Source organism: Streptomyces sulphureus DSM 40104 (assembly GCF_000381025.1).
Classification (GTDB): domain Bacteria; phylum Actinomycetota; class Actinomycetes; order Streptomycetales; family Streptomycetaceae; genus Streptomyces; species Streptomyces sulphureus.
In genome coordinates, this window is sequence record NZ_KB905820.1 from 303,680 (window position 1) to 352,622 (window position 48,943).

The 48,943-nt window shown below is 71.2% G+C and carries 41 protein-coding genes (1 of these 41 only partly in view); 29 read left to right on the plus strand and 12 right to left on the minus strand.

Annotation, left to right across the window (positions count from 1 at the left end):
- Nucleotides 1-404, minus strand: the 5' portion of a protein-coding gene (locus F603_RS0122385) for a hypothetical protein (RefSeq protein ID WP_019548180.1). 181 nt of this gene lie to the left of the window's left edge; the window shows 404 of its 585 coding nt (coding positions 1-404); it begins with the start codon at nt 402-404; its stop codon lies beyond the left edge, outside the window.
- Nucleotides 405-1,038: 634 nt separating this feature from the next.
- Here F603_RS0122385 and F603_RS0122390 point away from each other — a divergent pair.
- Together F603_RS0122390 and F603_RS0122395 are read left to right on the plus strand one after the other, a co-directional pair.
- Nucleotides 1,039-1,743: a response regulator transcription factor gene (locus tag F603_RS0122390; protein WP_019548181.1), complete on the plus strand. Its 705-nt coding sequence runs from the start codon at nt 1,039-1,041 to the stop codon at nt 1,741-1,743.
- The gene (locus F603_RS0122395; protein ID WP_026328635.1) at nt 1,740-3,167 is read left to right on the plus strand and encodes a sensor histidine kinase; all 1,428 of its coding nucleotides are present in this window, start codon (nt 1,740-1,742) and stop codon (nt 3,165-3,167) included. Before F603_RS0122390 ends, F603_RS0122395 begins: the two co-directional genes overlap by 4 nt.
- A gap of 787 nt (nt 3,168-3,954) precedes the next feature.
- Here F603_RS0122395 and F603_RS0122400 read toward each other — a convergent pair.
- The 4 genes from F603_RS0122400 to F603_RS0122415 all read right to left on the minus strand — a co-directional run bounded on the left by F603_RS0122400 (nt 3,955) and on the right by F603_RS0122415 (nt 8,882).
- Nucleotides 3,955-5,412 carry a glycoside hydrolase family 1 protein gene (locus tag F603_RS0122400; protein WP_019548183.1) on the minus strand — a complete coding sequence of 486 codons (1,458 nt, stop codon included), beginning with the start codon at nt 5,410-5,412 and terminating at the stop codon, nt 3,955-3,957.
- Nucleotides 5,413-5,558: 146 nt separating this feature from the next.
- A complete protein-coding gene (locus F603_RS0122405) occupies nt 5,559-6,491 on the minus strand; it encodes a carbohydrate ABC transporter permease (RefSeq protein WP_106431368.1) in 933 nt (310 codons plus the stop codon).
- 10 nt (nt 6,492-6,501) lie between these two features.
- Entirely contained in the window at nt 6,502-7,521 is a 1,020-nt protein-coding gene (locus tag F603_RS0122410; RefSeq protein WP_019548185.1) for a carbohydrate ABC transporter permease, read from the minus strand.
- Entirely contained in the window at nt 7,521-8,882 is a 1,362-nt protein-coding gene (locus F603_RS0122415; RefSeq protein ID WP_019548186.1) for an ABC transporter substrate-binding protein, read from the minus strand. The genes F603_RS0122410 and F603_RS0122415 overlap by 1 nt, the downstream gene beginning before the upstream one ends.
- Nucleotides 8,883-9,152: 270 nt before the next feature.
- Here F603_RS0122415 and F603_RS0122420 point away from each other — a divergent pair, with 270 nt between their 5' ends.
- Nucleotides 9,153-10,238, plus strand: a complete 1,086-nt coding sequence (locus F603_RS0122420) for a LacI family DNA-binding transcriptional regulator (protein WP_019548187.1) — start codon at nt 9,153-9,155, stop codon at nt 10,236-10,238.
- Between the two features lie 110 nt (nt 10,239-10,348).
- Nucleotides 10,349-10,987, plus strand: coding sequence for a M23 family metallopeptidase (locus F603_RS32605; RefSeq protein WP_051096308.1), 639 nt, complete (start codon nt 10,349-10,351; stop codon nt 10,985-10,987).
- 52 nt (nt 10,988-11,039) lie between these two features.
- On the opposite strand, the gene F603_RS0122430 is transcribed toward F603_RS32605, so the two are convergent.
- Nucleotides 11,040-11,504 carry a hypothetical protein gene (locus F603_RS0122430; protein WP_019548188.1) on the minus strand — a complete coding sequence of 155 codons (465 nt, stop codon included), beginning with the start codon at nt 11,502-11,504 and terminating at the stop codon, nt 11,040-11,042.
- A 93-nt stretch (nt 11,505-11,597) separates the two neighbouring features.
- Complete coding sequence (locus tag F603_RS0122435) at nt 11,598-12,797, minus strand: helix-turn-helix domain-containing protein (protein ID WP_019548189.1); 1,200 nt, start codon at nt 12,795-12,797, stop codon at nt 11,598-11,600.
- 166 nt (nt 12,798-12,963) lie between these two features.
- On the opposite strand from F603_RS0122435, the gene F603_RS0122440 reads away from it, so the two are divergent.
- The 4 genes from F603_RS0122440 (at nt 12,964) to F603_RS0122455 (ending at nt 18,077) form a co-directional block, all read left to right on the plus strand.
- On the plus strand, nt 12,964-13,464 hold the full coding sequence (locus F603_RS0122440; protein ID WP_019548190.1) for a flavoprotein: 501 nt from the start codon (nt 12,964-12,966) through the stop codon (nt 13,462-13,464).
- 427 nt (nt 13,465-13,891) lie between these two features.
- Nucleotides 13,892-15,391 carry a class I adenylate-forming enzyme family protein gene (locus F603_RS0122445; RefSeq protein WP_019548191.1) on the plus strand — a complete coding sequence of 500 codons (1,500 nt, stop codon included), beginning with the start codon at nt 13,892-13,894 and terminating at the stop codon, nt 15,389-15,391.
- 201 nt (nt 15,392-15,592) lie between these two features.
- Nucleotides 15,593-16,162: an RICIN domain-containing protein gene (locus F603_RS0122450; RefSeq protein WP_019548192.1), complete on the plus strand. Its 570-nt coding sequence runs from the start codon at nt 15,593-15,595 to the stop codon at nt 16,160-16,162.
- Between the two features lie 109 nt (nt 16,163-16,271).
- Nucleotides 16,272-18,077 carry a thiamine pyrophosphate-requiring protein gene (locus F603_RS0122455; RefSeq protein WP_019548193.1) on the plus strand — a complete coding sequence of 602 codons (1,806 nt, stop codon included), beginning with the start codon at nt 16,272-16,274 and terminating at the stop codon, nt 18,075-18,077.
- 116 nt (nt 18,078-18,193) lie between these two features.
- On the opposite strand, the gene F603_RS0122460 is transcribed toward F603_RS0122455, so the two are convergent.
- Nucleotides 18,194-18,835: a TetR/AcrR family transcriptional regulator gene (locus F603_RS0122460; protein ID WP_019548194.1), complete on the minus strand. Its 642-nt coding sequence runs from the start codon at nt 18,833-18,835 to the stop codon at nt 18,194-18,196.
- Nucleotides 18,836-19,004: 169 nt separating this feature from the next.
- Here F603_RS0122460 and F603_RS0122465 point away from each other — a divergent pair, with 169 nt between their 5' ends.
- From F603_RS0122465 to F603_RS0122520, 12 genes are all read left to right on the plus strand, one after another.
- Nucleotides 19,005-21,179 carry an ABC transporter permease gene (locus F603_RS0122465; RefSeq protein WP_019548195.1) on the plus strand — a complete coding sequence of 725 codons (2,175 nt, stop codon included), beginning with the start codon at nt 19,005-19,007 and terminating at the stop codon, nt 21,177-21,179.
- Nucleotides 21,180-21,650: 471 nt separating this feature from the next.
- Entirely contained in the window at nt 21,651-22,847 is a 1,197-nt protein-coding gene (locus tag F603_RS0122470; protein WP_245600869.1) for an ATP-binding protein, read from the plus strand.
- Complete coding sequence (locus F603_RS0122475; protein WP_211231114.1) at nt 22,844-23,683, plus strand: roadblock/LC7 domain-containing protein; 840 nt, start codon at nt 22,844-22,846, stop codon at nt 23,681-23,683. Before F603_RS0122470 ends, F603_RS0122475 begins: the two co-directional genes overlap by 4 nt.
- Nucleotides 23,680-24,075 (plus strand): DUF742 domain-containing protein, encoded by a 396-nt coding sequence (locus F603_RS0122480; RefSeq protein ID WP_019548198.1) that lies wholly within the window; start codon nt 23,680-23,682, stop codon nt 24,073-24,075. Before F603_RS0122475 ends, F603_RS0122480 begins: the two co-directional genes overlap by 4 nt.
- Nucleotides 24,076-24,078: 3 nt before the next feature.
- On the plus strand, nt 24,079-24,639 hold the full coding sequence (locus F603_RS0122485) for a GTP-binding protein (protein ID WP_019548199.1): 561 nt from the start codon (nt 24,079-24,081) through the stop codon (nt 24,637-24,639).
- A 9-nt stretch (nt 24,640-24,648) separates the two neighbouring features.
- Nucleotides 24,649-26,004, plus strand: coding sequence for a cytochrome P450 family protein (locus F603_RS0122490; protein ID WP_019548200.1), 1,356 nt, complete (start codon nt 24,649-24,651; stop codon nt 26,002-26,004).
- An 87-nt stretch (nt 26,005-26,091) separates the two neighbouring features.
- Nucleotides 26,092-27,339, plus strand: a complete 1,248-nt coding sequence (locus tag F603_RS0122495; protein ID WP_019548201.1) for a cytochrome P450 — start codon at nt 26,092-26,094, stop codon at nt 27,337-27,339.
- Complete coding sequence (locus F603_RS0122500) at nt 27,336-28,106, plus strand: enoyl-CoA hydratase/isomerase family protein (RefSeq protein WP_026328637.1); 771 nt, start codon at nt 27,336-27,338, stop codon at nt 28,104-28,106. Before F603_RS0122495 ends, F603_RS0122500 begins: the two co-directional genes overlap by 4 nt.
- A gap of 143 nt (nt 28,107-28,249) precedes the next feature.
- A complete protein-coding gene (locus F603_RS0122505) occupies nt 28,250-29,038 on the plus strand; it encodes a BCCT family transporter (protein WP_019548203.1) in 789 nt (262 codons plus the stop codon).
- A 255-nt stretch (nt 29,039-29,293) separates the two neighbouring features.
- Complete coding sequence (locus F603_RS0122510) at nt 29,294-31,060, plus strand: gamma-glutamyltransferase family protein (protein ID WP_078503723.1); 1,767 nt, start codon at nt 29,294-29,296, stop codon at nt 31,058-31,060.
- Nucleotides 31,061-31,074: 14 nt separating this feature from the next.
- The gene (locus tag F603_RS32610; protein ID WP_051096310.1) at nt 31,075-32,427 is read left to right on the plus strand and encodes an MFS transporter; all 1,353 of its coding nucleotides are present in this window, start codon (nt 31,075-31,077) and stop codon (nt 32,425-32,427) included.
- Between the two features lie 34 nt (nt 32,428-32,461).
- A complete protein-coding gene (locus tag F603_RS0122520; protein ID WP_019548206.1) occupies nt 32,462-33,478 on the plus strand; it encodes a LacI family DNA-binding transcriptional regulator in 1,017 nt (338 codons plus the stop codon).
- A 16-nt stretch (nt 33,479-33,494) separates the two neighbouring features.
- On the opposite strand, the gene F603_RS0122525 is transcribed toward F603_RS0122520, so the two are convergent.
- Nucleotides 33,495-34,136: a TetR/AcrR family transcriptional regulator gene (locus tag F603_RS0122525; RefSeq protein WP_019548207.1), complete on the minus strand. Its 642-nt coding sequence runs from the start codon at nt 34,134-34,136 to the stop codon at nt 33,495-33,497.
- Between the two features lie 134 nt (nt 34,137-34,270).
- Between F603_RS0122525 and F603_RS0122530 the strand changes: the two genes are divergently transcribed.
- The 3 genes from F603_RS0122530 to F603_RS0122540 are packed head-to-tail and all read left to right on the plus strand — an operon-like array spanning nt 34,271 to nt 36,657.
- The gene (locus F603_RS0122530; RefSeq protein ID WP_019548208.1) at nt 34,271-34,900 is read left to right on the plus strand and encodes an MSMEG_1061 family FMN-dependent PPOX-type flavoprotein; all 630 of its coding nucleotides are present in this window, start codon (nt 34,271-34,273) and stop codon (nt 34,898-34,900) included.
- 29 nt (nt 34,901-34,929) lie between these two features.
- Nucleotides 34,930-35,838 carry a PDR/VanB family oxidoreductase gene (locus F603_RS0122535; RefSeq protein WP_019548209.1) on the plus strand — a complete coding sequence of 303 codons (909 nt, stop codon included), beginning with the start codon at nt 34,930-34,932 and terminating at the stop codon, nt 35,836-35,838.
- A 51-nt stretch (nt 35,839-35,889) separates the two neighbouring features.
- Nucleotides 35,890-36,657 (plus strand): siderophore-interacting protein, encoded by a 768-nt coding sequence (locus F603_RS0122540; RefSeq protein WP_211231117.1) that lies wholly within the window; start codon nt 35,890-35,892, stop codon nt 36,655-36,657.
- A gap of 106 nt (nt 36,658-36,763) precedes the next feature.
- Here F603_RS0122540 and F603_RS0122545 read toward each other — a convergent pair whose 3' ends face one another.
- Complete coding sequence (locus F603_RS0122545; protein WP_019548211.1) at nt 36,764-38,146, minus strand: tannase/feruloyl esterase family alpha/beta hydrolase; 1,383 nt, start codon at nt 38,144-38,146, stop codon at nt 36,764-36,766.
- Between the two features lie 314 nt (nt 38,147-38,460).
- Here F603_RS0122545 and F603_RS0122550 point away from each other — a divergent pair, with 314 nt between their 5' ends.
- From F603_RS0122550 to F603_RS0122565, 4 genes are all read left to right on the plus strand, one after another.
- Entirely contained in the window at nt 38,461-39,261 is an 801-nt protein-coding gene (locus tag F603_RS0122550; RefSeq protein ID WP_019548212.1) for an SDR family oxidoreductase, read from the plus strand.
- Nucleotides 39,262-39,306: 45 nt separating this feature from the next.
- Nucleotides 39,307-40,713, plus strand: coding sequence for an MFS transporter (locus tag F603_RS0122555; RefSeq protein ID WP_019548213.1), 1,407 nt, complete (start codon nt 39,307-39,309; stop codon nt 40,711-40,713).
- Nucleotides 40,714-40,904: 191 nt separating this feature from the next.
- Complete coding sequence (locus tag F603_RS32615) at nt 40,905-41,906, plus strand: extracellular catalytic domain type 1 short-chain-length polyhydroxyalkanoate depolymerase (RefSeq protein ID WP_019548214.1); 1,002 nt, start codon at nt 40,905-40,907, stop codon at nt 41,904-41,906.
- 199 nt (nt 41,907-42,105) lie between these two features.
- Nucleotides 42,106-44,181 carry a helix-turn-helix domain-containing protein gene (locus F603_RS0122565; RefSeq protein WP_019548215.1) on the plus strand — a complete coding sequence of 692 codons (2,076 nt, stop codon included), beginning with the start codon at nt 42,106-42,108 and terminating at the stop codon, nt 44,179-44,181.
- A 245-nt stretch (nt 44,182-44,426) separates the two neighbouring features.
- On the opposite strand, the gene F603_RS0122570 is transcribed toward F603_RS0122565, so the two are convergent.
- The gene (locus F603_RS0122570; RefSeq protein WP_019548216.1) at nt 44,427-45,302 is read right to left on the minus strand and encodes an AraC family transcriptional regulator; all 876 of its coding nucleotides are present in this window, start codon (nt 45,300-45,302) and stop codon (nt 44,427-44,429) included.
- A 639-nt stretch (nt 45,303-45,941) separates the two neighbouring features.
- Entirely contained in the window at nt 45,942-46,724 is a 783-nt protein-coding gene (locus F603_RS0122575; RefSeq protein WP_037956633.1) for an SAM-dependent methyltransferase, read from the minus strand.
- A gap of 361 nt (nt 46,725-47,085) precedes the next feature.
- Between F603_RS0122575 and F603_RS0122580 the strand changes: the two genes are divergently transcribed.
- Nucleotides 47,086-47,847 carry a thioesterase II family protein gene (locus F603_RS0122580; RefSeq protein ID WP_158678671.1) on the plus strand — a complete coding sequence of 254 codons (762 nt, stop codon included), beginning with the start codon at nt 47,086-47,088 and terminating at the stop codon, nt 47,845-47,847.
- 163 nt (nt 47,848-48,010) lie between these two features.
- Nucleotides 48,011-48,943: crotonyl-CoA carboxylase/reductase (gene ccrA / locus F603_RS0122585; protein WP_019548219.1), on the plus strand; the 933-nt coding region annotated here is incomplete at its 3' end.

Below are 48,943 nucleotides of genomic sequence, written 5' to 3' on the forward strand. Positions count from 1 at the left end.
ACGGCCCTGCCGCCGCGGACGGTGGCGCCCTGGATCTCGCTCGTGCGCTCCGCGCCGCCCCGCGGAGGGGTGCGTTCGCTCGGCGGGGTGGAAGGGGCGCGGGGGCTGCCCGCTCCGTCGCTCTTCTCGTCGCCGCTGTCGTCCTCGTTCTTCTCCTTGTCGGGGGGAGGAGGGCTGGTGCTGGGGGCGGGCGGCAGCGTCGTCGGGCTGGGCTTGGGGCGGTGGGTGGAGGACGATTCTGGTTCCGTCTCGGACGCGTCGCCTTCGCCCGAGACCGGCAGCGTGCGCGGCGGATCGTAGACGGTGCCGGCGAGTACCGTATGCACGCCGAACCAGGAGAGCGTGACGGCCGCGGTCGTCGCCGCGAGCCACGCTCCCGTGTGTACGAGTCCTCTGCGCCGCATCGATGCGCCTCGGGTTCCTTGTCGTCCGTTCTGCTGGGGCTGCCTGCCGGAAGGGGCCGCCAGGGGCGAGTGCCCCGCGCCGCCTGGCTGTTGCTCGCCCGGTGTCGTCGCCCCGACGGTACGCGCCGGCGGGTGCACGGTTCCGGCCCCTGTCCCGGCGGGGACGCGCCCGGCTGCGTTCGCGAGGCCAGGCGATGGGGTGCCGCCGTGCCGAGGTCCCGGCGGTTGCCGCCTGCCATACCGTCAACTGCCGTGGTAGGGACGGGTTTCGAGCTTCGGGTGGCGGCGGAGGCCGGGTGGATCGGCTCGGGTGGCGGTGCCGTCCGGTCGGAACCCGGCGGTCGTCGCGCAGGGGCGCTCTTCGGCTGGGGGCGGCTGTTCACCTCCCTCGGTGTGCTTCGGCGGATTCGTGCCGTCGGCGGGGGTTTCCCAACTGCCCGGCAGGTGTGTCGCGTTGGTCCGCAGTGCGGAGAGTCGTCCGGTTTCTCCGTGGTGTCGGGGGACGCCCGCGGCGTCCGCGTACCCTACGTGCTCGCTCGCGTGCCGTCCCCGGGTCTTCGGGAAGTGCGGGGTCCGTATCCCGGCCCCGCCGTCAACTGCCGTACGAGCGTGGGCGTGGCGTACGGTTCCGCCCATGGCACGTGTGCTCGTCGTGGAGGACGACCAGTTCGTCCGCTCGGCCCTCATCAGGCATCTCACGGACGCGTCCCACACGGTAAGGAGTGTCGGAACGGCGCTGGAGGCGCTCCGGGAGGTCGCCCAGGTCGGGTTCGATCTCGTCGTCCTCGACCTCGGTCTCCCCGACCTCGACGGGGCCGAGGCGCTGAAGATGCTGCGCGGGCTCACGGACGTCCCCGTGATCATCGCCACGGCGAGGGACGAGGAGACGGAGATCGTGCGGCTGCTCAACGCGGGCGCCGACGACTACCTCGTCAAGCCGTTCTCGGTCGAGCACCTCTCGGCGCGGATGACGGCCGTCCTGCGCCGGGCCCGCTCGACCGCACAGGACGACGCGGGCGACGAGGGTGCGCTCCGTGTCGGCGGGCTCGCGATCGACACGTTGCGGCGCCAGGCGGTGCTCGACGGCGCCGAGTTGGACCTCACGCGCCGGGAGTTCGATCTGCTGGCGTTCCTTGCCCGCCGCAGCGGGGTCGTCGTCTCCCGCAAGGAGCTGCTCGCCGAGGTGTGGCAGCAGTCCTACGGGGACAACCAGACGATCGACGTCCATCTCTCGTGGCTGCGTCGCAAGTTGGGCGAAACCGCAGCCCGCCCGCGGTACCTGCACACCCTTCGCGGGGTCGGGGTGAAGCTGGAGCCGCCGGGGGAAGCGCCGTTGTGAGATGGGCTCTGGTCAAGGTGTGTCTCGCCGTCACGGTGATGGTGGTCGTCGCCTTCGCGATCCCGCTCGCGCTCGTCGTCAAGGAGACGGCGAGGGACCGCGCGTTCTCGCACGCGGAGCGTCAGGCGTCCACCCTCGGACCGGCGTTGGCGATCACCACCGACCGGCAGGAGTTGAAGCGGGCCGTCGCGAGCACGCAGTCGGGCGCCGACGGGCGCATCGCCGTCCACGTCCCCGCCCCCGCCCAGCAGGACGACGTCGCACGCTCCACCGACGCCGCGTCGACCCGCTCCGGTCCCGAGGGCGAGGTACAGGTCGGGCACCCGCGCGCCGCCGACGCGGAGGTGCGGGCGGCCCAGCGGCTCGGGCGGGCCGACAACGTCAAGGTGCCGGGCGGCTACGTACTCCTCCAGCCGACTGCGGTGACCGGAGGGAAGGTCGCGGTCGTCGAGGTGTTCGTGCCGGACGAGGACGTCAACAGCGGGGTGGCCGCCTCCTGGGCCGTGCTGGCCGGGGTGGGGGTGGCGCTCGTCCTCGGTTCCGTCGCCGTGGCGGACCGGCTCGGCACCAAGATGGTGCGTCCCGCCGAACGGCTGGCGCAGGCGGCGCACGGGCTCGGCGAGGGGAAGCTCGGGGTCCGGGTACCCGTCGAGGGGCCGCGCGAACTGCGGTCGGCGGCAGCGGCGTTCAACTCGATGGCCGACCAGGTGGTCCAGCTCCTGGAGAGCGAACGCGAACTCGCCGCCGACCTCTCGCACCGCCTCCGCACCCCGCTCACCGTGCTCCGGCTCAACGCGGCGTCGCTCGGCGAGAGCGACACGGCGGAGCAGACCCGCGAGGCCGTCGCGACGCTGGAGAACGAGGTCGACCGCATCATCCGCACGGCCCGTGAGCAGCGTGCCCAGTCGCCGGGGACGGGGCCGCAGGGCGGGGCGGACCTCGCCGAAGTGGTGCGCGAGCGCATGGGGTTCTGGTCCGCGCTCGCGGAGGACGAGGGGCGCGAGGTCCGTGTCGCAGGTGCGGAGGGGCCTGTCCCCGTGCCCGTTCCCCGTGGCGAACTCAGCGCCGCACTCGACGCGATGCTCGGCAACGTCTTCCGCCACACGCCGGAGGGCTCGGCGTTCGCCGTGGACATCCACCAGGCCCAGCCGGCGAGCGACGCGGTGATCCTGCTCGTCTCCGACGCCGGGCCCGGGATACCCGACCCGGACGACGCCCTGCGCCGCGGCGTCGGCGACGGCAGCCCCGGCTCCACGGGGCTCGGGCTCGACATCGTCAGGCGGGTCGCCGAGTCGACGGGGGGCGATGTGCGGGTCGGAGACTCGGTGCTCGGCGGGGCCGAGATCAGCGTACGGTTCCGCCTCCACGGCAGCGAGGAGAGGGCGGAGCCGGGCCGCGGACGGCGGGTGCGGCACCGGCGTTGAGGTGCTTCCCGGCGCGGAGGTCAGGTGCTGCCTCACCGTGCCGCGGCTGAGGGCTTCATGCGAGGGCCGTGGTGGCGGGAGAGGTGGGCCCGGTCGCTCAACTGGCGTGGGTTCGCAACCAGTTGCCGGAGCGGGCAGGGGTGCGAGGCACTTCCGTCGGGCCGCGCGGGACTTGGTACGCGGCCGGTTGTGGGCGTACGCGGGATGGCAGCGTTGCTTCCTCGCGAAGCCCAGCGGAGCACGAGGCCCCTGCCACGTCTTCGCCCCAACCGCCTGCCCGTTCCCCGGAGTTACCCCTCGCGGGAACCGCGTCCAGCAACCCCGCGTCCCCACAAAGAACACCGCCCCAGAACCGGAAAGTCGACGACGGCACCCCGGGCCATCCGCGCGGCACGGGAGGTCTCGCTCCCCCTGTGACCGGGCCGGGAACAGACCGGCCACCTCTAAGGGCACCCTTTCCCGACCTTAAGCGCACCATAAGACCCCCGCCGCGCACCCGAATTGCCCGCTATCGCCGAACCGCTGGCAGTAACGTGCTCAGCGTTCCCGCATCCACGCGGATTGTTCCGGGGTCCGCGCGGATGCGAGGAGCAGCGACCATCGCCCGCCGGGGGTGACCCCCGGACCCCCGGCCAGGCGGGGCGCAGCGGCTTCCTTCCCCCCACCCGCTGCGTCCCGCCTCATCCCCGGCCGCACCCCCACCGGCGTCGTCCCCCAGCGGCGTCGCACAGCCGGAGAGCCCCCCACCGGCGCCGTCCCCCAGCGGCGCCGCTCCCGGCCCCTCCGCCTAGTCGAGGGCGGGGAGGGTGGGCTCGGGGAGCCGGCCGGTGCGTGCCGCCTCCGCGTACCAGTGGGCGCTCGCCTTCGGTGTGCGCTGCTGGGTCTCGAAGTCGACGTGGACGATGCCGAACCGGCGGCTGTACCCGTACCCCCACTCGAAGTTGTCCAGCAGCGACCAGAGGAAGTACCCGCGCACGTCGACGCCTTCGCTCCGGGCGCCGGCCACGGCCTCGAGGTGGGAGTGGAGGTACGCGATCCGCTCGGGGTCGTGGAACCGGCCCTCGGCGTCCGGCTTGTCGTCGTAGGCCGCGCCGTTCTCGGTGATGTAGAGCGGCAGTCCGGGCGCCTCTTCGCTGTAGCGGTGGAGGAGGTCGCCGAGTCCCGTGGGGTCGATGGACCAGCCCATCGCCGTGTGCTCGCCCGGCGGTTGGTGGAAGGCGACGCGCTCGGCGCCGATCCAGGGGGAGGCGGTGCCGTTGCCGTGCCCGTCGGCCCGGTCGACTTCGGTGGCGCCCTCGGGCGCGGCCGAGACGACGGAGGGTGTGTAGTAGTTGATGCCGAGTCCGTCGAGCGGCTGGTGTGCGGTCTCGGTGTCGCCGTCCTTGACGAAGGACCAGTCGGTGAGGTGCCGGGTATCGGCGAGGAGGTCCTCGTCGTAGCGGCCGTGGAGCATGGGTCCTGCGAAGACGCGGTTGGCGAGCGCGTCGATGCGCCGGGCCGCGTCGACGTCCCCGGTGGACTGCGAACGGGGGCGTACCACCGCGGGGTTGAGGCTCACGAGCACCTCCGCGCGCTTCGGGAGCACGCTGCGGAGCGCCTGGACGCCGAGGCCGTGCGCAAGGTTGAGGTGGTGCGCTGCCCGGAGTGCGGCGACGGGCTCGGTGCGCCCGGGCGCGTGCACCCCGGAGGCGTAGCCGAGGAAGGCGCTGCACCAGGGCTCGTTGAGGGTCGTCCAGTGGTGCACCCTGTCCCCGAGCGCCTCGCCCACCGCCTGTGCGTACTCGGCGAACCGGTACGCCGTCTCGCGCTCGGGCCATCCGCCGCCGGCGGCCGTGCCCCCGTGGAAGGGGGACTCCAACTCCTGTGGCAAATCCCAGTGGTAGAGGGTGAGGAAGGGCGTGATGCCGTGGGTGAGGAGCTCGTCGACCAGGGCGCGGTAGAAGTCGAGCCCCCGCTGGACGGCCGGACCGCGTCCGGTCGGCTGCACGCGGGGCCAGGAAACGCTGAACCGGTAGGCGTCGACGCCGAGTTCGGCCATGAGCGCGACGTCCTCGCGGAACCGGTGGTAGTGGTCGCAAGCGGTGTCGCCGGTGTCGCCGCCGAGGACGCGGCCGGGGGTGTGGGAGAAGGTGTCCCAGATCGAAGGTGTCCTGCCGTCCTCGGCGGCTGCACCTTCCACCTGGTAGGCGGCGGTCGCCGTGCCCCAGAGGAAGCCGTCGGGGAAGGCCGGGGTTTCGGAGGTCATGGAAGCGCTCCCAATTCTGTACGTGGTGGGGTGCGTCGAACGTGTTGCGGTGGTGCGGTAGGTGGCCTGCTCCGGCCGTCACGCGCGCCGTTGGATGCGGCGTCGCGGGCGGCCGGGAGGGTCCGGAGGCAACCGGCAGGCGGGGGTTATCCCTTGATCGCCCCCTGCATGATCCCGCCCACGATCTGCTTGCCGAAGATTGCGAAGGCGATCAGCAGCGGCAGCGTCCCCAGCAGGGCTCCGGCCATGATCACCGACTGGTCGGGGATGTAGCCGCGCCCCAGTCCGGTGAGGGCCACCTGCACCGTGGGGTTGTCCTGGGTGAGGGCGATGATCGGCCAGAAGAACTCGTTCCAGGCCATGACGAAGGTGAGCATTCCGAGCACCGCCATCGCGGGCCGTGCCACGGGGAAGACGACGTGCCACACGACCCGCAGGCTGTGCGCACCGTCGACCCTCGCGGCCTCGATCAGCTCCAGGGGCAGCGCTCCGGCGAGGTACTGCCGCATGAAGAAGACGCCGAAGGCGCTGACGAGCATCGGCAGGATCACCGCCTGGAGCTGGTTGGTCCACTCCAGTTCGGCGACGGCCATGAAGAGCGGCACGACGCTCAACTGCGGTGGCACCATCATCGTCCCGATGACGACGAGCAGCAGCAGGTTCTTCGCCCGGAACCTCAGCTTGGCGAACGCGTACCCGGCGAGGGTGGCGAAGAGCACGGTCGTCACCGCGATGGTGCCCGCGACCACGACCGTGTTGAGCAGCGCCTTGCCCATGTTGGCGTCGTTCCAGGCGGTCATGAGGTTGGAGCCGAGGTGGGAGCCGAACCAGAGCGGGGGCGGCGTCTCGGCGAGCCGCTGGTTGTCCCTGGAGGCGGCGATCGCCGTCCACACCAGCGGCAGCAGCGATCCGAGCGAGAAGAGGACGAGGACCGCGTACGTGACCTTCCCGCCGTGGAGTTGGCGTCCGGCTCCGCGCTTGCGTCCCGTGCGGGGGTGCGGCACACCCGCCCCGCCCGGAGGCGATGCGGCGCGTTCGGCTTTCGACTTCGCCCGTGCGGGCGTTGATTGGAGAACCACGGTCGCCCCCTCAGTGGCTCTTCTGCAGCCGTCGGCCGATCAGCCAGTTGATCAGGCCGATCAGGATCAGGATGAGGAACATCGCCCAGGCGATCGCCGACGCCCGGCCGAGATGGAAGTTGAACCAGCCCTGCTCGTAGAGGTACAACCCGAGCGTCTGGAACTGGTGCGAGCCGCCGCCGGTCTGCGAGCCGCCGAAGAGCAGTGGCTCACCGAAGAGTTGGGTCGCGCCGATCGTCGAGACGATGATCGTGAAGAGGATCGTCGGCTTCAGCGCCGGTATCGTCACGTGCCGGAACTGCTGCCAGCGGGAGGCCCCGTCGAGCGCCGCAGACTCGTAGAGGTCGCCGGGGATCGCCTGCATCGCGGCGAGGTAGATGAGCGTGTTGTAGCCGGTCCACCGCCAGATGACGATGGAGGAGACGGCGATCTGCGACGTCCAGGTGCCGTTCTCCCAGTCGACGTGGTCGATTCCGACCAGCTCCAGGACCCAGTTGATCATCCCGTAGTCGCGCCCGAAGAGCATGGCGAAGACGAGGGTCGCCGCGGCGACCGAGGTCGCATACGGAGTGAGCATCGCGACCCGGAAGAACGTGCTGCCGCGCAGCCGGTAGTTGAGCAGGTGCGCGAGCCCGAGGGCCATCAGCAGTTGGGGGACGGTGGAGAGCACCCCGATGGTGAAGGTGTTCCGCAGCGCGTTCCAGAAGAACTCGTCCTCCAGCAGCCGGCTGTAGTTGTGCCAGCCGGTCCACTCCATCTGCGTCGGATGGTGGAGCGAGACGGAGTGGAGCGACGCCCACCCCGTGTAGAGGAGCGGGAAGAGGCCGAAGACGGCGAAGAAGAGGAAGAACGGCGCGATGAAGGCGTACGGGCTCCACTTGGCGTCCCAGCGGTGCAGCCGGCTGACGCGGCCGGAGTCTCCGACCCGTCGTCCTGCGCCCGGACGCTCACCGCTCGTGGGGCCGTTGCCCTGCGGTCCTTCGGTCGAAGCCCGGCTCCGGTCCCGCACGCGGGTGTCCGGGGGAGCCATCAGTCCTCGACCGCGTCGTCGATCTTCTTGGTCGCTGCCGACCATCCCTGCTCGGGTGTCTTCTCCTGCTGCTCGACCTGGAGGATGCCGACGTCGGACATGTTCTGCTTGACGACCGCGTCCTTGGGGCCGAGGACGGTGGTCGGGATGTCCTTCGCCGCCTTCGCGAAGATCTCACCGATCGGCGCGTTGTCGAAGTACTCGTGCTTGGCGTTCTTCACTTCGGGCATGTCGAGCGCCTTCGCCGAACTTGGAAAGCTCGCCTGCTTCTTGAAGAGTTTGGCCTGCTGCTCGGGAGCGGTCAGCCAGGCTGCGAGCTTGACCGCCTCGTCCTTGTTCTTGGCCTGCTCCGGGACGCCGAGGAAGGAGCCGCCCCAGTTCGCCGGCTTCGGCGCGGGCGCGACGTCCCACTTGTCGGCGCCGCGGCTCCCCGACTTCTCCTTGATGTAGCCGAGCATCCACGGCGGGCAGATCACGCTGGCGAAGGTGCCGTTGGCGTACGCCTGGTCCCAGGCGGTGTCGAACTGCTTGAGCTTGCCCGTCATCTTCCCGTCGATCGCACGCATCGCGAGGTCCCAGGATTCCCGCACCGCGGGGCTCTTCTTGTAGACGAGCTCACCGCTGCGGCTGTAGTTCTTGAGGGGATAGCCGGAGACCGCACCGTTGTAGAGCCCGGCGGCGCTGTCCATGAAGTGCGTGCCCTTGGGCGCCTTCGACGTGAACTTCTCGCCGGCGTCGAGGTACTTGTCCCAGTCGCCGGCCCACAGCTTGCCGACCTCGTCCCGCTCGGTCGGCAGGCCCGCCTTCCCGAAGAGATCCTTGCGGTAGCAGACGCCCATCGGACCGATGTCGGTACCGAGTCCGATCACCTTGCCGTCCTCGGTCTTCGCCTGGTCCCACTTCCACTTCAGGAAGTCGTCCTCGCTGACGCCGTTCGCCCTGCCGAGGTCGGCGAACCTGTCGGCCTGCTCCGTGGCGAGTTCGTTGACGTTGTCGACCTCGATCGCCTGGATGTCGCTGAGTCCGCTGCCGGCGGTGAGGTGGTTGAGGAGCGCGGGGTAGTAGTCCTCGCTGCGCTCGGTCGAGTTCTCCTTGATGCTGATCCCGGGGTTGAGCTTCTCGTACTCGTCGTAGAGGCCGGCCTGCTTGTAGCCGAAGACGCCGAAGACGCCGACGGAGACAGTCGTCTTGCGTCCGCCCGAGCTGTCCTTGCTCGACGCCGAGTCGGACGAGCCGTCGTCGGCGCAGGCGCCCAGCAGGCCGGAGCCGAGGACGGCGGCGAGGCCGGCTGCGGCGAGACGCGTGGTACGTACGCGCGTGCCGAGGCGCCGCGCAGGGGTGGTGGTGCGGTCGGTTCTCATGGTGCTGCGTCCTCCCGAACATACGGTTCCTGAATGCGGCATGTACCTTGGGAGCGCTCCCAGTTGTGATGGCTTGAAGGTTACGGAGCCGCGGCGGGGTGTCAAGGTATGCGGCAGCAACTCGTAAGGAACGGGGTGTAGTTGAATGATCCGAGCCGGACGCCGGACGCCCCCGGACGTGAGCCGGCGGACGAGGAGCGGCGTCCGCCGGCGGGGAGCCCCCGGCCGGCGGCGAGCAGCGACCACGAGAGCACGAGCGGAGAGGCAGCGATGGCAGCGGTGCGCAACGGAGTTGCGGGCGGAAGGCGCCCGACGCTGGAGCAGGTCGCCCGCCTCGCGGGCGTCGGCCGCGGCACCGTCTCGCGGGTGGTCAACGGCTCGCCGCGGGTGAGCGCGCACACCCGCGAACTCGTCGAGGACGCGATAGCGCAGCTCGGCTACGTCCCCAACCGCGCGGCCCGTGCGCTCGCCGCCGGCACCACCGACGCGGTGGCGCTCGTCGTCCCCGAGCAGGAGACGCGCTTCTTCGCCGAGCCGTACTTTTCCGGCATCCTCCGCGGCGCCAGCGCCGAACTCGCCGAGCACGACATGCAGTTGCTCCTCACGCTGATCAGGAACGAGCGCGAGCGCGACCGCTTCACGCAGTACGCGGCCTCGCACCGCGTCGACGGCGCCCTCCTCGTCTCCCTCCACGCCGACGACCCGCTCCCCGACCTCCTCGCGGAGCACGGCCTCCCCGCCGTCCTCAACGGCCGCCGCTCGTCCGACGAGTCGATGCCGTACGTCGACACCGACAACGCGGCGGGTGCCCGCTCCGCCGTCGGCCATCTCCTCGACGGCGGACGCACCACGGTTGCGACGATCACAGGCCCCCCTGACATGTACGTCGCCCGCTGCCGCGCGGACGGCTACCGCGAGGCGCTCCGCACCGCCGGCCGTGGGGTCGACGAATCGCTGCTCGTCCAGGGCGACTTCACCGAGGAGGGCGGCCACCGCGCGATGCGCCGCCTGCTCGCCGCCGAACCCTCCCTCGACGCCGTCTTCTGCGCCTCCGACGTGATGGCGGCCGGTGCCCGACTCGCACTGCGCGAGGCCGGCCGCTCGGTGCCGGGGGACGTCGCCCTCGTCGGCTTCGACGACTCCGCCATCGCACGGCACATGGACCCGCCGCTCACCTCCGTCCGTCAGCCGATCGACGAGATGGGCCGCGAGATGGTCCGCATTCTGCTCTCCCTGAGGGAGCGTGAGCCGGCGGAGGCGCGGCCCGTGCGCGCTTCCGCCCAGCCGGAGCCCGACGAACCGCAGCCGCCGCGACGGGTGCTGCCGACCGAACTCGTGGTGCGCAGCTCCTCCTGAGCGACCAACGTCGTTCGGAACCCAGGGGTTGAGGCTGACCGCCCGTCACGTCACCCTCGCGGCGCCGTCCGGCGTGCGCGCCCGCCACCGCACGCGTTTGCTTCACAGGTATGACGTACACAGCTACGGCGCCGAAGCAGCGCCCGGCACGCACCCGGATCAGGTGGGCACTCTGCGGTGCCCTCGCCTCCGCAGTCGTCGCGACCGGCGGAACCGCGGCTGCCGCGGACGGACCAGGCCGCGGCGGGGACGACCAGTCCGCGGCGGTCTCGGCCGCACGGGACCTGGTCCGTGGTGTCACGGAGGACGCCTGGGGCAACCGGCAACGGACCCCCACCAGCGGATGGACGTCGCCGCTCGCAAGCTCGGCGACGATCTCCCAGGCTTACGGGGTCAAGGGCGACTGGGCGGCAGGCCACCACACAGGCGTCGACTTCGCCGTCCCCGTCGGCACCCCCGTCCGCTCCGTCGGCTCGGGCACGGTCGTGGAGGCGGGCAGCGCGGGCGACTACGGCAACGCCGTCACCATCCGTATGACGGACGGCAAGTACACGCTCTTCGCGCACCTCTCCGCCATCACGGTCTCGCCCGGCGAGAGCGTGCAGGCCGGCAAGGTGATCGGACGCTCGGGCAACACCGGCAACAGCACCGGCCCGCACCTCCACTTCGAGGTGCGCGAAGGACGCGCCTACGGCACCGACACCGACCCGCTCGAGTACCTCGCCTCACACGGCGTCAACCTGCCCTGAGCCGGAAGACGCGGACATGCGGGGCCCGCACCGCCGGGCCCCGCACCGCACGTCACACGACGGGCGGCTCGCCGGTGCGCGGGCCGAGCACCTCGGCGAGCGCACCGACGACCGCGGCGTGGAGGCGCCCGGTTTCCGTGAGGCAGCACTCGTCGCCGTCCGGGGGGACGAGCCAGTACGGGCCGCGTGCCCGGATGCGGTCGCGGGGCGGGATCGCCACCCACGTCGCCGTGGAGAGTAGCTGGACCTCCGCCGCGTAGGAGGTGAACGCCCAATCGGCTGTGGACCCCGGATCGGTGAGCAGGTAGAGCCGGTGGTCGCAGGGGTCCTTGAGTACGGCGCCCGCCGCGGGGCCGAGCCGTGCGAGCAGCCGTTCGCCGATGCCGAGCCGGACCCGCACCGCGTCCCACCACACCCCGGCCGGTACGAGCTCGGTGCCGGCGCCGGCGGGCGGGAGCCAAGGGCTGTCGGGGCCGGGAGCGTTGACCCGGCGGGGAAACGGCTGGTCGATCGGCATGCGGCCAGCCTGCCCGGCCGATGTGCCACTAAGTGTCACTCGTTGGTGACGCTCGGTCGCACGCCCCCGGATGCGCCCCGCGCGCATGCCGGTTCACATCCCGATCCAGGCTGCCATGTGACCGAGGGTCCCCGGGGTGCGGCGCCGCTGCTGGAGCAGGCCCTTGAGCGTCTCGCGCGCGCCCGGGTGGTAGCGCGTCTGCTGCGGGGCCATGCGTCGCGCCGTGATCAGCGAATCGAGGGCGGCTTCCGTGCGGCCCGTCTCCATCTCGCAGCGTGCCCGGTCGATGTGCACGTGCGCACGCCTCGACATCGCCCAGCCGTGCGGGAGTTGCAGCCGGGAGGCCGCCTGGAGCGCCTTTCCGTACCTGTTCATCTCGACGTGCGCGGAGAGCTCGTGCGCGGCGACGTTGGCGGGGCCGAAGGAGAGCCAGTGCACCCACCCGGCCTCGCCCGTGTGCTGCGCGCACGTGCGGGCCTCGGCGAGGCGGGCCCGTACGGTGTCCGCGTCCCGGGCGCGTGCCGCGATGATCGCGGCGCCGAGGTGCAACTGGCCCTGCACGGCGCGCAGTTCGCACGCCGCGGCGCCCGACTCGTGCTCGGCGCCTTCCAGCAGGAGGTGGCCCTTGCCGATGAGCCGGAGGCCGACCCCGTGCTCGCCCTCCCTGAAGTAGGCGAGCGCCCGCATGTACTGGCGCACGGCGGCGAGCAACGGGTCGCCCGCGCGCTCGGCCGCCCAGGCCATGCGGTCGAGGGCGATCGTGGAGAGGTCGTGGAAGCCGAGCTTCGTGGCGAGGTCGTACGCCGTGCGGTAGCAGGAGCCGAGGGTCTGCCAGACGTGCGTCCCCGGTGCGCGGTGCGCGGCGGCCGTCACCTCGGTGACGAGCGGCGGGAGCGCCCGCGCCGCCGTGTTGAGCTGGGTGGCGCGGACCAGGCGGCACAAGTCGTCCGCGTCGTGGGCGAGTTCGGCGACGGGGCGGACCTCGTACGCGGCGGACGGCTCGAGGTCGTAGAGGTCGAGGCACTCGCGGATCGGGCGGATCAGTTCCGCGAGGCGGTCCTGGCGCAGCTCCGCGAGGTACGGCTGCCCCGTGAGCGTGGTGACGTCGATGCGGAGCGCGTGCGCCACCGCCGCGACGAGGTCCGGGGACGCGTTCTTGTGCCCCTCCTCGACCTGCCGCAGCATGCTGTAGGAGTACGGGATGCGCTGCGCGAGTCCCCGCTGGGTCAGCCCCGCCAGCTTCCGCTGCTCGGCGATGCGCGTCCCCGTGCGCTCCTCCTGAAGTCCCGCCAATGCGGCCTCCGTTCGTCTCCCGGTCCGCGCGGTGCGCCCTGTCACGCACCGCCGTCGGCGCTCGGCCAGGGCTGGCTACCCTGCGGCCCCCACGATGAACGCTGCGCGCGCTCACCCGCTCTCGTACCACCGTTTCGGGTGGCGTCTCCCGTGATGGGATTCCCTTATGGCCTCGCATGTGCTCTACTTCCTCGCTTCAGCCGCGCCCCCCGTCCTCCACGTCGAAGAGGGCATCCGCCGTGCCCAGCACCGCGGTTGGACGGTCTGCCTGGGGCTCACCCCCACCGCGGCGAGCTGGCTCGACGACCGCTTGGCACCGCTCGCGCAGCTCACAGGCAACCCCGTACGCGTCAGCTATCCGCGCCCCGGCGACGCCGACGTGTGGGACCCGGCCGACGCGACGCTGCTCGCTCCCGCGACGTTCAACACCGTCAACCACTGGGCGCAGGGGTTGACTTCGACGCTGGTGGTCGGCCTCGCCGCCGAGGCGATCGGCAGCGGCTCACCCCTGTCCACCATCACCTGCGTCAACCGTCCGCTCTCGCGGCACCCGCAGTTCGCACGCTCGGTGGGCGCGCTGCGCGGCGCGGGCGTCACCGTCGTCGAAGGGCTCCGCGTCGAGGGCGGGTTTCCGTGGGAGTCCGGGCTCGACGGGCTCGCCGGGTAGCCCGGTCCGCGAGCGGCCCATCGGTGTGGGTGGGAAGGGGCGCTGCGGAGCCGGGCACGCTCCGTCGGCTCTCGAACGGTCCTTTTCGCGCCGAGGAGTTGGTGAGCAAGAGCAGGTGGTCGACGGAGCAGGCGTTGTCGCGCTCGGCGCCGTCGAGGCGGGTGCTGGTGTACGGCGGGGATGGTCCCGTCGCAGGCGGAGTACCAGGCGGCGCACGAGGTGTCGCCCGGTGTCTCGCCGCCCGGCGTGATGCCGTCGAGCGGGGGAGCCCGGCACCCTCTCTCGGCAGGACGTCGCCGGGCGCGGAGCGCTCCGGCACGGACGGGACGGGCGGCTCACGTCTCCCGACCTCCGGCGGTTTCCCTCCTTCGGATGCAATGCGGTGCAGCCGCGTTGTGCGGCGGCTCCGCCGGAGAGAACGGCGACCATGAGCTATGTCGAGGAGTTGCTCCGCGACGCGTTCGGCCGCTGGGCCGGGCGCGAGGCCGTCGTGTACGGCGGTGGCCGTCTCACCTACGGCGAACTCGGCCGTCACATCGCCGTGTTGGCGGCGGCGCTCGCCCACGGGACCGGGGCCGTGGGCGTCCTGGCCCGCAACCGTCCCGAGGCCCTCGTCGTCCACCTCGCCTGCCACCTGGCGGGGCGCCCCGTCGCGCACGTCGCCCGCGACGCGTCGCGTCCCGTCCAGCGCACCTTCCTCCGCGACGCGTCGGCCTCGGAGCTCTGCCACGACCCGAACGAGGCACCGACCGCCCGCTCCCTCGCGGCCGAGGTCCCAGGACTGACTCCCCGCCCGCTGGCGCTCGTGCCCCCGCCACCCGGCGTCGACCCGCCGGCCGCGCCCCCGCCCGCCCCCGCGAGCCGGGTGCGCACCCTGCTGTGCACCGGCGGAACGACGGGCGTGCCCAAGGGTGTTGCTCACACGCACGCGCTCTTCGCGCAGCCGGTGCCGGAGCCCGGCGCGCTCGCGACGCCGGGGGAGCGCTGCCTCGTCTTCACCGACATGTCCCACCTGAGCTGGTACTTCGCCATGCCGACGCTCACGGCGGGCGGAACCCTGGTACTCCACGAGGGGTTCGACGCCGGCGCCTTCCTGCGCCTGGTCCCCGGCGAGCGCATCACGCGCGTCGTGCTCTCCCCGCCGCAGCTCGCCAAGGTGCTCGACCACCCGGAGTGCGCCGGCGCGGACCTGTCGGGCCTCCGCCTGCTGGCGTACGGCGCCGCGCCCTCGACCCCGCACCGGCTGCATCAGGCCACGGAGCGGTTCGGCCCCGTGCTCCAGCAGGTGTACGGCCTCACGGAGACGGGCGTCGTCAGCGTGCTCACGCCCGAGGACCACCTGTACGGGGACGCCGCAGTCCGCGCGTCGGTCGGACGCCCGGTGCCCGGCGTCTCGATCGAGGTCAGGGACGCGGAGGGCGCCCCGCTGCCGGACGGCGAGAGCGGAGAGGTGTGGGTGCGCGGCCCGGCGCTCATGGCCGGCTACCTCGGCCCCGAGCACGCCAACGAGCAGGCGGTGCACGACGGTTGGCTGCGCACGGGCGACCTCGGACGCCTCGGCGGGGACGGTTACCTGACGCTCGAGGGCCGCTGCAAGGAGCTGCTCATCCACCACGCCACCGGCACGCACGTCTACCCGCGGCTGATCGAGGAGGCGCTCCTCGGCCACCCGGCCGTCCGCGAGGCGGCGGTCTGGGCCGTCCCCGACGAGCGGCACGGCGGCGACCACGTCCACGCCGCGGTCACCCTCACCGAGGACGCTCCGGGCGCACACGCGCTCAGAGCCCACGTCGCAACCGTCCTCCACCAGGACCACATGGTCCCCGAGCACGTCGAGGTCCTCACCGACATGCCGCTGACCCGCGCCGGAAAGATCGACAAGCCGGCCCTCGCGGGGAGGCGGGGACGCGGGAGCGAGGGCCGGTAGGCCAACCCACGTACGGGTGGGACAGGGCTCCGGGTCGGCCAGGAGGACACCGACCGACCGTGCCGGACGGGAGTTTGACCATGTCCGTCGTGCGGATGAACCCGACGTATCCGCCCACGGCCCACCGCTCCCGCCGATCATCATTCAGGCGTCAAGCTCCGCATTCCGCGGAGCCCGCTCAGGAGGGAAACGCACATCGTCATGCCCCGACACCACCGCCTGCTCGCCGTCTCCGTTGCCGCCGTCGCCCTGACCGGCGTGCTGGGAGCCACGCACGCCTCGGCCGACCCCGCCGACCGCGACGTGATCAACAAGACGAGCGGCAGCCGACTGGCGACCTACGGCGACAGCAAGGCCGAAGGCGCCACCGTGATCAGCCTCCGCGACCCGGCGTGGAAGTACAGCTCCGAAGCCTGGCGCGCCGAAGGCCCCGGGCCCGGCCCCGGGTCGGCGACCTCAACCCGGGTACTGCGCAACGCCGCCGCCGACAAGTGCCTCCAGCCGGCCACCGCAGACCCGCAGCGGGGCACCCAGCTCGTCATCAAGACGTGCGACGGGTCCGACCTCCAGAAGTGGGTCCTCCACGCATCCAATTCCGGCGGACGGAACTCGGGTTGGTGGATGTGGACCCCGAAGACCGACCCCGACCTCGCCATGACGCTCAACCGCTACAACGACGGCTCGTGGGAGAGCCTCCACCTCGACACCGCCTACCCGAGCGACGACCGGCTGTGGCGCATCGCGCCCAACGACCAGCCCTGGAACATCTGACCCACCCGACGGCCGCCCCGCTTCGCGCGGGGCGGCCCCGGTTTGCGTACGCCTCACCGTGGAACCCGCCCCCTCCGACCCGACGCCCAACATCTGGGGAGGGAGCACCATGGCTGAGCAGGTAGCCGACTACGTCCTCGGGCGCCTCAGCGCCTGGGGGGTCCAGCGCGTGTACGGATATCCGGGCGACGGCATCAACGGCATGCTCGGCGCCTTCGACCGGGCAGCGGGGCGACCGGAGTTCATCCAGACGCGTCACGAGGAGATGGCCGCCTTCATGGCGTGCGGCCACGCCAAGTTCACCGGCGAGGTGGGTGTCTGCACCGCCACCTCGGGCCCCGGCGCCATCCACCTGCTCAACGGGCTCTACGACGCGAAGCTCGACCACCAGCCGGTCGTCGCCGTCGTGGGTCAGCAGAAGCGCATCGCGCAGGGCACCCACTTCCAGCAGGAGGTGGCACTCGAGCAACTCTTCGCCGACGTCAGCGAGTTCTGCCAGGTCTGCATGGACCCGGGCCAGGTGCGGCACGTCATCGACCGCGCTTTCAAGACGGCGCTCACCACGCGCGGCGTCGCGACCATCATCCTGCCCGAGGACATCCAGGAGGCCGATGCCGAGCCGTCGCCGCCGAGGGAGCACGGCGCCGTCTTCTCCAGCGTCGGCTGGAGCCGGCCGCGGGTGCTGCCCAACCGCGAGGAGCTGCACAAGGCGGCCGGGATTCTCAACGAGGGCAGCAAGGTCGCCCTCCTCGTCGGCCAGGGCGCGGCCGACGCCGAGGGGGAGGTGCTGGAGGCCGCCGACCTCCTCGGCGCCGGCATCGCCAAGGCGCTCCTCGGCCGTGACGTGGTGCCTGACGAACTGCCGTACGTCACGGGCCCGATAGGGCTGCTGGGCAGCAAGGCCAGCGACGAGATGATCAACGAGTGCGACACCCTCCTCATGATCGGCAGCAGCTTCCCGTACGGCGAATGGCTGCCGGACGAGGGCAGTTGCCGCGGCGTCGAGATCGACATCGACGGACGCATGATCGGCATCAGGTACCCGATGGAGGCCCACCTCGTCGGCGACTCCAAGGAGACGCTCCGCGAACTCATCCCGCTCCTGGAGCGCAAGGAGGACCGCTCCTGGCGCGAGAAGATCGAGAAGGACGTCGACTCCTGGAACGCGGTTCTGCGCAAGCGCGCCTCGCAGACCTTCGAGGGCCGCATCAACCCGCAGGCGGTCGTGCACGAGGTCTCGCCGCTGCTGCCGGACGGCGCCCTGCTCACCGCCGACTCCGGTTCGGCAACCAACTGGTGGGCCCGCCACCTGAAGCTGCGCAAGGGGATGCACGCCACGCTCTCCGGCACCCTCGCGACGATGGGCCCCGGCGTTCCCTACGCCATCGCCGCACGGTTCGCCTACCCGGACCGGCCGGTGATCGCCTTCGTCGGCGACGGAGCGTTCCAGATGAACGGCATGAACGAGATGCTGACGGTGAAGCGGTACGCCGACCGGCTCGCCTCGTCCGCGCCGCTGGTCTTCTGCGTCTTCAACAACCAGGACCTCAACCAGGTGACCTGGGAGCAGCGCGCGATGGGCGGCGACCCGAAGTACCCGGGCTCGCAGGACCTCCCCGACTTCCCCTACGCCCGCTACGCCGAACTCGCCGGCCTGCGGGGCATCCGCTGCGACGACCCCGCGCAGGTCACCGGCGCCTGGCAGGAGGCGCTCGCCGGCGGGCAGCCCACGGTGCTGGAGTTCGTCGTCGACAGCGAGATCGCACCGATCCCTCCGCACGTGACGAAGGACCAGGCGACCAAGACGGTCAAGGCGGGCGTGCAGGACCCGCAGCGCACCGGCATCGCGGCCCGCGGCTTCCGCCAGAAGCTCACCGAGATGTACGAGAACCTCCCCGGCCGCAAGAGCGACTGACGGCTGCGCAGGACGGACCGGTGCCCGGCGGCGGGCGCCGGTCCGTCGTACGAACGGCCCCTGTGATTCCGGGAGTCGGACGTCGACCGGCTTCCCCGCTCGCTGGTTGACGCCCCTCAGGCGTCCTCTGCCGCCAGGGACGGCACGTCCGAGGGCCGGCTGACGGGAGCGGTCAGCATCCCCGTGATGGCGTCGGCGAGGAAGTCGCCCGCCGCCTGCCACTTCGGCTCCTCGCCGTCGCGCTCCGCGCGCTCCTCCATCTCCGCGCACGCCGACGTGATGACGTGGGACATCAGCGCGGCCCTGCCGCGGACGACGGCCTTCGGCAGGTCGAGCCGCGAGACCGCCGAGCGGATGATGAGCGCCGCCGTGGGCGCCGCGTCCTCCAGACCGTGCCACAGCGGCGCGGTGACGGGGTCGTGGAGCGCCTGGCTGACGAACCGCGCCCGCCAGGTCGGCGGCGGCAGCTCGGCGAGGGCGTCCGTGACGGGCACGACGAGGCAGCGCACGTCGTCGAGGAGCGAGTCCGAGCGCGCGAACATGGCGCGGCGCGGTTCCTCCATGGCCGCCAGGTGGCGGGTGAGCAGTGCGCGGAGCAGTCCCTCGCGTCCGCCGAAGTAGTAGCCGACGGCCGAGTGGTTGGTGTTCCCCGCGGCTTCGGCCACCTTGCGGTCCGAGACGTGCGAGATGCCCGACTCGACGAAGAGCCGTTCGGCGGTGTCGAGCAGCGCCGTGCGCGCCGCGTCTGATCTGGCCATCGGGGTCGTCGTCTCCTGCGTGTGGCGAGCCGAGGCGCCAACGTAACCCACGACCACAGTTGTAAGCCACGTGACTTATATTGGGGTGCGGGTAAGTCGAGTGACTTACATGCCGCAGTCGGCTCCCACGTCCGGAGCCCGACCACCCCCCAGCAAGGAGCCAGATTCCGTGGAGCCCTCCGCCCCGCCCGCCGAAGGCCCGCCGTCCTCGTCCGACCCTCCGGGCACGTCCCGCACGGAGGACAGGAAGACCCGGATCATCCGCTACGTCGCCCTCTTCGCCATGCCCTTCCTCATGGTGACGATGATGTACGCGACGTACGTCGGCACGATGCACTCGCCCGCGCCGAAGGACGTGCCGGTGGCCGTCGTCGGCACGGGCGAGGCCGCGCAGGCCGTCGTCTCGGGTCTGGAGTCCGCGCAGGGCGAAGCCGTCGAGGCGCGGCAGGTCGCCACCGCCGAGGAGGCGCGCGAGCTGCTCAACGACCGTGAGATAGCAGGCGCGTTGGAGGTGCCGGCGGGCGGCGGCGACGAGGCGGTGATCTACACGGCGTCGGCGGCCGGGGCTTCCCAGGCGAGCACGGTCCAGCAGCTCCTCGCTCCCGTGGCCGCCGAGCACGAGTGGCAGCCCAGGATGGAGGAGACCGCCCCGCTTCCCGACGGCGACATGTCCGGCACAGCCGTCCTGTTCGCCGGCATGGGCATGATGCTCGCCGGCTACGTCCCGCTGAGCGTGATGACGATGTCGGTGCCGTTCCTGCTGAGGCTGCGGCGGTTCGTCCCGCTCCTGCTCGGCTGGGCAACGGCGACGAGCACGCTGATCTGGACGATCCTCGGCCCCGTCGTCGGCGCCGTGGACGGCCATTACCTCCAGTTCCTCGGCGTCGGAGTGCTGGCCGTCGGCGCGGTCGGCATGACGCAGTTGCTCTTCACCAAGCTGGTCGGGCCGATGGCCGTGCTGCTCGGGATGCTGCTCTGGGTGTGCTTCGGCATGCCGGCGTCCAACCTGGCGCTGCCCGTCCACCACATGCCGGGCTTCTTCCAGTTCCTCCACGGGGTGCTCCCGCTGCCGGCCGCGGGTGAGTCGCTGCGCTCCCTGCTCTACTTCGACGGCCGGGGCGTCGGCGGGTACCTGCTGACGCTCGGCGTCTGGCTCGTCCTCGCCTTCCTGCTCGCCCTGTTGAAGGAGCGCCGTTCCGGCCACACGATCCCGGCGGCGCCGCAGGTGACCGACGCGAGCACCCCGCTCCCCGCGCTCGCTGGGGGACCGGTGCGCTCGAAGGGGATGCGGTACTTCGCCGTGCTCGCCTTTCCGCTGTGCATCCTGGTGGCGGTCGTGGGCACGATGAGCGCCTCGATGCACAAGCCGGAGGTCCGCGACCTTCCCGTGGTCGTGGTCGGCGCCGGTGCCCAGCAGGCCGAGCAGGTCGCCGACGGCCTCGAACCGAAGCTCGGCACGATGCTCGACCTCCGCACGGGCACGTCGGTCGACGACGCCAAGGAGCAGATCCTGCACCAGGACGTCGTCGGCGCCTACGTCCTGCCGACGGCACCGGGCGGTGAAGCGACGCTCTACACCTCCTCGGGCGCCGGCTACAGCCAACAGCAGGCGCTGGAAGCGGTGTTCCAGCAGGTGGCCGCGGGGCAGCAGGCTCCGCTCGAGCTGACAGACGTCGAGCCGCTCACCGCCGACGACACCATGGGCAGCAACAGCATGTACGTCGGCATGTCCTGGATCATGGCCGGCTTCCTCGTCATGGCGGTGCTGCGGGGCGGCGCCCCCGAACTGAAGCGGCTGCGCCACTTCCTGCCGAAGCTCGGCGGGTGGGCCGTGGGGATGGCGCTCTGGCTCTGGTTCCTCTTCGACGTGTTGATCGGCGCGGTGAACGGCCATGCCTTCGAGCTGATCGGTTTCGGCGCGTTGACGATCTTCTCCGTCTCGCTGATCACCGGCGTCTTCACGCGCACCTTCGGCCTCGCGGCGATCATCCCGGCGATGGTGGTCCTGATGCTCGCCGGCGTCCCCGCCTCCGGCGGCGGCATGTCGATCTACATGGTCCCCGACCTCTTCCGCGCGCTCCAGGACTTCCTGCCGCTGCCGGCGGCCGTGGACACGGTCCGCTCCCTCGTCTACTTCGACGGCCACGGCGTCGGCCGCAACCTGCTGACCGTCGCGGTGTGGGGCGCGATCGGCCTGCTCCTCCACTTCGCCGTCGACCTCTGGCTCTCCCGCCGCGAGAGGAGGACGCCGAGCCCCGTGGGCGCGGAAGCGCCGGCTCCCGTGGAGCAGGACGCCGGCCGCCGGGGTGTCCGCGTCGAGCTGGAGGCCGCACCGAAGGGGTGAGGCTCGCCAGGACGGCGACGTGCCCCGCCGCTCCCCTCGCGGAAGCGGCGGGGCTCTTCAATGTGAGGGCAAGCGACGGAAATTGCGCCCATTCTGTGTCCATCTCGCACGCGTGGTCGTCCGTACAAAAACGCGCATGGGACTGTCGCTCGACGCCATACAACGACGATGTACGCGCATCAGTTCAGCCATGCACGAACAACTGCCGAAAGCGTTGTGGAGCCGAAGCAACGTGCGGCACGTCAGGCGGCGTTTCGAATGGTGAACTGACGGTAGATCAGGTTATAGGCCGGACACCGTGCGGTGATACAGTCCCGGAACCTGCGCCCTTGATCCACTCGATACGGGCGCCGCGTGGAAGCCCCTGCCCCCTTGCCCTCCGAAGGCGTTCGTGCGCCTCGGTGCGGCCGCGTAGTGGGGTCCGCGGGGGTGTACGTCGCCGTCTGCATGCCGCGCGCTGGGAAAGGTTCGATGAATCAAGACGTACTTGTGTGGTGCCTGGTCGTGGTGGCTGTCATAGCCGTCGCCGCGGTGGCAGTGCTCTCCATACGAAACAGAGCCGTAGAGGCGAAGAAACAACACAGCGAGACCGTCCTCACGGCGAGACTCAACGAGGCGGAGGGACGACTCAGTAACGTCTCGGCGGAGTTGCAGCGCCGCCAGGCCGAGCAGCAAGTGACCATCCGGGCGGCCGAGGAGGCGGCGGAGGAGAGCACCAAGGCGGTTCTCAAGGGGGCGGCCCGCTTCCTCCAGAGCCTGGCAGCCGAGCAGATGGTGCTCCTGGAGGACGTCCAGCGGAAGTACGGTGGCCACCCCGTCCTCGCCGACCTCATGGAGGTCAACCACGCCAACGCGCAGATGGCGCGGAGGGCCCACGGCATCGCGGTGATGTGCGGTGCGCCGCTCGGCCGCCGTACCAGGGCGGCCAGCGTCTACGACGTCGTGCGCAACGCGCAGGGCCAGATCCGCAACTTCCGCCGGGTGCAGATCATGCAGCAGTCCGGCTTCGCGCTGAAGGCGTCCGCCGTCTCACCCGTGGCGCACGCCGTCGCCGAGATCCTCGACAACGCGGCCAGCTTCTCCCAGCAGGACGCACCGATCGAGGTGACGTTCCAGCGGGTCCAGAAGAACCTCTGCATCGTCATCGACGACGCAGGCGTCGGCATGAACGACGAAGACCGCCAGCACGCCTCCGCCCTGCTCTCCGGCAGCGTCCAGCCGCGGCTCTCCGAGCTGGGGACGCAGCCGAAGTTCGGGTTCCCCGTCGTCGGCAGGATCGCCGCGCAGTACGGGTTCCGGGTGGACGTCACCGGCGTCTCCCGCTACGGCGGCGTCCGCGCAGTGGTGCTCCTCCCCGAGGAGCTGTGGACCGAGGAAGAGATCACGGCGCCGGTAGCGGAGGCCCCCCGGATGAGCGCAGTCCGTGATACGGACGACGAGACACCGGACCGGCCGCGAGGCGGGGATCGGACCGTCAGCGGCCTGCCGAAGCGTGGAGGGCGCCAGCGTCGCGACGTGGCAGCGCCCGTCCGCGACGCCGCGGAGCCACCAGCCAGGCCCGCCGCGGTCGACCGCGGTTCGGGGCGGAGTCTCGGCGCCTTCCAGCGAGGCACCCTGTCGGGCCGCAACCTTGACCCGTCACCGTCCGAAGGGTCCGAGGACTCATGACTACTGACCTTTCGTGGATGCTGGAGGACATCGTCCACAACGTGCCCAAGGCGAGGCACGCGGTCCTGCTCTCCGCGGACGGCATCTCCCGCGGAGCCACCGAGGGACTGGGAGCGGACGACGTACGCACGATATCCGCCGCGATGGCGGGCATGCAGTCGCTCAGCCGCGCCATCGCGCACTTCGCAGGGCCCGGAGAGGACAAGCAGTGGAACCAGACGATCATCGAGTTCGACCACGGATGGATCTTCCTCATCGGAGCGGGGCAAGGGGCTTACCTTGCCGCCGCCGCTGAACTCGACGTCGACATGCAGCAGATCTCCTTCCGCATGCACCGGCTCGTCGCCCGTCTCGGCACGAACATGACGTCGCCGCCCAGGGTCGTCTCCGACCCGCCGGCGGGGGGTGCCGGCCGCGTGGGGGGCCAACAGGGCACCGCCGCAGCGGGGTTCGTCCTCCCCGAACTCGACGCGACGATCAACGAGGTGCCGGGGGCACGCCATGCCGTGCTGCTCGGCGCGGACGGCCTGCCCCGCGGCGCGACCACGGGCATGAGCCGCGACCTCGCCGACACCATCTCGGCGGCGATGACCGGCATCCACTCCTACAGCCGGGCCACCGCCCAATTCGCGGGGGCGCTTGAGGACGTCCACTGGCGGCAGACGGTCATCGAGTTCCAGCACGGCTGGATCTTCCTGATCGAGGTCGGAAGGGGCTCGTTCCTCGCAGCCGCCGCCGACCACAACGCCGACATCGAGGACCTCACCACCCGCCTCCACCGCGTCGTTCCCCACCTGGGACTCGGCGCAACAGCCGGACGGAGTGAGGGCACATGACCGACGAGCAGGAGCCGGAGCCAGAGGCCGAGTTGGAGTTGACCGCGCCACTCGTCCCCCTTTTCGTGGTCACGGGGGGACGCGGGCTGCCGCCGTCCCACGAATACGAACGCACGACCCTCGTGTCGGCGAAGCAGGACGCCGCAGCCGACGCGCGCACCCTCTCTCCCGAGGCGCGCGAGGTGATGAACCTCGTGGCCGACGGATTCCTGTCGGTGGCCGAGGTGGCGGGCCACACCCACCTCCCCCTCGGGGTCGTGCGGATTCTGCTGGCCGAGCTCGCCGACGGTGACCTCGTCTTGGCGAGGAAGCCCGTCCCGCCCGCCGAGCAAGCGGACAAGGAACTGCTCAGCGCCGTGCTGGATGGCCTCAAGACCCGATTCGGAGCGTGAATCATGTACCTGGATCCCAATGTCACCACTGCGGTGAAGATCCTCGTCGTGGGGCACTTCGGAGTCGGCAAGACCACCTGCATCGGGAGCATCTCCGAGATCGAGCCGCTGCGCACCGAGGAAGAGATCACCGAGGCGAGCGTCAACTACGACGATCTCTCCGGCACCCCGGACAAGACCACCACGACCGTGGCGATGGACTTCGGCCGGCTCACCCTCAGCGACCAGGTCGTGCTCTACCTCTTCGGCACACCGGGTCAGGAGCGCTTCAAGGAGATGTGGGAGGACCTCTCCCGGGGCGCGTTGGGGGCGTTGGTGCTCGTCGACCCGGAGCGCCTCGACGAGTCCTTCGCCGTGCTCGACCTCGTCGAGCGGTTCGGCCTGACGTACACCGTCGGCGTCAACCGGTTCCAGGGCACCAACATCTACCCGCTGGAGGAGGTGCGCGAGGCGCTTGCCCTGTCCGACGAGACGCCCGTCGTCCCCTGCGACGTGCGTGACGAAAAGGCCTCAGCGCAGGCGCTGATCACCCTCGTCAACCACCTCCTGTCCCTACTGTCCTAGGAAAACGACATGCACCACCCCGACATAGAGGGGACACCGTCCCGGTGCCCGGTCTCCGGCAACGTGGAACTCTACGGCCCTGAGTTCGGCGCCGACCCCGAAAGCCACTACGCCCACCTCCGCTCGCTCGGGCCGAGCGCCCCCGTCGACATCGCAGACGGCGTCGAGGTCGAGTTGGTCACCAGCTACGACGCCGCGCTCTCGATCCTCCACGACCCCGCCACCTTCGTCCGCGACTCCCGCCGCTGGAACGCGCTGAACGAGGGCCGCGTCCCCCAGGACAGCCCGGCCCTGCCGATGATGGGCTACCGCCCCAACGCGCTCTTCAGCGACGGCGCCGCACACGCACGCCTGCGCCAGGCGGTGACCGACAGCCTCGGGGCCGTCGACGAGCTCCAACTCGTGCGCCAGACCAAGCAGTCGGCCGAGTACCTGATCAGCCAGTTCAGTTCGGACCGCCACGGCCGTGCGGAGCTGATGAACGAGTACGCGCACCAACTGCCCCTCCTGGTCTTCAGCGACCTCTTCGGCTGCCCGCCGGAGATCGGCGACCGCGTCATCGTCGGCATCAGCGGCATCTTCGACGGCACCCCCGAGGCCGACCAGATCCTCGCCGAGGCCCTCTCGGAGCTCATCGCGCTCAAGCACAGGCGCCCGGGCAACGACGTCACGACGCGGCTGATGCAGCACTCCGCCCAACTCACCGACGAGGAGGTGCTGCACCAGCTCGTCACGCTGCTCTCCGGCGGTACGACACCGCTCGCCGCCGCCATCGGCACGAGCAGCGCGCTGATCCTCGACGAGAGCTGGCAGCAGGGCCTGCCGGTCGAGACGGCCGTCTCGCAGGCGCTGTGGAACTACGCGCCCATCGCCAACTACGCGGCGCACTACCCGACTCGGGACGTGGAGCTGGGGGAGAGGCGCATCAGGGCCAACGACCCGGTCGTCATCTCCTTCGCCGCGGCCAACACCGACCCGCGGCTCGCCCAGCACCGTGAACAGCTCAGCTCCAAGGCGCACATCGCCTTCGGCGCGGGGCCGCACGCCTGCCCGGCGAAGGACCCGGCCTTCCTCGTCGCGGTCACCGCGGTGGAGTGCCTGCTCAACCGGCTGCCCGACGTCGAGGTGTGCGCCCCGTTCGAGACGCTGGAGTGGGCGCCTGTGCCGTGGAGCCGGGTGCTGCTGGAGCTGCCCGTCAGCTTCACGCCGTCGCTTCCGCAGCCGGGGCCCGCGGCTGCCGAGCAGCAGCCGTCGGCGCCGGTACCGCAGCAAGTCCACGTCCCCGCGCAGCGGCAGGAAAGCGGAAAGGCTGAGCGAAAGGGGGGTCTCTTCAGCCGATTCCTGGCATGGACCAGAGGCGAGTGACATACCGAACACGATTATTTCGATCGCATGTGCCAGATACGGGTGGGGTACGCATGGCGGCTGATGACAGGAAGGGGCTCCTCCGCCATGAGTCTGACGACGCTTCAGTCCCCCGACAGGCGCACCACCGTCTCCCTCTTCTCCCGTCTACGGACGGCGAAGGGACAGGCCGACCCCTTTCCGCTCTACGAGGAGCTGCGCTCCGGGGGGCACGTCACACCCGCCCCGTGGGGAGGCAACCTCGTGACCGGGTACGACCTCTGCGACCAAGTGGTGCGTAGTCGTGAGTGGGTGGAGCCCGACAGGCAGTGGCGCGCCCGGCAGGGCGAGAGCACTCGCTGGGGCGCCCCTTCCGTGCGCGAGATGGCGCACACCCTGCCGGCGCTCAACCCGCCCGAGCACACGCGTGCGCGCCGGGCGGCCGGCTCGTTCGACCGTGGGTCGATCCAGGAGATGACCAAGAACGTCACCACGACGACGAGCCGGCTGCTCGACACCCTCACCTTGCAACTCCGCGACGGCGAGGCCGACTTCAACACCCTGGTGAGCGAGGAGCTGCCCGTCGCCGTCATCGGCGGCTGGCTCGGACTCCCCAGCGCCGACTGGCCCCGCCTCCGTGAGCTCACCCACGACCAGGTGTTCGCACAGGAGTTGCTCCCCTCGGCGAGCCAACTGGCCCTCTCCGACGCGGCGACGGCCGAGCTCCGTACCTACTTCACAGAACTGGTCCGCGAACGCCGCGCACGCCCGGGCGACGACCCCGTCTCGCGCTGGATCGCCGCCTGGGACACGATGGAACCCGACCGCGAGAAGGCCGACGCCGGCGTCTACTACCTCGCGTTCTTCGTCCTGCTGGCGGCTCTGGAGACCACGACCTCCCTGCTGTCGATGGCGACGCTCCAACTCCTCGACCGCCCGCGGTGGTGGGAGGCGCTCGCGGCCGACCCGGACCTGGCGCCCGCCTTCGTCGAGGAGTCGCTCAGGTACGACGCACCGACCCACGTGATCACCCGAGTCGCCACCCGCGACGGCGAGTTGGGCGGCGCCGAGTACCGCACAGGCGAGATGGTCCACCTCATGGTCGGAGCGGCGGGCCGCGACCCCGAACGCCACCGCCGGGCCGAGGAGTTCGACCCGCACCGCAAACCCGCGCACCTCGCCTTCAGCGGCGGCATCCACTACTGCCTCGGCGCGCCCGTCGCGCGGATGGAGGCTCAGGTCCTCCTTCGGGAGCTGGTCCGGCGCCTGCCCCGTCTCACGCTTGCACGCCGCCCCCGGTGGGCGCCGCGCGTCGCCTTCCGCCGCCTACTCAACCTGGACGTCGTCACCGCATGACCGAGATCCCCACCTTTCCCGCCCCCCTAGACGAGGCCGTCGTGGCACAACAGGACGATGCCGCGCTCCACGTCCGCCTCTCCCCGACGCAGCAGGGCGACGTGCTCGGCACGGCGGCCCTCGACGGACTCCTCGCCGTCCTCGACGGGCTCCAAGAACGCCCCGACATACGGGTGTTGGTCCTCTCCAGCGAGGGGACCGACTTCTGCCTGGGAGCCGACCGCACCGAGTACGAGTCCGCCCTCGACGCCGACGCGACGGGGGCCGCGATGCGCCGCATCGTCGACAAGGCACACCGCGTGTGCCAGGCCCTGGAGACGACGCACGTCGTCAGCATCGCCCGGTTGCACGGCAGGGTCGTCGGCGCGGGCCTCGCCCTCGCCGCCTTCTGCGACCTGCGCGTCGGCGCCGAGAACTGCCGGTTCCGGATGCCGGAGGTCGGCCTCGGCCTGCCACCGGCGTGGGGCGGCGCGATGGGCCGCCTCATCTCCGAGGCCGGCGCCGCCCGAATCCGCGAAGCCATGCTCACCTGCGAGCCGTTCGACGCCCCCACGGCCCACCGCCTCGGCCTCCTCCACAAGCTGGCCCCCCTCGACGAGCTCGACGAAGCCGTCGCACGCCTGACCCGCCCGCTCCTGCGCCGCTCTCCCGAGGCCCTCACCCTGACCAGGCGCATGCTCGCCGGTTACTCCCGAGCCGACCGCTCGGCCGACGTCTCACTGCTGGACGCGCATCTGTTGACGGGGCAGTTGAGTCGGGGGGAGTGAGGGCGACACGTGGGCACTTCGAGATGACGCGCGCGGAGTTGCTTTCCGTGTTGCCCAACTCTGTGACCGTCACTTCGAGTTGACGCCCCTTGGCCCTCCCACTGCGTCTGACGGTGGAACACCGCTCGTAACGACTCCGGCTCGTGGCATCACGGTGCCTCGCGGAAGGGCGACTTGAGGAGGATGTCGGCAGCGTCGGTTCCGGCATCGTCACGGTGCTGTGCGTGATCGCGATCGTCGTCATCATGCTGTTCTTCATCACCTCGGCCGACTCCTGCGCGCTGGTCGTCGATGTCCTCAGCCACGGCGGCCGCAGCGAGACCCCGCGCCGCACACGCGTGTTCTGGGCCGTCCTCGTCGGTGTGTCCGGTGGCGTACTCCTGCTCGCCGGGGGCGAATCCGCCTTGACGGTGCTCCAGGTGAGTTCGCTGGCCGGCGCAGCACCGTTGTCGGTCGTCTACGCCTTGGCCATGGTCGCCCTGTGGAAGGTCTTCCGTTACGAGGTCGCGGTGATGCCGCGGTACGTGAGGATCACGACGCAGAAGGCGGGCGACCAGGCGTCCCGTGGCAGCGGGTCGGCGACCGGGAGTGGGGGAGCGTCGAGTCTGCGAGAGCTGGTCCGCTCCCACGAGGCGGACGCGGACAGGACCGATCGGCGGCTCGGTGCGGCGGTGTCCTTGGCGGGCCTTGCTCCGGGCGCCGGTACGGAGAGCTCGTCGTCTTCGAGCGCTGCCGGTGAAACTTCGGTCCTCGCCGTCCACGATCTCGACCCGGAAACCGTGGTCGTCGATCCCGAAGCCGGCGCCATCACCGTTGACGGCGATGCCGAAGTTCAGGACCCGATCGGGGGCGAGGTCTTCGACACCCCCGAATTCAGTTCCTCGGCCGCCGGAGCCGCTCACGAGTACGACAAGGGGGACCAGCCGCAGTGACCGGTGCGGTGCCACCCCGGAGGACAACGGGTTGGCACCGTTCGGCAAGTGCTCCCCGGGTTGCATGGCGACGATCAGCCGGGGCCCTCCGCCGCCCGCCGTGTCGGCGTAGGCCGAGGCCGGGAGGGCCGGATCGGCGCCCGTAATCTCCGACGGGATGGGGACCGCGCAAAAAACGCAAACTCCGTGTTCAGCATCTCCTGGCACTTCCTAGCCTGCTGCTTCCGCCCATAGGCGAGGAGGTCGAGGAGAGGGATGCGTACACACCGCATGACGGGGACGAACGCCGTCCGTCGACAGGACGCGTCGAAGGGCACTGTCGTGAGCCCGCACGAGCGCAGTACGCGTGCGGGGCTGGAGATGCTGGAGCGCGGTGGGAACGCAGTCGACGCCGCAGTGGCGACCGCCTTGGTCGCAGGGGTCGTCGAGCCGACCGAGACGACGCTCGCAGGCTGCGGCTTCCTGCTCTTCAACGACCCGGAGACCGGGACCTGGTCGGCGGATTTCGGTCCGCGGTCCCCGTCGGCTGCGTCCCGCGCCATGTACGAGGTGGATCACGGAGCCTCGGGCTCGGGCGTCCTCGGCCTGGCGCCGGTGGTCGACGCGGCCAACGTCGACGGGCCCCGAGCCTCGGGCGTACCGAGAACCCTGCTGGGCCTGCTCAGCGTGCAGGAAGCCTGGGGCGAGCTGCCTCGGGAGCACGTGTGCGGGCCCGCGATCGCGGCTGCGTACGACGGATTCGACGCGGACATGTGGTTCACGACCAACGCCCTGTCCGACCTCACGCGGCTACGCCGGGACGCGCAGGCTCGCCGTACCTACCTCGACGAGGACGGTCTGCCGCTCGGGCACGCCTCTTCGTCCTTCTACGGTCCGTCTTTCGGTGCCAGGCCGCGTGTGCGGCAGCCGCTTCTGGGCGCCGCCCTGGAGGAGGCGGCGCACGGCCCGCTGGAGTTGCTGACCGAGGGGGCGCTGGCTCGGCGTCTGGTGGAGAGCTCCCGTGCGGCCGGCGGCCTGCTGACGTTGGAGGACCTGCGTGCGGCAGCGCCGTCCATCGGCCGGGCCTTCGGACGCCGTTACCGGGACGTGGAGGTCTTCGTGCCGCCGTCGCCGGGTGGAGGGATCACCGAACTGCAGATCCTGCAGATGTGGGAGGCGCTCAACTCGGGCCCATCGACCTCTCACGAGAGCGGCGCACAAGCCCGCAAGCTCGCCCTCGCTCTGCGGCACGCTTTTGCCGACCGCTACCACTGGCTCGGGGACCCGGACCTGGTGCCCGTGCCCCTCCGTGGCCTGCTGAGTCCGGACTACACAGCCGCGCTGGCTCGGCTCGTCGAGACCGGTCAGGACGTGGTGGGCTGGCGCGAGGGCGAGCCGTGGACCACCTATGCCGCACGCGCCGCTCATGATCCTTGGCGGCACGAACCGGGGTCTCCGGCTCGTCCGGAGTGGACGCCGCGGGGCGCGACCGAGCCGACCAGCGGCACGACGCACATATCGGCGGCAGACGCACAGGGCCGCATCGTCTCGGTGACCCACACGGCCGCCCACCACTTCGGCAGCGGCATCGTCTGCCCGCGTACCGGGCTCCTCTTCGACTCGGCCATGGCGTGGTTCAACGCCCTCCCCGGCGCCGCGAACAGCATCGCACCGGGCGCCCGACCGCTGGCCAACATGGGCCCGGCACTCGTCACACGGCGGGGGGAGTCCGTCGCTGCCGTCGGTGCCTCGGGCGGCCGGCGGATCATCAGCGCCGTCGCCCAAGTGATCATCAACCTCGTGGACGGCGGGCACTCGCCGGCCGACGCGGTCGCGTTGCCCCGCCTCGACGGCAGCGGCCCGCACCTCCTCCTCCACGACGACCGGGAAGGCGACCTCGACGCCCTCCAGGACCTCGGCGTCGCCCTCGTCGCCACCTCCGGTGAACCCCACCAGATGGACTTCGCGCGCCCGAACGTCGCCGCCTTCCACGGCGACGGTCGGACCTCGTCCGCGCTCCACGCGACCAACTACGGCGCATAGAGAGGCCCGATCCCATGACTGCTCAACCGCAAGCGCCCCGTGTATCGGCCTCCAAGACGTTCTTGGTCTCCGGCTTGGGGACCGCGTTGGAGTACTACGACTTCCTCATCTACGGACTCGCGGCAGGGCTGGTCTTCAACACGGTCTTCTTCCCCTCGGCCGATCCCGTCGTGGGCACTCTGTACGCGTTCGGAGCCTTCGGGACCGGCTTCCTCGCCCGTCCGCTCGGCGGCATCGTCATCGGGCACTTCGGCGACAAGATCGGCCGTAAGAAGATGTTGACGCTCACCCTCGTCCTGATGGGCGTCAGCTCGTTCCTCGTCGGCCTGTTGCCCGGATACGCGACGATCGGCGTCTGGTCGCCCCTTCTGCTGGTCCTGCTGCGGCTGGTCCAGGGCTTCGCAGCCGGCGGAGAGTGGGGCGGTGCCGCTCTCTTCGGGATCGAGAGAGCACCGCGCGGCAGGCGCGGGTTGTGGGGCAGTTTCACCAGCATGGGGATCGGACTCGGCACGCTCCTCGGCGTCGGAGTGTTCACTTTGGTCAGCCTCGCTGCAGACGACCAACTGACGCCGTTCGCCTGGCGGATACCCTTCCTTCTGGGCGGCGCACTGGTACTCGTAGGGCTCTACGCAAGGCTGTCGATGCCCGAGGAGGCGCCGCCTGAACATGCGGACGGGGAAGCCGACGGCGGCGAGGTGCCGCTGAAGGCCGCCGTCCGACGCGCGCCGCGTACCATCCTGTGCGGCCTCGGTATCAGCTACGGGTACAACACGATCGCCTACATCGGCTTCACCTACTTCCTCTCCTACCTCACGGGGATCGGATACAGCTCGACCGAGGCTCTTGCGGGGCAACTCGCCTACAGCGTCCTGCTGATCCCCGCCGCCCCGCTGTTCGCACACTTCTCGGACCGCTGGGGTCGCCGCCCGGTCATGGTGCTCGGAGGGGTGGTGACCGCCGTCTTCCTGTTCTGCTACTTCCCGCTCGTCGACTCCGGGCACATCGCGGTCGCCGTGGCCGCCTTCGCCGTCGTCGGGCTCGTGACCGGTATGACACAGGGTCCCGTTCCGACCTTCCTGGGCGAGCAGTTCCCCGCTCGCGTCCGCTACAGCGCAATGTCGGCGTCCTACCAGGTCGGCGCGGCGATCGGGGGCGGTACGGCGTCGTTCGTCGCGACGGGCCTGATGATCCTGTCGGATCAGAACCCCATGGCAGTCGCCGGCTACGGCGCGTTCGCGATGCTCGTCCTCGTGGCATGCTCGCTCGGGCTGCGGGAGACCGCGCACCTGTCCGTCGAGGAGATCAACGGTGAGCCGAGCAGAGAAGCCGAACAGCACGGACAGCCGGAGCCGCGCCTCAGTACCTGAGCCGGGGCTTCCCGAGCCTGCTCCGTCCCGGCGGGTGAGCCTCAGCGACGTCGCTCGCAGGGCGGGCGTGTCCCTCACGACCGCCTCCCACAGCTTCAGCGGGCGGCGTCCCGTGTCCGCCGGCGCCAAGCGGCGGGTGTGGTCCGCGGCCCTCGAACTCGGCTTCACCGCGCCGTCGGCCCGTAGAGCGGTCGCGGTTCTGGTCCGCCCGCCGGAGGCGATGAGCGCGTGGGCGTCCGGTACGACTTCGTTCGCCGACATGACGGGCGCCATCTGCACGGCGGCACTCAGCCGCGGATACTCCGTGATGACAGCGCACGACCTCGACGAGGTCCGCGGCGCGGTCCCCCGGCTCGACGGGTGCATCCTTCTCTGGCCGAACAGCCACGACGCCTCGCTCAAGCAGGTACTCGCGAGCGATACGCCAGTGGTCTCCTACGACCCGGACCCCGACGCCGCCGAATTCCGGTACTGGGTGGGCGCGGACTACCGAGAGTCCATCCGAGAACTCATCGGACACCTCACCCGCGGCGGACGCAGGCGCATCGCCGCCGTCCTCGGCCAGACCGACAACGCCTACCGCCGCGCGATCATCGCCGCTTACAGGGCAGCCGTCGCGCAGTTGGGCCAAGGACCGCTGCTACGTGTGGTCGACACCGACACCGGACAGCAGGGCGCTCATCACCACGTCACAAGTCTGCTGCGCTCTCCTCGACCTCCGGACGCGATCATCACCTCCTCCAGCGTGTTCGCGCGGGGTGCACTGGACGCCGCTGCCCGTGCCGGGCTGAGCGTGCCCAGCGAGGTCGCCATCGCCACTGCCACCGACGGACCACTCGCCGAATTCGCGCCCATCCCCATCACAGGGCTGCGCATCGACACCCACACCTCAGCGGCGCGGCTGATGGACCTCCTCGAAGCGCGTCTCAGGCGTGCGCCCGAACCGAAGGAGACGGCCCGGATTCCGCTCATCCTCGTGCGCCGGCACTCAACCGACAACCACGGGGAGCACGAGCCCTGCGCCGAGCAGCCCCCACCGCAAGGCAGTTGAGCCGCTTCCCGGGACGTCAGTCCCCGGGCGCCGCGAGCGGGTCGCCCGTCAGGTAGCGGGTGAGCATGGTGACGAGTTCGTTCTCGAACCGCGCGATGTCGACCCCGGGGGTCCCCGCCATCACCTTGTGCACCCCCATCTCCACCGTCGAGACGACGAGGCGGGCGGCGATGTCGACGTCCGCGACCCGCACCTGCGGGTGGTCCCTGAACAGCCTGCGGGTGCGGGCGATGCGCCGCCGCTCGCCCCGCGTGGCCCGCTCCAGCAACTCCTGGGATCGCGGCCCCTGTTCCACCATCACCCGGAGCAACTTCGGGTCGTCGCGGTGGTTGTCGATCGTGCCGCGTACGTACCTGCGCATGATGCCCTCGACGGACTCCGACAGCGGTTGCTCCTGCTCCAGCGGGGATTCGGCCATCCCGGCGTCGAGGTGCCGGGTCAGCAGCTCGACCAGAATCGCGTCCTTGTTCGGGTAGTACTGGTACAGCGAGCCGATCGACACCCGCGCCTGCTCGGCGATGCGGTTGGTGGTCCCTGCCGCGTACCCGTACTCGGCGAAAACGTGAGCAGCCGCGTCGAGGATGCGCTGCCGGGTGAGCTCGGCCCTGACCTGGCGCGGGCGTTTACGTGGCTGAAGTCCGCGACGGTCGGACGTCATGGCACCTCCTGTGCGGAGCCCTGAAAGCGAGTAGCGCGCTACCTGAATAATTGCTCACAATGATGCCATGAACTGCGGTGATGCGGAGCGCAGTCGTTCCGCAGCCGCCCTCGCGCGCGCTTGAGGAGGGTGCCGTGACGCACACCCGCACACGTCCACGACGGGTTTCCCTCGACGAGGTACTGGCACGGCTCGGTGAGCCGGAGCCGATGATGAAAGCGAAGGTGCAGGATCGCATCGACGACTACACCCGCCGTTTCCTCGCCCACTCGCCGTTCTGCATGATGGCCACGGCCGACGCCGCCGGACGCGCCGACTGCTCGCCCCGCGGCGACTACCCGGGGTTTGTGAAGGTGCTCGACGAGCACACCGTCGCCCTTCCCGACCGTCCCGGAAACAAGATCGCCGACTCCTTCCGCAACCTCGCGGAGAACGACGGCGTCGGACTGTGCTTCCTCGTCCCCGGTGTCCGCGAGGTCCTGCGCGTCAACGGCAGCGGCTACGTCACCGACGAGCCGGAGGTGCTGGCCCGGATGCGCACCGAGGCGAAACAGGCGGAACTGGCGATCGTCGTCGAGGTGGCCGAGGCGTTCTTCCACTGCGGGCGGGCGCTGATCCGCTCCCGCCTGTGGGACCCCGCCAGTCAGGCGCTCGCCGAGGAGATACCGCCGATCGGTGAAATCGCGGCCGCGCAGTTCGGCTCGGTAGGGGACCCCGAACTGCTCGACCAACTCCTGGAGGACGGCTACCGCAAGCTCTACTGACCAGGCCGCACCGGCCGGAAGGACCACCGATGCAACAGACCGTCATCGAGGGGATCGACGGCGTCGCCGACGACGTCGTCGCCCTCACCCTCCGCGCCACGGGCGGGGAGCTGGCGCCCTGGGCCCCCGGCGCCCACGTCGACCTCGCCCTGCCCAACTGGCTGACGCGGCAGTACTCGTTGTGCGGGGACCCGGCCGACCGGGACGCCTACCGCGTCGCCGTCCGGTACGACCCGCTCAGCCGCGGCGGCTCCGAGTACGTCCACCGGTTCCTCCGCCGGGGCCGCACCCTCGACGTCTCCCTGCCCCGCAACCACTTCCCCCTCGCCGACGCACCGCACTACCTCTTCCTCGCCGGCGGCATCGGCATCACGCCCCTGCTGCCGATGCTGCGCGCCGCGACGGCCGCCGGACGCCCCGCGACCCTGCTGTACGTGGGGCCGTCCCTGGACTCCATGCCCTTCGTCGACGAGCTGCGCCGCTCCTGCGGGGAGCGGGTGCGGATCGTGGAGACCAGGAGACAGGGCAGGCCGGACCTGGACGCCCTCGCCGCGACGCTGGACGACGACACCCTGGTCTACTGCTGCGGCCCCGCAGCAATGCTGGAGGCGGCCGCAGTCGCCTTCCCCGCCGAGCGGTTGCACGCCGAGCGGTTCCAGCCGACGGAGCGGAGCTTCGGCCCCGCCGCGCCGTTCGAGGCGGTCTGCGCCGGATCAGGGGACACCGTCGCCGTACCGGCGGACGAGTCCCTGCTCGACGCCCTCGCCCATGCCGGGCACCCTCTCCCCTCCGGCTGCCGCGAAGGCGTCTGCGGAAGCTGCGAAGTCGCCGTCCTCGACGGTGACCCCGAGCACCGGGACGACATCGGCGCTCCGGACGGGCGGATGTACGCCTGCGTCTCCCGCGCCCGGTCGGCCCGGCTCGTCCTGGACCTCTGAAAGGAACCGCCGACAGTGCTGCCCAAGATCCAGTCGCCCGAGTCCCGGCGCATGATCACGCTGGAGGTGCGCAGGACCAGCAGGACGTCCCCCAACTTCCTCACCGTCACCCTCGGCGGCCCGGAGTTGGAGCATCTGCTGCCGACCGGCTTCGACCAGATCGTGCGGTTGTTCTTCCCCCGCGCGGGACAGTCCCGCCTCACGATGCCCACCCTCTCCAACGAGGCGTGGATGGCGCAGGTCCTGCTCCTGCCGAAGTCGCGCAGGCCGTGGGTGCGCAACTACACGGTCCGCCGCTTCCGGCCCCAACGGACGGAGCTGGACATCGAGTTCGCCCTGCACGGCGACGCGCCCGCCTGCGCCTGGGCCCTGGGTGCCCGTCCCGGCGACCCGGCGGGCATCTTCGACATGGGCCTGACCTACCTCCCGCCGCCCGAGGCCGAGGCGCAGTTGCTCGTCGCCGACGAGAGCGCGTTGCCCGCTGTCCTCGCCGTCCTGGAGCAGGCGCCCGCCTCCCTCGTCGCGGAGGTCTACTTGGAGGTGCCCGAGACGGCCGACATCCGCAAGGACGTCGCCGCCCCCGAAGGCGTCCGGGTGCACTGGCTTCCCCGCGACGGCTCGGCCGACCTGCCCGGCCGGCTCGCACTCGACGCGGTCAGGGGCGCCGTGTTGCCCGAGGGCCGCCTCTACGCCTGGGTGGCGGGGGAGTCGGGGCTGGCAACAGGCGTGCGACGGCACCTGGTCCGTGACCGCGGGGTGCCGAAGTCGGACGTCGCCTTCCACGGCTACTGGCGGCACGGCCGCTCCAGCCCCGGATGAGCCCCGCCGCCTCCCCTGCGAGCGGCAGGCTCCTCCCTCCGCTGCCGGGCACCGTCGAGCGACAGGCCGTGGACCGGGAGGAGCGTCCTTCGGCCCGGCCGCATCCTCAACTCCCGAGCGCACAGCGGTTGACGGGATCGGCGTCCCGTTCGCGCGGAACGGTGTGCCCGGCCGGTGGCGGGGTGCCGTGCTCGACCCAGGCGGTGAGTGCGGTGAAGGCGGAGCGGTAGCAGGGCAGGATCGGTCGGAGCCGGTCGGGGTGCTCGTCGTGGAGGCCGTCGGTGTGGTTGCCGTCCTGGACCGTGTAGAGACGGTGGTGCGCGGACGCGCCCGCACGCGCGACGAGACGGGCGTAACCGGCGGCGTGGGTCGCGCGGGGGAGCAGCGCGTCCAGGTCGCCGTGGAGGGTGAGCAGGGGCCGGGTGAGTCGGCCGGTCAACTCGACCCGGGCGAGGGCGCGGTGGACCGCGGCGGGGCGACGGTCGAGCCGGTACCGGGCATCGGTGGGGCAGGGTGCTGCCGTCTCCTCCGGCGTCGAGCCCGCCGTCGTTCCGGGGCAGTGCGGGTCGTACTCCGGGTCGAACTCCGCGCGGTAGATCTTCTGCGTCAGGCCCCAGTAGGTGTCCCTGTGGGTCGGCCAGAGGAACTCCGAACCCCGGGCGAAGCCGCGCCGGTACATCTCCCGGGCGCCCGCCTCGTCACGGCCCCAGGCCACGGCGGTCGGTAGCGCGGTGAGGAGGTTCTGCCGGCCGCTCCAGAGTGCTCCCTCCCAGTCGACGCCGCCGTCGTAGAGCTCGGGGTGGTGCTCCAACTGCCAGCGGGTGAGGTAACCGCCGTTGGACATACCGGTGATGTAGGTCCGACGTGGTGCCGCTGCGTAGTAGCGCGCGACGGTGACGCGGGCGGCGCGGGCGAGTTGGGTGGTGCGCCGGTTCCACTCCACCAGGGCGTCACCGGGGCGGTCGCCGTCGCGGTAGAAGTCCGGTCCCGTGTTGCCCTTGTCGGTGGCCGCGTACGCGTACCCGGCGGCGAGCGCGGTGTCGCCGATCGCGACGTCGGTGGCGTACTGCTTCCGGTTGCCGGGCGCGCCGGTCACGACGAGGCCGCCGTTCCACTCGTCGGGCAGCCGGATGACGAACTGGGCGTCGTGGTCCCACCCGTGAGTGGTGTTGGTGTGCGAGGTGTCCGGGAAGTAGCCGTCGAGCTGGGTGCCGGGCAGGTCGGTGGGTCCGCGGGTGCCGCCGGCCGTCAGTCCGGCCTGGTCGGCGGTGTCCGTGTAGCGGGTGCCGGCGAGCGCGGCGCTGGTCAGGTCGGGCAGGCAGGCGGTGCGTTGGTGCGCGGCGCCCGGCACCCGCACCCCGGGTGCGCCCGCGCAGCCGTGCGGCGGACTCGGCGCACCGACCGCGGGAACGCTGCTCAGGACGAGGGCGGCGCACAGGACGAGGGCGCCGCACAGGTGCGGCAGAACGCGGCGGGGGAGAGGACTCACGGCGGCTCCTGAGAGGCGAGGGAGGGCCGGACGCAACGCCCGGTGAAGGATGCGGAGTTGGGCGCCGCGCACGCCGCACCCGAAGGGATGGTGACCTCCGCGGCGCCCCGCTGCCCATGGCCGCGACCCCCATGCCGGGCCGCCGCGTTGTGGTGCCCGCCGCCGTTGCCGACCGCCTCGCCCCGGGTGCGGCGTCCCGCGGACGAGCCGTCGGCCGCCGTGCGCCGCAATATGGTCAACCCCCACTGCGCGCAGGGGTTTTATGGGCGGCGAGGCCATAGGGGAGGAGACTTTCCGCTTCTACGGTGACCGCCATGACAGACCCCACTCGGCCACTCGCCGCGTCCCCGCCCGCGGCCGGCGCCGCTGAGCAACCGCTCGGCGGCCGGAGCGCGTTGGTCACGGGCGCCGCCTCCGGGATCGGCCGCGCCTGCGCGGAGGCGCTCGCCGCGCGCGGCGCCCACGTCCACGTCGTCGACCTCGACGGGGAGCGGGCCGCCGAGGTCGCCGCCACCGTCGGCGGCACGGCACACGGCGCCGACCTCGCCGACGCGGCGGCCGTCGACGCTCTCCCGTACGACGTCGACGTCGTCGTCAACAACGCCGGCACCCAACACCTCGCCGCGATCGAGGAGTTGGACCCCGAACGGTTCGCGCTGATGCAGCGCGTGATGGTGGAGGCGCCGTTCCGCATCCTGCACCGCACGCTGCCGGCGATGTACGCCCGCGGCTGGGGGCGGGTGGTGAACATCTCCTCGGTGCACGGGCTGCGGGCGAGCCCCTACAAGTCGGCGTACGTCACGGCGAAGCACGCCTTGCAGGGGCTGAGCAAGGTGGTGGCGCTGGAGGGAGCCGCGCACGGTGTGACGAGCAACTGCGTCAACCCGGCCTATGTGCGTACCCCGCTGGTGGAGCGGCAGGTCGCCGAGCAGGCGAGGCTGCACGGGATCGACGAGGCCGAGGTGCGCTCCGAGGTCTTCCTGGAACATCCCGCGATCAAGCGGTTGATCGAGCCCGTCGAGGTCGCCGAGGCGGTGGCGTGGCTGTGCGGGCCGCACACCTCCTACCTCACCGGAAGCGAGCTCGTCCTCGACGGCGGCTGGACCGCCCACTGACCGACGCCGAGCACCCCCGTTCTTTCCTCCTCCCCCTGTGTGGTGATGACCGTGTCCACCTCCCCGCCCGCCAAGGCCGGCCCGGCAGGGCTGCGCCGCATCGTGGCGGCGAGCCTGATAGGCACCACCGTCGAGTGGTACGACTACTTCCTCTACGGTTCCGCCGCCGCGTTGGTCTTCGGGAAGGTCTTCTTCCCCGCCTCCGATCCGCTCACCGGCACCCTGCTCTCCTTCATGACCTACGCCATCGGCTTCGTCGCCCGCCCGCTGGGTGCGCTCGTCTTCGGGCACTACGGCGACCGCCTCGGTCGCAAGAAGCTGCTCGTCGTCAGCCTGATGATGATGGGTGTCGCGACCGTCGGGATCGGACTCGTCCCGAGCTACGCCAGCATCGGCGTCGCGGCGCCGATCCTCCTGACGGTGCTGCGCCTCACCCAGGGCTTCGCGTTGGGCGGTGAGTGGGGCGGCGCCGTCCTGCTCGTCTCCGAGCACGGCGACGCGCGGCGCCGCGGCTTCTGGGCCTCCTGGCCCCAGGGCGGCGCCCCGGCCGGCAACCTGCTCGCCGTCGCGATGCTCTCCCTCGTCACCTCGACCACTTCCGACGGCGCCTTCGAGGCGTGGGGGTGGCGCATCCCGTTCCTCGCCTCGGCCGTGCTCGTCGGCGTCGGCATGTGGATACGGCTGAGCGTGGACGAATCGCCGCTCTTCCAGCAGGCGTTGGCGAAGGCGGAGGCGCGGCGGGCGAGCGAGCCGGCCGTGGAGCGGATGCCGCTCGTGAAGCTCGTGCGCGACCAGTGGCGGGACATCCTGGTGGCGATGGGCGCCCGCCTCGCGGAGAACATCTCCTACTACATCCTCACCGCGTTCATCCTCGCCTACTGCGTCAGCCACCTGGATTTGCCCGAACAGACCGCGCTCAACGCCGTGTTGATCGGTTCGGCGGTCCAGTTCTGTCTCATCCCGCTCTGCGGCGCCCTCTCCGACCGCGTCGGCCGCAAGCCGGTCTATCTGGTGGGCGCGATCGGAACCGGCGCCTGGACCTGGGCGTTCTTCGCCCTCGCCGACACCCGCTCGTTCCCGGCACTGACCCTCGGCGTCACCGTCGCGCTCGCCTTCCACGCGGCGATGTACGCACCGCAGGCGGCGTTCTTCTCGGAGCTCTTCGCCACCCGGGTCCGCTACTCCGGGGCCTCGATCGGCGCCCAGCTCTCCTCCATCGCCGCGGGCGCACCCGCCCCGCTCATCGCGACGGCGCTGCTCGGCGCGTACCACAGCCCCGTCCCGATCTCGCTGTACGTCGGCGCCGCAGCCGTCGTGACGGCCGTCGCCGTCCTCTGCGCGCGGGAGACCAGGGGAGTGGACCTCGCCGCTGTCGACGACGCAGCCGAACCGCCCGCCGAGCAGGAGGCGACGCGCGGGACGGAGCCGTCCCCGCCGGGACGGGCGAGGTGACGCCGCCCCGGAGACGGGCAGCGGCGTGACGGCCTGTTGACGCTGCCGACTCGTCACACGCACCACAGCCGAGAGCCGGCCGCATCCGGCGACCACCCCAACACGCCGCACACGCAAGGGGAATGACGCACACCACCCGCGGATTCCCGGCCGGCTCTCCACCGTCCCCCCAACCCCACAAAAGGAGTCCCATGACCACCCCACTCCGACCCCCCGCCCCACGCCGGCCCCTCGTGCTGGGCGCCGCCGTCCTCGCGGCTCTGCTGCTCGCCCTCACCGCCTCGTTACGACCCGCAGCCGCGGCGGACGGCCTCGACGAGGTGCCCGACTTCGGCAGCAACCCGGGCAACCTCGCGATGTACACCTACGCGCCCGCCGACCTGCCCGAGGGGGCGCCGCTCGTCGTCGCGCTGCACGGCTGCACCCAGACCGCGAACGACTACTACGCGCACAGCGGTTGGCCGGAGCTCGCCGACCGGTACCACTTCGCCGTCGTGTTCCCGCAGACCTCCGCCGCCAACAACGTGCAGTCCTGCTTCCAGTGGTTCGACCCCGCCGAGGACAGCCGGGACGCGGGCGAAGCCGCCTCCGTCCGGCAGATGGTCGCCAAGGCGTCCGAGACGTACGGCTCCGACGCCGCCCGCGTCTTCGTCACCGGTCTCTCCGCCGGCGGCGGCATGACGGCCAACCTCCTCGCCGACTACCCCGACGTCTTCGCCGGCGGCGCCGTCCACGCCGGACTCCCGGCGCAGTGCGCCACCAGCCTGGTGGAGGCGACCGGTTGCCAGCTCTACGACCAGCGCCTCACCCCGGCCCAGTGGGGCGACAAGGTCCGCGACTCCCACCCCGGCCACGAAGGGCCGTGGCCCCGCGTCGCCATCTTCCACGGCACCTCGGACACCACCGTCGCCCCGGTCAACGGTGAGCAACTGCGCGACCAGTGGACCGACGTGCGCGGCGTCGGCCAGGAACCGACGGGCACCGAGGAACTTCCCGGCAACACCACCCTGACCACTTACGGCCCCGACACCGACCGGCCCGACGTCGCGCTCTTCAGCATCGCCGGCATGGGCCACGGCCTCGGTGTCGACCCGGGAGCCGGCGACACCCAGTGCGGCACGGCCGGCGCCTACTTCCTCGCCTCCCTCTGCTCCAGCTACTACTCCGCGCACTTCTGGGGAATCGACGAGTAGCCAGCCGATACCCGGTGACGCAGGGGCAATCGGCCGGGAACGACGGGTGCGGTGCCGGGCCTTCGCCCGGCACCGACCCCTGTCGCACGCGGTCGTCGTGCGCCTCTTCCCGCGCGAGGAGCGCGGACGGTTGCGTTCCCCGGCGGACTCAAGCACCGTGCCCAGGCCGCCCGTCGGACCGAACCACAGGTGAAGGACCATGCCGAACCCCGCTTCCAGCCCCGCTTCCAAGGCGTCGCGGTACGTGCGTCGGCTGCTGGAGCTCCTGGAGGCCGGTGCCCCCGCCGAGGAGATCAGCGCCGTGGTCACCGAGGCCCGCGCCGCGGAGCTCCCCGCCGACGAGCTGGCAGAGGTGGACCGGGCTGCCGGCACCGCCCTGCGCGTCCACACCACGTTGGAGCAACGACGCCGCCGCGAACGCGAGTTGAGCGCCCTCTTCGACACCGCAGGCGACCTCGCCGCCTCCGCGGACCTCGACTCCGTCCTCCAGGCCATCGTGCGCAGGGCCCGCCGCCTGCTCGGCACCGACACCGCCTACCTGACGCTCCCCGACGAGCAGGCAGGCGACACCTACATGCGCGTCACCGACGGCTCCTTCTCCCCCCTCTTCCAGCACCTGCGACTCGGCCTGGGCGAGGGGCTGGGCGGCCTCGTCGCGAAGAGCGCCACGCCCTACGCCTCCCCGGACTACCGCACCGACGCGCGCTTCCGCCACACCCGTCCGATCGATGCGGGCGTCCTCGACGAGGGGCTCGTCGCCATCCTCGGCGTCCCGTTGCTGCTCGGCTCACGCACCGCGCGAGCCGGCACGGTCGTCGGCGTCCTCTTCGCCGCCGACCGCTCGCCGCGCGCCTTCGGCCAGGACGAGATCGCCCTGCTCTGCTCCCTCGCCGCGCACGCGGCCGTCGCCATCGACAACGCCCGGACGGTCACGGACATGCGCCGCGCGATGGCCGAGCTGGAGGAGGCGAACGACACCGTCCGCCGCCAGACCGCCGCTCTCCAGCGCGCCGAGGAGGCGCACGACCGCCTCACCGACCTCGTCCTGCGCGGCGGCGACCTCCCCGAAGTCGCCGCCGCCGTCGCCGGTCTGCTCGGCGCTCCCCTCACCCTGCACGACATCGAAGGGGCGCTCCTCACCGGCGCCGACGCGGACGGGACCGCGCACTCCCCTGAGATCTACGCCCCCGACGTGCTCGTGCGGACCGCCCGCCAGTCCCGCCTCGCGGCGCGCGCCGTCCACAAGGACGGGCTCTGGGCGTGCGCGGTCCTCGCGGGTCCCGAACTCCTCGCCGTCCTCGTGCTGCACGACGACCGCGGTCTGGAGGACGCCGATCGGCGGCTCTTCGAGCGCTCCGCCGTCGTCACCGGTCTGCTGCTCCTGATGCGCCGCACCGCCGCGGAGACGGAGAGCCGCCTCCGCGGCAACCTCGTCGTCGACCTGCTGGAGTCGAGGGGCGAGGACGAGTCGTCCCTCCTCGGACGCGGACGCCGCCTCGGCATCGACCTCTCCCACCCCCACCTCCTCTTCACCGCCCAGACCACGCCGCACGCCCGCGACCGGCTCAGCACGGCGGGACTCCCGCACCTCGCCGCCTGGCACCCAGGGTGCACCGGCGCCGAGCACCACGGCGCGCTCGTCCTCCTCTGGCCGCACCAGGACGCGCCACCGACGAGGGACGACAGCCCCGGTGCGCTCGCCCAACTCCTCGCCGAACGCCTCGGCGCCCTCGTCGCCGCACCCGTGACGGTCGCCGCCGCCGGGCCGGCACGGGGCGCTCCCCAACTCCTCGCGGCCCACGACGAGGCGCGCCGCACCCTGCACGCCATGGCCGCGCTCGGCCGCACGGGCGAGGGAGCCAGCAGCGCCGAACTCGGCTTCCTCGGCATGGTGTTGGGCGAGGAGCGCGACGCCGGGACCTTCGTCCACGCCACGCTCGGCCCGCTGCTGGAGTACGACGCCCAACGCGGAACCGACCTCGTCCGCACCCTCAGGGCCTACTTCGCCGCCGGCGGCGTCCTCACCCGCACCAAGGACGCCCTGCACATCCACGTCAACACGGTCGTCCAGCGCCTTGACCGCATCGAGAGCCTCCTCGGCCCCGGCTGGAACGACCCGGAGAACGCCCTCGAACTCCACCTCGCCCTGCGCCTCGACGCGCTGACCCGCACCGACCGCCCGACCCCGAAGACCGCGCCGCCCGCCCGCACGGACCGCCTTCCCCGCACCGACCTCTCGTCCCCTTCGGACTCCGCGCCGCGTTCCCGTGGATGAGCGCGCTCCCGTACCGACGAGCCGATCGGAAGCCCGCGGGTGCTCGATTCCTCACTCAGTGCTGAGGTTGCGACACTCTCCATGTCCATCCGGAGTGTGTGCGGACTCCACTGACCACTGGCCGGGCACGCCACTGCCGGTCGCGGCCCAACTTCCTCGACCGGTGCCGCGCCGGAACCGTGCGACCGGTGTCCTGGCTCGGACACCAGCCGTACGGCAGGGCATGGGCAGCGGCAGCCCTCCCGTCAGGTCACGGTCGGGGTGACGGGAATCCACAGGCCGGTCTCCGCGTGCGTGCCGTCTTCGCCCGGTCCGGCCGCCGTCCACAGCATCTCGGGCCCCGGACGGGACTCGTAGGGGTTGGACGGGAACCACTGGGTGAAGACGTCTCGCCACACCGTCTGAAGGGTTTCCGGAAAGGGCCCGGAGTTCTCGAACACGGCCCACGTCCCGGCGGGGACGTCCAAGGTGTCCAGGTCCGCAGGCGCATCGTCGGCGAGGCGCACCACGGCGTGGTAGTAGTCCAGCTCCGTCCCTTCCTCGCGGCCGTCGCCGAGCTTGTCCACGACGGAGAGCAACCCGGAGGGCTCGGTGTCGGACAACTCCTCGACACGCGAGACGAGTTCGGGATCGAGGCTTCGGATGAACTCGGCTATGGCGGGGTTGACGCCCTCGTAAACAAGGGGAACGCGCGTCTGCACGCCCACTACGTGGAAGGCGGGCATTTCGACGACCCGGTACTGCATGGTGCTGCTCCCTTCGACGACGAGACGGAAGGACATCCGTGGCTGGGACCGCAGCGCGGCCCCGGTCCGCCGGGCCGTGCCGGGGCCGACGCCGTGGTGGGCGCGGAACGCCCGGGCGAACGCCTCGCCCGAGCCGTAGCCGTAGCGAACGGCGACCTCCAACAGCGTGCGCTCCCCGCCCAGGACCTCCGCTCCGGCCACGGTGAGCCGTCGGCGCCTGACGTACTCCGACAGGGGTATCCCGGCGAGTGCCGAGAACATCCGCCGCAGGTGGTACTCCGACGTCCGGACGATCCGCGCGAGTTCGACGACGTCCAGCGTCCCGTCGAGGCGTGACTCGATGTGCTCCATGGCCTCGTTGAACCGGTCCAGCACCGGTACTCCTTCCTTCTGACGCCACCAACGCTAGGCAGCGGCTCCCTCCCGGCACCCGACATTCCGTGCCCGCGTCGATCGGGTCGCACCGCCCCTCCGACGTCCGGCAACAGGCGGCGCCCTGCGCAACCCGTACTCGGCGTCCTCCTGGCCGTCGGCGTTGGCGCTCGGGGTGTGCGGTCGCCGTGCGGGCCGGCGGAAGCGGACGAAGCGGCACTCGGCGTCGGTACGGCCGAGGCGGTCAACGACGCGCGAAAGAGCGGCACATGACCGTAGTCCGGTCCCTGATGCGGGCGTTGGCCGGTGGCGGCCCGGTGCGATCACGCGAGCAGAGAAGCGTCAGCGTCCTGGACACAGGGGCTCGTCCCGCGACCCGGGTCTGCGTCTCGCGTTACCCATCGAGCCGCCTTCCGCACTGGACCCAGCGGCCGCGGAACGGCGCCGTCCACACCCGGTCGCTGATCGTCGCCATGCGCCGAAGCAGCTCGGCGATTTCGACAGCGGTTCGGCCACCGCGCACGACGAAGGGGAGTTGCTGCGGGACAGGGGGACGGCGCGACGACGGCGCAGGGAGACGCACACCGCCGCGCACCGCTCCGGCCTGCACGACCGAACCCGCCGTTCAGGACAGGCGGTTCCTCACCGGCTTCCCCCCGGCTTGCGGGCGACGCCGGCGTAGAAGCTGATCGCCTCGTCGGGGAGCGTCGGCTTCTTGTCCGGGCGCCAGCGGTGGCCGACGACGAGGCCGGGGTCGAGGAGGTCGAGGCCGTCGAAGAAGGTGGCGACCTCTGCTCGTGTGCGGGGTGCCACGGTGATGCCGTGGTTGCCGTAGGTGGAGCGGACCGCCTCGGCGCCGCCGACCGTGTCGAAGTCGGCGGTGGTGTGGGAGAGGACGAGGAAGCTGCCGGGGGCGAGCGGGTCGAGGAGACGGCGGACCATCTCGTACGGCTCGTCCTCGTCGGACATGAAGTGCATCAGCGCCACGAGGCTCAGCGCGACGGGGCGGGTCAGGTCGAGGGTGTCGGTGACGTGGGGGTCGGCGAGGAGGTCGTGGGTGCGAACGTCGGCCTCCAGGTAGGTGGTTCCGCCCTCGGGGGTGCCGCGCATCAGCGCGTCCGCGTACTCGATGACGAGCGGATCGTTGTCGACATAGACGACGCGGGCTTCGGGTGCCTCGGCCTGGGCGACCTGGTGGAGGTTGGGCGCGGTCGGGATGCCCGTCCCGATGTCGAGGAACTGGCGCACTCCCTGCTCGCGGGCGAGCGTGCGCGTCGCCCGATGCATGAACGAGCGGTTGGCCCTGGCTCCCGTCCGTATGTGGGGGAACTCGGCAAGGAGACGCTCTGCCAGGAGGCGATCGGCTTCGAACCAGTCCTTCCCGCCGAGGTAGTAGTCGTACATACGGGCGGAGTGGGCAGTCATCAGTGATCCTTTTCCGGCGCTTCGGATGGCGTTCGAGAGGGGACGGGGTGGAGCAGCCTGCCAGGCTGACAGACGAACTCGCTTTGTGGAGCGGCCTGTTCGACATCGCCACGTGCGCCGCATATGCGGGCACGGCAAGGAACTGGTCGTGCATCCGCCAGGCCAGGTCCGCCGGCCACTACGCGCGGGAGTCCCACGGTGGTCGCGGCCCCGATCCGGTGCGCTCCGTTTCGTCGTACGGGCCCGCCGAACCGACGAGGGAGGTGCGCCCACAGGACGAGCGACGTCATGAGTTGTGCGGTTGTTGGGGCGTCCCGTGGGCGCTGTGATGGCCGCCCCGCTCATTTTGGAGGTACGTCGCATGTCGACCGAGCCGAAACCGGTGTTGCATGCATTCCCCTCGCACGGTGCGTCACAACTGCGCATGGTGTGCTTCCCGAACGCGGCAGGCGGTATCGCGCAGTTCCACCGGTGGGCGTCCCGGCTGCCCGGGGTCGCGGTGCACGCCGTCGAACTCCCCGGCCACGGCGGCAAGCTCGGCACCCCGCCGCTGCGCGACATGAACTCGGTGCTCGCCGCCGTCACTCCGGAGATCGCGGAGCTCGGTCCTGAGCCGATCGTGCTCTGGGGACACAGCATGGGGGCGACGGTCGCGCACGCGGTCGCTCGCAACCTGGGCGAGAAGTACGAGATCACTCCGCACGCGCTCCTGCTCGCGGGACGGGACGCGCCGTGGTCCTCGGACTTTCTGCCGCTGTTCCACACGATGAATGACGCGGACCTCTGGCATTCCATGGTCGGCTTCGGTGGCACCCCGCCGGAGATCGCGGACCATGCCGACCTGCTTGACCTGTTCCTGCCCGTGCTGCGGGCCGACCTCACGGTGGTGGAGGCGTACCGGACATCGGCGGAACCCCGACTGCACTGTCCTGTCCACGTCTTCACCGGCCGGGGCGATGCTCTCGTCTCGTCGCACGGCCTGGCCGCGTGGGCGGAGGGCACCACCGAGGAGACCCGGGTGCACGAGTTCCCGGGGGGCCACTTCTTCGTCCACGAGGACGACGGAGCCCCGGTGCTGCGGGTGGTGCGGGACCTGCTCCTGTTTCCCGAAACCGCCCAATGACACCGGCAATCGCTCCAGACTGTTCCGACACGGTGGCGGTGCGGCGCACACGTCGTGTCGTCCGTCCCGGGGGCCGCTCCAGAGCCCGCCCTCGGGAACCGAGGCACGTCCCTCTCGCCGTCGTCACCGCGCCTTCGCACGCACACTCACAAAGGGACACCACATGCGGGAAATCGTCAGCACCATCCTCTCGGGGAACGCCAAGCCCGGGGATTACGCCGCCCTGCCGCTCCCGGAGTCCTATCGTGCGGTGACCGTCCACAAGGATGACGCGGGCATGTTCGAGGGTTTGGATTCTTGGGACAAGGACCCGCGTAAGTCGCTTCACTTGGACGAGGTGGCGGTGCCTGAACTCGGCCCTGGTGAGGCGCTGGTGGCCGTGATGGCCTCTTCGGTCAACTACAACTCCGTGTGGACGTCCCTGTTCGAACCCCTGCCGACCTTCGGGTTCCTCGAGCGGTACGGACGTCTCTCCCCCCTGGCCAAACGCCACGACCTCCCCTACCACGTCATCGGCTCCGACCTGGCGGGCGTCGTGCTACGCACCGGCGCCGGCGTCAACTCCTGGAAGCCCGGCGACGAAGTCGTCGCACACTGCCTCTCGGTGGAGTTGGAGAGCGCGGACGGACACAACGACACGATGCTCGACCCCGAACAGCGCATCTGGGGCTTCGAGACCAACTTCGGCGGCCTCGCCGAGATCGCCCTGGTCAAGTCCAACCAACTCATGCCCAAACCCCACCACCTCACCTGGGAAGAAGCCGCCTCACCCGGACTGGTCAACTCCACCGCCTACCGCCAACTCGTCTCCCGCAACGGAGCCGACATGAAACAAGGCGACAACGTCCTGATCTGGGGCGCCAGCGGCGGACTCGGCTCCTACGCCACCCAGTACGCACTCGCCGGCGGCGCCAACCCCATCTGCATCGTCTCCAGCACACAAAAAGCCGACATCTGCCGCCGGATGGGCGCCGAAGCGATCATCGACCGCACCGCCGAGGACTACCGGTTCTGGAAAGACGCACACAACCAGGACCCCAAAGAATGGAAACGCTTCGGCACACGCATCCGCGAACTCACCGGCGGCGAAGACGTC

What these genes read in the sequence shown, in the direction of transcription:
- F603_RS0122390 (WP_019548181.1), top strand. Translation starts at nt 1,039, where the DNA reads ATGGCACGTGTGCTCGTCGTGGAGGACGACCAGTTCGTCCGCTCGGCC.
- F603_RS0122400 (WP_019548183.1), bottom strand. Translation starts at nt 5,412, where the DNA reads ATGACCTCCGAAACCCCGGCCTTCCCCGACGGCTTCCTCTGGGGCACG.
- F603_RS0122410 (WP_019548185.1), bottom strand. Translation starts at nt 7,521, where the DNA reads ATGGCTCCCCCGGACACCCGCGTGCGGGACCGGAGCCGGGCTTCGACC.
- F603_RS0122415 (WP_019548186.1), bottom strand. Translation starts at nt 8,882, where the DNA reads ATGAGAACCGACCGCACCACCACCCCTGCGCGGCGCCTCGGCACGCGC.
- F603_RS0122420 (WP_019548187.1), top strand. Translation starts at nt 9,153, where the DNA reads ATGGCAGCGGTGCGCAACGGAGTTGCGGGCGGAAGGCGCCCGACGCTG.
- F603_RS32605 (WP_051096308.1), top strand. Translation starts at nt 10,349, where the DNA reads ATGACGTACACAGCTACGGCGCCGAAGCAGCGCCCGGCACGCACCCGG.
- F603_RS0122430 (WP_019548188.1), bottom strand. Translation starts at nt 11,504, where the DNA reads ATGCCGATCGACCAGCCGTTTCCCCGCCGGGTCAACGCTCCCGGCCCC.
- F603_RS0122440 (WP_019548190.1), top strand. Translation starts at nt 12,964, where the DNA reads ATGGCCTCGCATGTGCTCTACTTCCTCGCTTCAGCCGCGCCCCCCGTC.
- F603_RS0122445 (WP_019548191.1), top strand. Translation starts at nt 13,892, where the DNA reads ATGAGCTATGTCGAGGAGTTGCTCCGCGACGCGTTCGGCCGCTGGGCC.
- F603_RS0122450 (WP_019548192.1), top strand. Translation starts at nt 15,593, where the DNA reads ATGCCCCGACACCACCGCCTGCTCGCCGTCTCCGTTGCCGCCGTCGCC.
- F603_RS0122455 (WP_019548193.1), top strand. Translation starts at nt 16,272, where the DNA reads ATGGCTGAGCAGGTAGCCGACTACGTCCTCGGGCGCCTCAGCGCCTGG.
- F603_RS0122460 (WP_019548194.1), bottom strand. Translation starts at nt 18,835, where the DNA reads ATGGCCAGATCAGACGCGGCGCGCACGGCGCTGCTCGACACCGCCGAA.
- F603_RS0122470 (WP_245600869.1), top strand. Translation starts at nt 21,651, where the DNA reads ATGAATCAAGACGTACTTGTGTGGTGCCTGGTCGTGGTGGCTGTCATA.
- F603_RS0122475 (WP_211231114.1), top strand. Translation starts at nt 22,844, where the DNA reads ATGACTACTGACCTTTCGTGGATGCTGGAGGACATCGTCCACAACGTG.
- F603_RS0122480 (WP_019548198.1), top strand. Translation starts at nt 23,680, where the DNA reads ATGACCGACGAGCAGGAGCCGGAGCCAGAGGCCGAGTTGGAGTTGACC.
- F603_RS0122485 (WP_019548199.1), top strand. Translation starts at nt 24,079, where the DNA reads ATGTACCTGGATCCCAATGTCACCACTGCGGTGAAGATCCTCGTCGTG.
- F603_RS0122490 (WP_019548200.1), top strand. Translation starts at nt 24,649, where the DNA reads ATGCACCACCCCGACATAGAGGGGACACCGTCCCGGTGCCCGGTCTCC.
- F603_RS0122495 (WP_019548201.1), top strand. Translation starts at nt 26,092, where the DNA reads ATGAGTCTGACGACGCTTCAGTCCCCCGACAGGCGCACCACCGTCTCC.
- F603_RS0122500 (WP_026328637.1), top strand. Translation starts at nt 27,336, where the DNA reads ATGACCGAGATCCCCACCTTTCCCGCCCCCCTAGACGAGGCCGTCGTG.
- F603_RS0122510 (WP_078503723.1), top strand. Translation starts at nt 29,294, where the DNA reads ATGCGTACACACCGCATGACGGGGACGAACGCCGTCCGTCGACAGGAC.
- F603_RS32610 (WP_051096310.1), top strand. Translation starts at nt 31,075, where the DNA reads ATGACTGCTCAACCGCAAGCGCCCCGTGTATCGGCCTCCAAGACGTTC.
- F603_RS0122525 (WP_019548207.1), bottom strand. Translation starts at nt 34,136, where the DNA reads ATGACGTCCGACCGTCGCGGACTTCAGCCACGTAAACGCCCGCGCCAG.
- F603_RS0122535 (WP_019548209.1), top strand. Translation starts at nt 34,930, where the DNA reads ATGCAACAGACCGTCATCGAGGGGATCGACGGCGTCGCCGACGACGTC.
- F603_RS0122540 (WP_211231117.1), top strand. Translation starts at nt 35,890, where the DNA reads ATGATCACGCTGGAGGTGCGCAGGACCAGCAGGACGTCCCCCAACTTC.
- F603_RS0122550 (WP_019548212.1), top strand. Translation starts at nt 38,461, where the DNA reads ATGACAGACCCCACTCGGCCACTCGCCGCGTCCCCGCCCGCGGCCGGC.
- F603_RS0122555 (WP_019548213.1), top strand. Translation starts at nt 39,307, where the DNA reads ATGACCGTGTCCACCTCCCCGCCCGCCAAGGCCGGCCCGGCAGGGCTG.
- F603_RS32615 (WP_019548214.1), top strand. Translation starts at nt 40,905, where the DNA reads ATGACCACCCCACTCCGACCCCCCGCCCCACGCCGGCCCCTCGTGCTG.
- F603_RS0122565 (WP_019548215.1), top strand. Translation starts at nt 42,106, where the DNA reads ATGCCGAACCCCGCTTCCAGCCCCGCTTCCAAGGCGTCGCGGTACGTG.
- F603_RS0122575 (WP_037956633.1), bottom strand. Translation starts at nt 46,724, where the DNA reads ATGACTGCCCACTCCGCCCGTATGTACGACTACTACCTCGGCGGGAAG.
- F603_RS0122580 (WP_158678671.1), top strand. Translation starts at nt 47,086, where the DNA reads ATGTCGACCGAGCCGAAACCGGTGTTGCATGCATTCCCCTCGCACGGT.